Raw genomic sequence first — 57,671 nt, 5'->3', positions numbered from 1 at the left:
CCTCAGACGACGCCCGTGCCCTCGGAGCCGATCGCGAGGTGGCCGGTGGTCCACAGGCCGGCCGACGGCCTCTCGGAACTCCGCCGCAGATGTTGTGTGGTGGTCTCCAGCCTGAGCATCAGCCGGTCACCGGGACGGGACGGGAAGCGAGGCGCCCCGGCCACCGCTGACCCGCCGGTGAGCTGCGCATATGATCACGTGTATGCCGCCTGTGGATCGAAGGGCTGCGCCGAGAGGGACGACGGGACGATGTGGCCGAGAGTCAACGGGATGCGTGCGCTGGAACTGGGGTTCCCCGGTGACATGCGGGACACGCTCAACTCTTTGGTTCTGACAGGAGCCAAGACCGCCACGACCTGTCTGCTCGACGAGTACGCCGAAGAGGCAGAAGGTCTGGAGTACGTCGGTGAGCGGCAGGCTCTCCTGGACAACGAGGGCCGGTGTGTCGCCACCCTGGAGTTCACCAGCGCAGAGGTGAAGCCCTTCGGCGATGTCACCTGGGAACATGCCAGGGCCGAAGGCGAGGGTGATGTGTCTCTTGAGGCCTGGTGCGATGTGCACCGGCGCTTCTGGGACCGTGCCGGCACCCCGGTCGATGATCACACCCTCGTCGTCTGTCTGGCCTTCCGGGTGGCGGAGGACAGCTGATCTCTGGCTCGTCCGAGCGCGCTTCGGCGGTCTCGTTGGCTTCCTGCAGGCCGGCCTCAAGGGTCGAAGCGCCGCCCGATGCTTCGCTCACGGCCCTTCAGACGCTCCTCCTGCCCCTCGATCCTTCCCTCGATGCCGGACAGGTTCCACCGGAGGTCCAGGTTCTGCTGTCCGGTGCGAAGGCCGGTCCGAGCGAGGGGTTCCCGGACGTGCCGGGGCCATGGCGGACCTGGTTACGGCTTCAGTTCGAGGCGCAGTCCGACCATGCCGACCTCCGGCGGCGTCTGCTCTTCGTCGCTCACATGGATCCTCTCGTGTATCCCGGCGGATCTGCGACGCTGCCAGGTATGAGGCTCCCTGGCCCGGCATCGGGGCAAGGCGGAGACCTTGAGGGTGATACCTGGACGTGGACACTGTGTTACGTGCGGCGAGCGACAGGCGGGTCGGCAAGCGAGTTCGAGCCGAGTGCGTCATCGCTGCAGTCGCGTGCGGCATCAACCGTCTCAAAGGACACCGGTCCGTGGCCACGAGGTACGACAAGTTCGCGGTCCGCTACGAGGCGACCGTCCTCGTAGCGGCCATCAACGAGTGGCTGTGACCGGCGCATTCGACGAGCGAGGGGCTGGACGAAGTCATCCCTATCCGATCAGGCCGTTGAGGATGCCCTTCTCGGCGAGGTAGAAGACGAGGCCGCCCACGGGAGCGAGCATGGCGCACAGCCAGTAGCGGCGCGCCCCGGTGCGCGCCAGGTAGACGGTCAGGAGGGCGGCGAGCAGCACGCCAACGGTCAGGAAGACGACCGCCGTTCCCCAGTAACGAAGCCCCAGACCCAGCCAGAGCCCCTCACCCAGCACCACCATGGCGATAACGGCCCCGGCAACCGCTCGCAGGTCGCCCCGCGCGCGTCGCACGGTCCACCCTGCCCATCCCAGCAGGGGACCTCCGGTCAGTCCAGCCACCGACCACACAGCGGCGGTTCCGAGCCCTCCGCTCCCGAAGGTGCCTCCAAGAGAGGACGCCGTGTAGTAGCCGCAGCAGGTGGCGAGCATCATCAACGCCCCGCTCCAGACGGCGAGCCACCGGTCACGGATCAGCGCACCGGCTGCGGCGGTCCAGATGATCCAGGTGGACGACGAGTTGGTCGCCCGGTCCAACAGGGGTGATATTCCGTGCAGGCCGTACGTTGCCCAGCCGAGCAGCAGTCCGAAGACGGCGGTCGAGGTAAGCACGGTGCCGGGGGTGTCGCGGCGAAATGCGGTCAGAGGAGCCATGTCCCGGAACTATACATGCAATGTATACGCTCGATGCATAGTCGCTGAGGGGGCCGGGCACGCGTCGACCGGGCCGTCCCTGCGTGACGCTCACCCTCGTCACCGTCCGCTCGGGGGCCCTGGAAACACAATCGGCCAGGGGCGCGAACATGTACGGGGAGGGACGCGTCCTGGATGCTTGCCGCCTCGATGGGAAGGTTCCATCGCGGCAGCAGCACTTCCCCATGTCACGAGACCCGAACCCCGCCCAAGGTCCATTCTCGATACACGCCCTAGGGTCCGTTTGACCAGCGCGGCAGTCTGGCCGGGGACGTGACTGGTGAGTTGAGGGTGGCGGTGAACAGGTGGCGGATCTCCGGGACGGTCAGCGAGATCAGGGTGCTGCCCCGGGTGTGGTGATGCGGCTCGGCCGACTGCTCGGGGGCTGTGCCGGCGGCGACGGCGGCCAGGAAGGCCGGCGCGAGCATGGTGAGCGTGATGTGCCGGTGCCATGCCGTCCAGTGCCTCACCTGGCAGTGATCCGGGCCGACTTGTCCCTTGGCGGCCTGGAGGCATTCTTCGACGCTCCAGCGGATGCCGGCCACATGGGCGAGTTCGGCCAGGGGGCTGCGGTGGGTGACCGGCACAGGTAGAAGGCGAGTTCCCTCGTGGTGCGGTTGCGGCGGATCAGCAGCTGGTGGTGCTTGTCGGCATCGGCGGCGGTGTCGATGCGGATCCAGGCCCAGTCGTAGTGGCGCGGGCCTTTCGCGCCGTTGCCGGCGCTTTGCCGGTGCCGGGCAGCCCCGGGCAGGTGGCCGGCGACCGTGTCCGCACGAACCGGCGTGCGGCCGTGGCTGATCCTTATCCGGGTGGAGCAGGCGACGGCCGGAACATACCCGGTCCCGCGTGCTTCCGGCGCGGCACGAAGCCGCGGGTCCTGCCCGTAGGCCTCGTCGCCGGTCACCCACGGTGCCTCCGCCCCGGCGCCCAGGGCGGCGTTGATCACGCGATGGCCGCACCCGTTCTCAGCCGGGTCCGTCACGAGATCGCGAAATCAGAACGGATTACCAGGAGTCTCGTCGCCCTCGACATTGGCCACCATCTTGCGCAGCACCTTGAGCGCGGCCACGTACTCCTCGTCGCTGATGCCCTTGTGAACTACGGCGCGCACCTCGGTCGCCAGCTCACGGAGCCGCGCTCTGGCGGCCTCACCGGCATCCGTGAGGTGCAGGCGCTGCCCGTCGTCGATCCGGAGCCATTCGCGGTGGAGCAACTGGTCGACGACCCTGGCGATCTCGTGCGGCCCGTCGGCAAGGTGCGTCAGCTGCGCGACGACCTCCTCACGGCTCGGCGCCGTGGGGCCGCCGTTCAGGCGGTTGAGTACCCAGTACTGCGGCTGTGTGACGTCGATCTTGGCCATGGCGTCACGCAGATGCTGGGTGACGGTCGTATGGGTCAGGCCACACCAGTAGCCGACCGGCTGAGTGGACAGCATGTCATCGGTGGCGGCCGGGTTTGCCGGCGCCTGGTCGCTGGTGGTTCCGATCGGCGATCCCATGATCGCGACGCTACATTCCCCCGGCGCACTGAATCATCGGAATGCGGCATTCACTGCAACTCGTCCTGGGTACGCATCGGAACCGCCGACCACCGTCATCCTCGGGGCCGCCGCAGCCTCGCGCGCCGCCATGCCACGGCCCGACGCAACGCAGCGACTGCCGACGGCCGCTCGACCGCGCAGCCGACGGGTAGATCACGAAACCGCGCCGGAGTGCTAGGAGTTGCCGCGTAAAGGTTCCGCGATCGTATGGGACGCGTGAGCCGTAAGCCATGCGTCGAAATGGACTTGCCACTCGACCGCTCTGCGGGATGACATGCCTCATGAGCAGAATGGCGCAGGTGCTGGTCCTTGCACGGTACGAGGACGAGGTGATGGAGCCGTTGATGCGGGTCGATGAGACGCGTACTTGGCGGGGCTGTTTCGAGCAGATACCGGACTGGTTTGTCGGCGGGTGGTATCTCGAGTTCTTCCGCGAGAGCCAGCGCCGCGGCGTCCTCGCGGACCTGGAGGCGCTGCCGTGGAACAATCCGGAGTGCGTGCAGGTCATGCTCCACGACGAAGACGACGATTGCTTCGGGCTGTGGATGTTCCAGGACGGGGCGCTGGTCGAGGTATCGATCCCGAGTACACAGCGGGTCCACACCCCGCCACCGCCGTGGTGGGGCGACAGTCCCCGTCCTGGATACCTACGGCGAACGGACGGACCGGGCGCAGAGGCGCCATCGCCGCACTCTCCCGAGCACGAACAAGACCCACGCCTCTGCTGGTAACCGGTCCTGGTCGGGCCCGGACAGCGGCCCGCGACCAGCCCGACCACGGCACCCCACACACCCTTCCCGCCGCCCGCCCCTACGGTGACCGGCGTGACCGCCCGCCGCGCCCTCGGCACCGGCCCCAGGCCCCCGCGCACAGCATCCGCACCGCCCAAACCGCATTCTCCCCGGAGAGCGCCTGTCCGACCTCGACGACCGGCGGGCCCGAGGCGTCCTCGGTACACGCCCCGCAGCGCCCCCGTCCCCGCGACGGACCCTCGGGACCGGCGGCCGCACCGACGAGGAACTGCCCCCTGATTCCGCCTGACACCCTCCTCGGCGACGGCACGGCACCCGATTGGTGCCGCACCCGAGGAGCCCGCACCTCCAGCCCCCGCGACTACGAGCAGATCGCTCTCCAAGTGACCGGACGCGCCCGCTCCATCGCCGTCGACGTCCGCCGCCCTGCCCAAGAATGATGGCCGCGGTGCCCTCGCCGAAGTCGTTCTCCGCGAAGCCGCCGGACGCCTGTCCGCACCGCTCGAAGGCACCGCCCGCTGCGCCCGGAACCGCGCCCGCCCTGTGCGCTCTACACGCGGCCGGACCGGTTGGCGGCCGCGCTCGGACACCTTGCGACAGCGCCGGCGACTGAAATCCGGCCGGATGCGGCTGGCCGGGGAAGGTGGTGTAGCGGAGCATCCCGGCAGCACGCTTGTGTGGTGGCGGGCCAGGCGAAGGAGGCTCGGGTGTGGGTCTTTCGAAGGCTGTGCTGCGCCCCCCGCTCGGCGAATGGCCCCTCTCGACCGAGGGCCCGCCCCGGCACCGGTCGGGTCGGAACCCGGGGTGTGGCATTCAGGAAGGGGTGCACGCCTCGGCGAGCGATACGCTGTTCTCGTAGAGGTGATGCCGGGTGATCCGGCCCTTCTCGACGGTGAGGCGCAGCGCGAAGGGTCCCTCGAAGGGCTTCCCCGTTGCTCGTACGGTCCCCGAGTAGTGCCCCATCAGGACGGCGTCGGTGCCGTCGACGAGGAACGTGTCGGCGAAGGCCCGGGCGTCCTCGGCCACCGTGTGCTCGGCCAGCTCCGTGAACTGGGCGGCGCATTCGGCTCCGGTGGAGCGCGGCCGGATCCACGGGACGGCAGGGTTCTCGGCGAGCAGCCAGTCGACGTCGTCCGCGAAGAGTGCGACGAGCCGCTCGACGTCCCCGGCCATCCGGGCGGCGAGGAACTCCTGGACGACATGGCGAGTGGTGTCGGCGACAGAACTCGCTTCGGTGCCAGTGGACTTGATGGGCATGGTTGCTCCTCGGGCCTGGGTGTCGGAACCCTCGTCGGGGGTCTCGTTGACGTGCACCACGCTGCCGCAGCAGGGGAGCGTGGTCGATTACTTCAGCGGTAATGGCCGGGGGCAGAAACGAGCCCGGGGAGGTGCGCCTCCCTGACAGCCCCGGCTGCACCGGTCTTGACCGACACCGGACCGGCACGTCGCACCCCAGTGATGGCGGGAAAAGATCTTTCGGGCCTGTGCTGGTCGACGTAGCCTTCAGCACGCCGTATTGGATCTTGGCGAGGAGGGAAAAAGTGCGTTTGTCCATGAGGGCCGCAGCGGTTGGCGCTACGTCCATTGCCGCACTTCTGTTTGCAGTGGTCTCCCCTGTGAACGCTGCCGAAGCAGGGCCCGCTGTTCCTGGTGCCTCGGCTGCCGGCTGCTACATCAAGAATGTGTCAAGCGGTGTTCTGACCGTGCGCAGCGGCCCCGGAACCAAGTACACGAGCATCGGGACGATTGCAGCGGGTGGACGTCTGCCCTGTGGCGTTGACCAGGACAGCGTGACGACAGGCCAGAGCTATACCTCTTGTGGCGGGGGGAACGGCTGGATGACAGTGAAGATCAACGGCCGGGACGGGTGGGTCGCCGAAGAGTGTGTAGGTGTTGGCTGGGGGTGATCTGCCATGACGTCAGCGCCCACAGCTTCTCCCCGGGCGCCGGTCCAAGCTCCGTGACTCCGCCCGGCGGTGCGGAGTGGTGGGTCGCGCCGGTCAGGCCTGCTGGCCGACCCTGAGGAGGTCACTAGCGGATACGGTCCGCGGCGTCGTATGCGTCGGTCCGTCCGGCGTCGATGTCGCGGGCCGGGCCGATCAGTGCACCGTACGGTGCATCGAGGCGTTCGCCCACGACTCTGCGGCTGGCCGATTCCGCTCGTGCGTCGGTGGAGCCGCGCGCGGGCCGCCCAGCCGAAGGGCCGCCCCGACCAAGCTCAACATGCGGTGGAACGAGCACCCGGCGCATGACCGGTTACAGCAGCTGACCAGTTCGCTCCCTGTCACCCCGAACATCCCATCGGCCGGATGAGTCACGGGCCCAGATGCGAGCGCCACGCTCAGGCGGAGAAGTGAAGCCGCGTGAGCCGGGGCGCTGTGACCAGCAGCCAGTGCTGCTCCGCGGAAGTTTGTAGAGGGTGCCGGAAGGCAGGTCTGGACACCACGGATGTGTCAGGTGAAGGAGAAGCGCGCTGTGGCTTCGGCGGGGTGGTCGTTCCACGACGTCCGGGGACATCGTGGACGGTGGTGGCGCCCTCGGAGCGGAGCCGGCCGGGACTGGCTTCCCGGGTCATGATGTAGGCGTGGACGGCCGCGGCGATGAGGGCGGTGTGGCCCCGCTCGGTGTACTGCTGGAGGAGGTCCGTGACGTCCGCGTTGAATCGCAGCATGGTCACCGGTGCGTTGAAGCACCTGACGATCGCGATGAGTCGTGCGCGTGCGACAGCGCAGGTCATAAGCGGGATCGATTGTCGGCGCATTCCGGGAACGATGGCCGGTCGACGATCATGAGGATGTTGGTGAGAAGCAGGAACAGGGGACCCGCGGTCCGGGCGAGGCGTCGGGCTTCGAGTTCCTGGACCGCCGGGGACGTGTCCATGAGGGATGATCCCCTGATGGACAGAGTTGTTGATCTCGACGAGGTGGCTGTCGTTCTGGCTGACCGAGCCGCGGGCTGGATGGCGGCTGGACTTGAAGTGGGTGCGGTGACCTGGAGGGATGGGGAGGCGTCCTGGCCTCAGCCGCTGGAGACCGAGAGGGCTCGGGTCCGTGATCCCGATTCGGTTGGCGTGGTGATATCCCGTCCGGCGGAGGCCGTGCTGTCAGTCGTGCTGTTCCGCGGCGGCTGGGCCGATGTGGACTTTGTTGCTGACCTCGACGACGCTGGTTGCCTGCCGGCCTCGGGAATCACCTCGGCATCAGACTTCGGGACCCGTGTGGATCGATGGGTCACTCGTGTCTTCGGGAACCTCGGCAGCGGTCGATGAGGGCTGCGCCGCCTCGGCTCGTCCGGCCGCCTGCTGCTCGGCGCGGGCGCGGGTGGTGGCGGGGCGGTAGGAGTCGGTGCCGGTCTCGATGAAGTTGCCGCCGAAGGTGAGGCGGTCGATGACGGACGCACAAAGACGCGGGTCGGTGAGCGTCTTCGTCCAGCTGGAGAAGGACTCGTTCGAGACGATCGCCATGCTGTTCTCTTCCTCCCGCCCGCTCAGGACCTGGAAGAGGAGTTCGGCGCCGCGGCGGTCAGGTTCCATGTAGCCGAGTTCGTCGATGCAGAGGAGATCGACGCGGCCACAGCGTGCGATGGTTTTGGTCTGCTGCTTCTCGTCGGCGGCCTCGACGAATTCGTTGACCAGCTTCGTCGCCAACACGTACTTGTCTCGGGAACCGGCCGTCACAGCCTCGGTGCCCAGGGCGATCAGCAGATGGGACTTGCCGGTGCCCGATTCACCGATCAGGCGGAGGGGCAGTCCCTTCTCGATCCGTTCGCACTTGGCGAGGGTGTGGGTCACGGCCGCGTCGATGTTCGGGTTGGCATCGAAGTCGACCTTACGGAATGCCTTGCCACCGGGCGCGCTGCTGGATGCGATCCAGTTGGAGCCCGGCGTCGACTTGGCCGCGGTCACCGCCGACCAAGTCCACGTCGTCGTCCAACGTCTCCGGGACGCCGGCCAGCGGCGCGACGGGGACCGAAGGCCTTGGTCGTGCTGGAGACGCGGGTTACGTCGCGCCCCGCATCGCCCCCCGTGGCCGACCTGCCCGTGGAGGTTCTGGGCAGGCTTCGCTCGGACCGGGTGATGCGCAAGCCCGTTCCCGTTCCGGTGCCGTTGCCGTGCCGCTGCCTGCCGCAGGGCAGCCACCCGCCCAAGCGCGGCGGCGAGTTCGTCATCGGTCGGCCGAGACCTGGCGTGATCCAGATGCGGTCACCGTCACGGACACCGACGGTTGTGCGATGGCGACGGCGCAAGCATGGGACCGGCTGCATCCTCGGCTCACCCGCCGGGCGACATGGGGTGATCACGAAGGGTCATTGCCGATCATCGGGGGGGGGGCACCGTGACCGCCTGTCGGTCGAGAAGTTGCCCAGCGGTGGTGTGAACAAGCCCGTCTGGCTGTGACGGTTTGCCCACGTCGTAGCGGGTGGCGGGCTGCTGGTTCTTGGAGCCGAGGGGCCTGCCGGGGCCGGGCCGGTCGGGTTGGGTTTCGGTGCACGGGCCGGGCATGGCAAGTGAGCACGGAGGTTCCGAAACCCCCGCCGGACGCGGAGGTCCTCGGCGGGCGGACGGGGCCGGTCGGAGCCGGGTGTGCGCGGTGACGATCAGCCAACCGGGTCTCGGCGATCGCCAGATCGCGCCATACGCCGGTCAGCCGGTAATGGCCGTAGGCAAGGCGGCGGCACCCGGCGGCTCCGGCTGCCCGGGGTTCCGGCGCCGGGCCGGGAACCGCGCCGGGTCCGCACGCGTCGGTCCAGAGCGTGAACGATCAATTGCCTGCGCTCTCCGATGGCCATGCCGAACTCGCGTCCGACCTGGGAGGTATCGTCTGTGACTATCCCTCCGTGGACCCGGTGGAGGCGCTGACGAGCCTCGTCGCGGACGCCGCCGGCGCCCTTGACCGACGTGCCACGCCGGAGGGGCGTCGGGAGCTGTCCGGCTACACGGTGCTCCTCCTTGCCACGTCCTGGTACGCGGCGTCCGGCCGGATCCTGGACAGGCCACTCCTCGCCACCTACGCCGACGTCCTCGACCGCATCCGGGCAGCCCTCGACCCGGCCGCGTGCCGCTGCCCGGACGGGCACCCGGACGACATTCTCGGCGACGACCCCGAGAGAATGGTCGAGTACGGGGTCAGCCTGCTGACCGCGGTCGGGCGGGAGGTCATCGCCAGGGACTACGAGCTTGAGAACGACGAGATGGCCGTCCTGGACTGCCCGGCCTTCCTGGTCGACCTCGCCGACAAGGCCGCCGTGGCCGTCCGCGGGGGCATCGATTAGCTCTTCGGTGAGATCGACGTCTTCTGCCTCGACGCCGCATTCCTCCCGGACGGCGGCCGTATCGACTTCATCGCCGTCCAGGAGACCCTCGCCCGCACCTGGGAGGACAACGCAGGGCCGGTGGGGCTGTGGTGCGCCTGGCGGTGGCTGTCCGGGCGGGTGGGGGAGGACGAGCGGATCGGAGTGCTGTGCCTCCGCCTCCGGGACGGCTGTTGGCCGCGGATCCGGGAGCCCGAGTTGCGGGTTGCCGGAGCGAGCCCGGCGTAGGCGGCGAGGTGGGCGGCGGAGGGGAAGCCGCTGCCGTCGCCGACCTCGATGAGGATCCTCGCCCCGGTCCTGATCCCGACTCCCGGCATCGAGATCAGGACCTGGGAAAGAGGGTGGGCCTCCAGCAGTTCTCGATCCGCCCGGCCAGGAGTTTGCGCTGGTCGAGGACGGCGGCAAGCGGGCCGGCCAGGCTCGGGACGATCAGCGCGGCCGCTTCGGTGCCGGGAGCCACCACGGTCTGCTCGTCCAGCACGCTGAATATGTCCTCGACCAGCCGCTCGGCCATCCGCGGCGCCTTCGGCCGCAGCAGCGTGACCAGCCGCCGGCAGCCTGCCATGCGGATCTGGGCGGGTGACCCGAACCGCTCCAGCAGGGCCAGGACAGCCGGGTGTTGCAACCGCGGGCCCAGGACCGGCACCGGCGACGGCATGAACCTCCTCTTCGCGTCTGTGTCACGCGGGGGCCCGCCCAAGGTCCGGAGCCGGGTTGAGGTCCGCCGGCCGGGTGCGTGAGGGGCGGAGCAGGCGGGCGACGAGGAGTGCTGCTCCGGCGGTCAGGACCGCGCTGAGCACGGCGGCGATCCGGAGCTCGTGAGTGAAGGCGTCGAAGGCCGCGTTCCGTAGAGCCTCGGCCGTGCCGGCGGGCAATGTCCGGGCGGTGTCGACCGCCCCACCCAGGGTGCCCTCGGCGGAGGCCAGTTGTTCGGGGCTGAGGTTCGCCGGGGCCCGGGATTCCATCTGTGCCCGGTAGACGGCAGTGCCGATGCTGCCCAGAATCGCGATGCCCAGTGCGCCGCCGAACTCCGCGGAGGTCTCTGCGAGGGACGAGGCGGCCCCGGCCCGCTCCGGTGGCGCGGCGGAGAGGATGACGTCGGTGACGACGGCGGCCACACCGGCGATGCCGAAGGATGCCACGGTCAGGGCGCACACGAGGTGGAGGATGCCGGAATCGGGCCTGATGAGGGTCAGCCCGGCGTAGCCGGCGGCCGCCACCAGCAGGCCGGCGGTCATGACCCGGGGCTTGCCGATGCGTGGTGCCATGCCTGCGGCCAGGGCGATGCCCACGGGCATGACGAGGAAGGTGGGCAGCGACCACAGGGCCGACCTGAGCGGGCCCATGCCCAGGACGAGCTGCATGAACTGCCAGTTGAACAGCGAGAATCCGACCATGGCGAAGGTGGCCAGGGCGTCGATGAGCAGGGGCACGTTGAACCAGCGGGTGCGGAACAGCGTGATGTTGATCATCGGGTTCGGGCTGGTGTGCTGGCGGTGCAGGAACAGGGCTCCCGCCGCCATGCCCGCAAGCAGGGAGCCGGCCCCGGCCCACCTGATTCCGTGCTCGGCGGTTGCTTTGATGCCGTAGATCACGGCGAGTACCGCTACCAGGGACAACAGGGCACCGAGCAGGTCGAAGTGGCTGTCCGGCTTCGGGTCACGGAACTCGGGCAGCAGTAGTGGCCCGAGGCACAGGAGCAGGGCCATCACAGGAATGTTGATCAGGAAGACTGAACCCCACCAGAAGTGTTCGAGCAGAAGGCCGCCGGTGATCGGGCCGACGATGGCGCCGCCCGCGAAGCCGGCCGTCCAGATGCCGACGGCGGTGGCCCGCTGCCGGTCGTCGTGGAAGAGGTTCCGGATCAGAGCGAGGGTGGAGGGCGCGAGCGTGGCGCCCGCGATGCCCATGAGCGCGCGGGTGGCGATCAGCATTTCCGGGCTGGACGCCCAGGCTGCCAGGGCGGAGGCGAGCCCGAAGGCGGCGGCACCGGTCAGCAGCACCCGGCGCCGTCCGATCCGGTCTCCGAGGGTGCCCATCGTGATCAGCAGTCCGGCCAGCAGGAATCCGTACACGTCCATGATCCACAGCAGCTCGGAGCCGCTGGGTCCGAGGTCGGCCGTCAAGGAGGGCAGCGTGACGAACATGACGGACATGTCCATCGAGGCCAGCACGCAGGGCAGTACCAGGACGGCGAGTCCAGTCCATTGCCGGGTTCCGGCTCTCTCGTTCTCGTGACTCACGTCGTGCGCTCCAGCTCCTGTGTCGGGTGACGGCATGGCGGTGGGGACGAATTACGTCGCACCTTGCGTACTTAGTACGCACGGCCGCGTACAGGGTAAACCTTCTGGGGTGACAGGGCGCAAGCGAGTTACGAAGCCGAGGATTGCCCGCCGATATCGGTGCTTCCGTCCAGGGTGCGATAGGATTTCGACACGATTGAGCGAGTGTGACGAAAAGAGGTGCGGCGGCAGTGGCGGAACAGGCAACCTGCGCGTCCTGTGGAAAGGGTCTGGAGCCTGCGGACCGGGGCCGCCCGAGGCGTTACTGCTCCCGGTCCTGCCAGGCACGGGCGTATCGAGCACGCAGGACTGCGGAGACGACAGAGCCGGACCTCGCCCCGGCGCGCCAATCGACGGTCGGCTCGCCGGTGGGCGACGACAGCGTGCCCCACCTGTCGGCCGAGCGCATCGCGCGGGCAGGGATCGGCATCGCCGACGCCGAGGGACTCGAAGCCCTGTCGATGCGCCGCGTCGCGACCGACCTCGGAGCAAGCACTATGGCCCTCTACCGGTACGTGACGTCCAAAGACGATCTGGTGGCCATCATGGTGGAGGCCGCACTGTCCGACGTCCCCCTGCCCGACACACCGCCACAGAACTGGCGGCACGGCCTCGAACGAGCCGCCCGCCGCGACTGGGAGCTGTATCACCGCCACCCGTGGATCCTGGCGAAGGTCCTGGTGACGACCCGCGCGCATTTCAGCCCCGCACTCGCGGCGGACAGCGAGAGCGCCTTCGCTTCCTTCGACGGCCTCGCCCTGGAACCTGCCGACGCCTTCCGCTACATGTTCATGTTCGCCTCCTACGTCCAGGGCGTGGCACTGACCTACGTCAGCGACGTAGAAGCCGAACGGCGGTCGGCCAACACCGCCCGCCGGAAGGGCACTTCCCCGGAAGTCGTACGAGCTCCGCTTTTTGCCCCCGGCGCCTATCCACGACTCGGCCCGGCGATGCGCGCGGGCGCCGACCCCTGGGATCTCGACGGCCTGTTCCTCGCCGGCCTTGCCGGAGTCCTGGACGGCATCGAGGCCGATCTCACCCGGCGCGGCCTCACGGGTCGCTCGGGCTAGGACCTGCGGCACGCCCCACCGCACTGGCCGGCCCCGGTCAGGGTCATTGGGTCCGGGGCTGCCGGTGCGAGGAGGCGGGCGACCCCGCAGTGCTGACCGGTCCGAGAGCAACTGCTGCCCGTTGGCGCGGGCCACGCCGCGGCGTGGAGAGGACTGGCCGGGCGCCCCGGCAACGCGTGCCCGTGTCCGAGAAGGTCATCAGTGTCACCGAAGGGCCCGGGATCAGCACGCAGTTGCTCGCCGTCGACCCGGCCGGCCGGTATCTGTACTCGGCGATCCGGGAGTACGACGCCGCCCCGGGCCCGGGCTTCGTCCGGCTCGATCTCTCCGTGCCCGGCGCGCCCAAGGAGGATCTCCACTCGATCCCCGGCCTCGATCCGTACGCGATCAGTGCCTCGCCGGACAACAAGATCTTCTTCGGTGGACGAGAGCCTCGGCCCAAGCTGAGCCAGTTCGACCCGGCTACCGGTGAGCTCACCGAGATCGCCGTCCCTGATCCGGACGTACCGATGATCCGCTGCCTGCTGGCCACGCAGGACAGGATCTACATCGGCACCGGCGCGTCGCTCGGCGCCACTCCGACCAGCACCAAGGCCGGACTCTTCGTCATGGACCGCGCCACGAAGAAGATCACATCGATCCTGCCGAAGGAGTTCACGGGGCAAGTGGAGGTTCGTGACCTCGGCCTCTACGACGGCACGCTGTACGTGTGCTCGACCACCGACGACGGTGCGGCGGTCGCGATGATGGACGCCGACGACCCCACCCGGTACACACTCGTGCAGAGTGAGCAGCACTTCCTGCGGCTGCCCCGCAAGCTCGGCGACAAGATGTACTTCAATGGTGCCGCCCTGATCGAGTTGACGTTGAGTACCCGTACCTTCCGCGAGATCAAGCCCGAGGAAGGGGACTTCGGTGAGATCTGGGGCCTGTGAATCCGCGACGGCAAGGTGATTGTCGTATCGGCCTTCGGTCTGATTTTTGAGGTCGATCCGGCCACGGGCTCGGACACCTCATGGGACCTGATCGAAGCAGGCGCCCCGATCGGGCCTCAGCTGGCGATGTCCATAGCCGCCGACACGCACAACGTGTACGTCGGCGGGACGAACTCGGTGGCACGGCATGATCTGCGCACCGGGAAACAGAGCAGGGTGCTGGCGACGAGCGAGGCCAAGGACATCCTGCTGCACCGGGGCACTGCCTACCTCGCCCAGTACAACGCGATCGGCCTCCTGGCGTACAACCCGCACACTGACGGCGAGTGGGCCCGCAAGCTGGCCGATCTGCCTGCGGAGCAGAACCGTCCGCACCAGATCGTCTGGGACGACCGGCACCGGCTCATGGTGATCGGACTGCAGTCCGACTACGAGTTGGGCGGATCGCTGATGACGTTCGACCCGAAGAGCGGCGCCACCACGGTCGCCGTCAACCCGATCGAGGACGACCAGATGATCCGTGCGGTCGTCGCGCACGAGGGTGTGGTCTATCTCGGCGGCCAGAACGTCTCCTCCACCGCCGGCACCCTGGTCGCGTGGGACCCGATCCGGAGGCGGGAGCTGTGGCGGATGACCCCGCAGTCCAGGCCCACCGGGATCACGGGGCTCACTGTGCTCGGCCGGCACCTGTACGTCATGTGCTACCGGGGCGACTTCTTCGTGATCGACCTGCCCACCCGCAAGGTGATCCACACCGCCCAGCACGGCGCCGTGGTGCCGAACTACGGCACTCTGCTCGCCGACCGGGGGTATGTGTACGGGGCGTCCAGCTCGGACTTCGTCCGCTACGACCGGAAGACGTTTGCGCGCACCGACCTGGTTGCGCTCGACGCGGACTGGTACGGCATCCCGCGGGCCGCAGTGGACGAGCGGGGCAGGTTCTACGCCATCCGAGACCGGAATCTGATCCGGATCGACGTCAGTCGCCGCTGAGCCAGTCGCGGTGACGCATGGTGCGTCCGCTGCCTGCCTTCCCGGTGGGGGCGGGCCGAATGCACCGTACGGAGAAGCCGGCCGGGCGAGCCCTTCCGGTGCGCTGGGCGCGTCGGCTCGTCGTAGGGGGACACCCGGCTCTCGCCGGGCGTCCCTCACGACCGGAGGGGCTACGTCGGACGTGCCGGACCCGCCTGCCGACGCGCCGCCACCGCCGGCCGGCGCCGCGTCGGCGGTCTGCTGCTCGACCGTCGCGCCGTTGGACGCCGAGCCCCCGGTCACGCCCGTCACCTTGCCGCTGCGGAGGCAGGTGATGACGACACGGCCGTCACCGGTGTCGGTGATCTTCCACTGCGTGTTCGTGTCGTGCAGCGATTGCCACTGGATGAGCTTCGCGCCGTCGGCCGACCCTCCGCCGCTGATGCCCAGCGCCGGCGGGGCGCTGCCGTGCGTGGTGTGGATCCCGTACACGCCGCCGCCGACCGGAGTGAACCGGAACTGCTGGTTCACCGCAGAACTCGGCGTGTACGGGATGCCCCCCGCACCCGCGGCCGTCGCGGCGCCCGGCATGTCCGTGGCCCGTCCCGGCTGGCGGTTGATCAGCCGGAAGCCGGTGTACCGCGTGGGCGGCGTGACCGTCACCGGCCCGGGGGAGGGGATCGTGTCTGCCGGCTCCAGTCGCCGTGGACGGTCGTGGTGGACCGGTCGGCCGCACTGCGCACGGTGGCGCTGGTGACCTTCCCTGACTTCCAGCTCATGCCGAGGCCGAGGCCGCCGCGGAGGCCGACGCCCGTGACCGAGTCATCCGCTGCCCACCCCTTGGGCAGCGCGGGCAGCAACTCGACGTTTCCGGGCCGGGACTGCGCCAACATCGCGACTCGCGACCGGTGCTCCGTAGTTGCCGTCGTTCTGGAAGATGCAGCCGCTTCCATAGCGGTACACGTCGAACATGTTGATGGCGGTGCCGACGTCGGCGGTGCCCGACGGGTTCAGTACGCAGAGCATGAAGACGTACGCCTTGTCCGCCTGCTTCAGCCGGGCCCAGCCACATGACCCTCCACGCGCTCGGGAGCGGATGGTCCTCCTACAGGCCGTCCCGGTCGTGCCAGTGGTTCTGCCACCGGGTGTCGATGGGGTCCGAGGCCGCCTGGTAGCGGATGTCCGTGGAGAGGCGGATCTGGCCGGCGGGGTCCTGATTGTCGAGGGACGCGTGGATGACGTGGGCGCTGTGCACCATGAGATCACCCGCGGCGAAGTCGGTGACGAGCCAACGGGAGTCGTACTCCTTGGCCAGGGCGGGCAGGTCCGCGGTGATCGACGCGGCGGGACGGCGCAGGCGGCCGGCGGCCTCGTCCGCCATGACGCGGTAGTGGCTGCCTTCGAGGTAGACGAGCGGGCCCCGGGCGATCGGGCAGTCGCCCAGCGGAATCCAGGAGGAGACGACCTGGTCGGTTCCTTCGCGCAGGTAGACGAGGTCGTAGTGGGCCTGCGTCGCGGTGCCGATGCCCGACTCGCCCGGACCGACGTGGCGGATGATCTTCCTGCGGTGCAGGTGTACGTCGCCGGTACTGAGCAGCCTTCGGAAAAAGGCGATCAGGTCCGGGTGCCGACAGAGGGCCTCGTACTCCCGGCCGGGGACGATCTGCCGGAACAACAGGGAGCGCAGGCGCCCCCGATCCAGCTCTCCGGCGGACGCGGCGAGGCCCTGGAGCGGATCGGAGCCCGCACGGGTCAGCCCGGTCTCGGCCAGCGTGGCGAAGTAGTGACGGCGGAAGTCCTCGATCGTCGTGCGTGCGAAGAATCCCGGCAGGTAGAGGAAGCCGTCACGGGCGAGACGGGCCCGGAGGGCGGGCGGGTCGTGGCGTTCGGCGTCCGGGACCGGTGTCAGGCGCCCGAGCCTGCGGGCGCTCGCGTCCAGACGGTGGCCGTTGGAGGTGAGGGCGGTCGGCAGAGGCCGGTTCAGCTGTCTCGTCTTCATGGAGGAATGGTCGAGCCCGGTGCTGGCAAGGAACAATGCACGGATTCCGAGGAAACTTGGACGATTGTCGACCGAGGTGGTGAGCGTGGCGGGGGGCGAGGGCGGGGCGGGTTCCTTGGCGGGCTACCGCACCCCGCCGGAGGGCGTGCGGGCGCTGGGGATCTTGGTGACCGGGGCCGGAAGGATCCTCGGCCAGCGTCGGCTCCAGGCCGAACGCACGCTGAACTGCTACGCCGGGGTGCTTGTGCTCCGGGGATCGGGGGTCCTGGAACTCCAAGGCCGGGGGCGGCACGACGTGCGGCCGGGGTCGTTCTTCTGGCTGCCTCCCGGGATCAGCCATCGCTACGGCCCGTCGCCGGACGGCTGGGACGAGTACTGGGTGCTGTTCGAGGGTTCCGCCGCCGCGGGTTACCGGAATCTCGGCTACCTCGGCGCGGAGCACCCGGTCGCCCCGCCCGCCGATCCCGACGAGGCCCGTGCGCTGTGCGTCCGGGTCCTGGACCTGCTCACCGGGCCCGAATCACTCGACAGCCACATGTCCGCCACGAGCTCCCTGCACGCGCTGATCACCGCGGTGGGCAGCGGCCGGCGGAGGTCCGTGGATCCGGCGCGCGCCCGACGCGACATCGGCCGCCAGGCCATTCAACTGCTCGACGCCGCCGACGGACCGGTACGGATCGGCGCCATCGCCCAGGAACTGGCCGTGTCCCGGGACACCCTCATCACAGCTGTCCGCCGGATCACCGGTTCCCCGCCCACGGTGTACCTGATGCGTCGTCGGATCGACCGGGCCAAAACCTTGCTGACCAGCACCGACCGATCCGTCTCGCTCATCGGACGGGACGTCGGATACCCCGACCCGGCGTACTTCAGCAGGCTCTTCACCCGCCAGGTAGGTGTCGCGCCCTCGGTCTTCCGCAAGCAGCGAAGACGCTGACGGCCGCCACGTACACCTTGCGGGGAGAGGACCCCAGGACCGTCAGCGTCGGGAGGAGGCAGCGCGTCGGGTACTGGCTCATCCGCTTCAGCGGCCGTCCGCGCACTCGCCGGAGCGCTCAGGCAGCGTCCGGGTCATGACCAGGTCCCTTCTCCACAGGGTCGCCCTGTTTCGCCACACGCCTGCTCGGCGAGCTGTCGCACCTCGTCGCGAAGGACACGCAGTTCTTCGCCGCACCATCAGGTGGTGATACACGGCGATCTGCTCAGGCGCGTCCCGTACAACTGTGGCGGGATGTCACCAGGAGCCAGGAGCTGTACTTGCCGCGCCGGGGCGCGTACCGATCGAGGCGCCGCTGACCGGACTCACCCGATGCGTGCCCGATGCGTGGTCCACTCCAGCGGCGAGCGTGCGGAACTGCGGATCACCGACGCCGAGGTGAAGGTTCTTGCTGAACTGCTACGGCTCGGAGCCGCCTTCATCGACACGCCGGGGACGGGCGCCAGTGCCCGTGACGGCTCTGGCAGCGTTGTTCGTCGTCCTGGGGTACGGGTTCGTCCGTACGGGACTCGACGGGCATAACGACGTCTCCGTGGGCGCCTCGCGTGAACGGTCCGTCGACGGACTCGTCCTGGCGGAGGACAAGGCGGGCGAGCCCCAGGGAAGCCACGGCAAGAGGGGCGAGGGCCGTTTCACCACGGCCGCCGGGATGCCGTGCCCGCCGGCCCGCAGCGCCGCCATGGCGGCGTGGCCCACGATGCGACGGCTGGGAGAGGACCCCGGGCCGGGCCGTCGGCATCCTCGCGTATCGACTCCGCACCGGCCAATCGATCTCCGACACCCGCCGAGGCTTGCCACCCGCAGCGTGTTCACGTAAACATAGCGGGATCAGGCTCTTCCTTCCACCGCGACAGCGCACCTAACCCCCAGCACAGGAGCATCCCGTACATGCCTCTCCTCCAGATCGACGACGGCGGCTTCACCCTCGACGGCGAACCGTTTCGGCTCCTGTCCGGCGGGCTGCACTACTTCCGCGTCCACCCCGGACAGTGGGCCGACCGGCTACGCAAGGCCCGGCTCATGGGCCTCAACACCGTCGAGACCTACGTACCCTGGAACCTCCACCAGCCGAGACCCGACCGTTTCCAGTTGGACGGCGGTTTGGACCTGCCTCGATTCCTCGAACTCGCCGCAGCCGAAGGTCTGTACGTGCTGCTCCGCCCGGGCCCGTACATCTGCGCCGAATGGGAGGGGGGCGGTCTGCCGTCCTGGCTGCTCACCGAGGCCGACACAAGGCTGCGCTCTCGCGACCCCCGCTTCCTGGACGCGGTGGATGACTACTTCGTCCGCCTTCTGACTCCGCTCCAGCCCCACTTCGCCTCAAGGGGCGGCCCCGTCCTCGCCGTCCAGGTGGAGAACGAGTACGGGGCCTACGGCGACGACACCGGCTATCTGGAGCACCTCGCCGACTCGTTGCGCAGCTGCGGGGTCGACGTCCCCCTCTTCACCTGCGACCAGCCCACCGACCTGGAACGCGGCGCACTGCCGGGTGTCCTGTCCACGGTCAACTTCGGCAGCCGCTCCACCCAGGGGCTGGCCGCCCTGCGGGCCCAGCAGCCGAAGGGTCCGCTGATGTGCACCGAATTCTGGATCGGCTGGTTCGACCGCTGGGGCGCCCCCCACGTCGTGCGCGATCCCGGCCATGCGGCACGCGAGCTGGACGAGCTCCTTGCCACCGGAGCCTCGGTCAACTTCTACATGTTCCACGGGGGCACGAACTTCGGGTTCACCAACGGCGCCAACGACAAGCACACCTACCGTCCCACAGTGACGTCGTACGACTACGACGCCCCGCTGGACGAAGCCGGCGACCCCACGGCCAAGTACGCGGCCTTCCGCGATGTGATCGCCAAGTACGCCCCCGTGCCCGACGGCCCCGTCCCGCCGTCCGGTGCCAAGCTCGCCCCGCGAACCGTGGCCCTGACCGAGAGCGCCGGGCTGCTGGCGAGTGCCGACGTGCTCGGGGCGGCCGTCGACGCACGCCGGCCTCTCACCATGGAGGAGCTGGAGCAGGACTTCGGCTTCGTCCTGTACGAGACGAGGCTGCCGTTGAAGGGCCCCGTGCTCCTGGAGGTCGAGCAGGTACGCGACCGTGCCCAGGTCTTCGTCGACGGACAGCCTGTGGGCGTCCTGGAGCGCGAGAGCCACGAGCACGCCCTGTCCTTCGTGGTGCCCCGGGCCGGCAGTACACTCGCCGTGCTCGTCGAGAACCAGGGCCGGGTGAACTACGGGCAGGGCATTCACGACCGCAAGGGCCTGCTCGGGAAGGTCCTCCTCGACGGCGCCGAGCTCGCCGGCTGGGCCAGCCGCCCGCTGCCGCTGACCGAGCCCTTCGAGCTCGGTTTCGGGCCGGTCCCCGCGGCGCCGGTGGGGCCGACCTTCCATCGGGGCACCTTCGAGGTGGCCGACCCGGCCGACACCTTCCTGCACCTCGACGGCTGGACCAAGGGCAATGCCTGGGTCAACGGGTTCGCGCTGGGACGCTACTGGTCGCGTGGCCCTCAGCGGTCTCTCTATGTGCCGGCTCCGGTGCTGAGCTCCGGAACCAACGAGATCGTCGTGCTGGAACTGCACGCCGCGCACCGCGCCCGTACGGTCCGGTTCCGCGGCACGGCCGATCTGGGTCCCACCGAGGAGTAGCCGACGGCCGGGCGCGAAAGTGCCGGGATCCGGTCCTCGGGCCGGATCCCGGCACTTCGGTGTCAGCCGTGACGAAGCTGCTGCGCGGCGGTGCCGTCGCAGGTCCGCTGGACGACGGCCGCACCGTCCGCGGTGGAGGCGCCGCCCACTTCCAGGCACTTGGCACTGTGCCGGGCCGTCAGCGTGAAGTCTCCGTCACCGACACCCCGCACCGCCCACTCCTGGTTGCGGCCCCCGTTGCAGGCGTACTGGAGGACGCCGGCACCGTCGGCCGTCGACAGATTGCTCACATCGAGGCACTTGCCGCTGTGGCGGGCGACCACGTTCACGTATCCGTCGCCGGCGGAACGGAGCGACCATTGCTGGTTGGTGCCGCTGTTGCAGCCGTACTGGACGACGGCCGCGCCGTCCTCCGAGCCGGCTCCGCCGACGTCGAGGCACTTGGCCGAGTGGCGGAAGGCCAGGGACCTCCATCCGTCCGGTGCCGTGCTCGGGAAGGTCCAGGACTGGTTGCCGCCGGTGGTCGGCTGATGGACCCCGACCGGCGCGCCGTCACCGGTCGAGGCGCCGGTGACGTCCAGGAGCTTGCCGCCGGCCACGTTGATCAGGGTGTTGTGGCCGTCGCCGGTGGTCGAGCGGATCCACTGCTGCGCGGTGGACGATCCTGGCGATGCGACGGTGAGGGCATCGTTGGAGACGGAGAGCGCCTTGCCGGTCTTGGCATTGGTGACGCGGTAAGCGGCGGTGTTGTCCCAGTCGGTGGCCGACAGCTTGGTGAAGGTCCACTGCTGTGTGGTGTCCGCCGGGGCGGAGGTGCGTTGCACGACGGTGTTCTTGCCGTTGGCGGTGACGACGGTGAGCGCCTTTCCGCTGTTGTCATTGAGCAGTTGGCGCGGTCTGCCGGTGGGCGCGGTGGTCGCCGCCGTGTCCACACCGGTGACCGTGGGCAGGACGAACGTGGTGACGGAGCCGGGGCCCACGTTGGCTTTGAGCGTCCGGCCGGTCACCGCAGCGTCGCCGTCACGGTGCAGATTCTTGGTCGCGTCGGTGGTCCACCGCTCGACGGGTCCCTCCGGGACTGTGCGGAAGCCGTCGAGGTTCAGGGTGACTTCGCGCTCGTCACCGGTCGGGTTGGTGTGGACGACGACCACACCCCCACCGTCCGGCCGCACCGCTGCCAGGGTCTGCGGGTCGTCGGTGTTGACGATGCGCGAACCGGGGCGGACGAAGCGGCTGTAGTTCGCCATCGCCCAGTACTTCTTGTTCTTGCGCAAGGGCTCGGTGGCCGCGTCCTCGGGGGTGAAATCGGTCTGGATCAGGCCCCAGTTCGAATTCTCCCGGCCCGGCGCCATGTTCTCGTAGTCCTCGACCGCCTGCCACAGGACCCAGGCACGCGGCTCCAGCTCCCGTATGTCGTCGTTGATGCGCTGGGCGAGGTCGAGCGCGGGGCTCATGTCGGTGAAACTCTGCGGGACGCTGCCGCCGATGTCGACCTCGGACATCCACAGCGGTGTGGTCTCGCCCTTGGCGATGTCCCGGGCTCCGGTGCGGCCGTTCGTCCCGTAGGTGTGAGTGTTGAGCCGGCCCACCGCCTTACGGACATCGGAGGCGTACGACTCCCAGTCGGAGCGGAACTTCCCCGGGTTCGTCTCGTCCATCGCGGCGATCGGGGTCTTCAGGCCCTTGGCGTCGAGCGCGGCGCGCAGCGTCGTGATCATCCGGGCCTGGGAGGCAGGGTCCCAGTGCGAGCCCTCCTGGCGGCCGCCGGCATGCCAGTAGTCCGTGTCCGGCTCGTTGACGGGCGAGAGGGAGTCGAAGGTGACTCCGGTGGCGGACTGGGCGCGCTGGAGGGAGCCGGTGAGGTAGGCGGCGAACCGGTCGTACTGGTCGGAGCGGAGGTTGTCCTCCCAGCCATTGGCGGCACCCGAGACCAGGCCGCTGTTGGTCATGAAGTAGGGAGCCGAGTTGGAGAACGCCTCGAAGGTGGAGGCTCCGCGTGCCTTGGCGGCCGTGAGCCACCAGCGCTGGTTGGCGTCGGCGTCGGGGTTCCAGTGATCGGCACGGTTCGGGTCCCACCAGTCGGGGGTCTCCGGGCCGGGCTGGTTCCAGTAGCCGGGGACGGCCGCACCGGCCCGCATGTAGGGGGTGGTTCCGGGGCTGTCGCCGCCGCCGATGTTGTAGCGGGCGATGGTGAAGCCGAGGCCGTCGGCGCCGTAGAGGGCGTCGGCGAGGGCGTTGCGCTGTGCGTCCGGCCAGTCTCCGGTGATGTTGGCGAACCAGGTGAGGGCGGTGCCCCAGCCCTGGAAGGACGGGTGCTGGTAACTGGGGTCGAGGCGTACGGTCAGGGCCGCGGCGGGGGCCTCCGCGGCGCTCGCGGACGACGGGCCCGGGCCCGCGGCGGCGAGGGCTGTCGCGGTGAGTGCCGTGGCGGCGCCGAGCGTGGCCAGGCGCCGGGGGAGCCGGCCCCGGGACGAGACCGATCGGTTGCGGGTGGGGAACACGACCTGCTCCTTCGAAGGGAATGGATGGGGTGAGCCGGATTCTCGCCACTGCGCCTCCTGGCCGGGGCCAGGAGGCGCAGGTGAGGCGGACGCGGGGCGGTCCGGGACGGTGACCACCCCGCGCCGGTCTCGCGGCGGGTGGCGCGGTCAGGCCGCCGAGCGCCACCACTTCTGGTTGTCGCCCGTGTTGCAGGTCCACTGCTCCAGGGCGGTTCCGTCGGCCGTCGACTGGTTGACGACGTCAAGGCACTTGCCGCTGTGCCGGGCGACGAGCTGGACGTAGCCGGAGACGTCGGTCGTCCGGATCTTCCACTGCTGGGAGGCCGTGCCGTCACAGGGGTTCTGCACAGCGAACGCGCCGTCCGCAGCCGAGGCACCGGCGATCCCGAGGCACTTCCCGCTGTGCCGGGCCATGATCTGGACGTAGCCGGTGTTCAGCTTCTTGAACCAGAAGTCCTGGTTCACGCCGCTGCCGCAGCCCCACTGGACCACCTGCGCGCCGTCTGCCGTGTCGAAGTTCGCCACGTCGGCGCACTTGCCGCTGTTGCGGGCGGCCAGCTTCTCCCAGGGGCCGCTCATCCCGCTCACGGTTCCCGCAGCGGTGTCGATGCTGATCTGAGGGGAGTAGTCCATGGTCATGGTGGTGCTGGTGGGGAAGGCCAGCGGCAGCCACACGTACTGGGAGTCGTTGGCCGTGCCTCCCATGGAATTGCCCCAGCGGTCTCCCATGTAGAGGTAGCCGGTGCCCTTGGTCCCTTGCACAGGCAGCACGTAGGCGGTCTGGCTGCGGTAGGTCGTCGGGTCCCCGACGTCCTTCAGGTCGCTCCAGGTGCCCGTGACGCTGTCGGCGGTGGCGTACTTCTGCTGGTTCGGGGACCATCCGGTGGCGCCGGAGGTCAGGAGGAAGTAGACGTCACCCCGCTTGAACATGGCGGGGGCCTCGCGCGACTGTCCCGGCCACAGCTTCTGGACCTGTGACTCCACCGCGGTGTAGTCCGAGGTCAGCCGGTAGACGTGCAGGTCGGCGTTCTCGTTGGCGGCGGAGACCATGTAGCCGGTGCCGTCGGTGTCGACGAACGTCGTGATGTCCCGGGACATGTGGCCCAGGGGCCGGAAGCTGCCGCGCCAGGTGTAGTCGCCGTCCACCGTGGACGAGACCGCGACGGCGGCGCGCGCCTCCCCGTAGTCGGAGCCGTTCTCCTTGTGCATCCACATCACGAACTGCCGGGTCGCGTTGTTGTAGATGACCTTGGGCCGCTCGATGTTGGCCCGGTCGAGCTCCGGGTCGGAGGCCTCGGTGAGAACGTGGTTGCGGAACTCCCAGGTCTTCAGGTCGGTGGAGCGGTACGCGGAGACGTACCGGAAGGTGTTGTCGGAGTTCCGGTTCTCGCCGAACCAGTAGTAGTACTGGTCGACCTTGATCACACCGCCGCCGTGGGCATGCACGGGATCGCCGGCCGGATCGGTGAACTGCGTGCCGTTGGCGACGGTCACCGGGGCTGCGTGGGCGGTGCCTCCGGCGGTGAGCAGGGAGAGGAGGAGGGCGCAGAGGAACGCCATCGTCCCGGAGATCTTCAGTCGCATGTCGCGATACCTCGTGGTGTCTCATCGGACGGGTGTGGGGGTTCCGTGCGAACAGCACGACCGCTCTCGGGAGGGGGAGCGGTAGGCGTGGGAGGGACGGCCGTTCGGACCGTGTCGGGCACTGCCGTTCACGTAATGTTTTCGTAAACACGATGTAGCCGGAAGTTTGGGAGGGGCGTGGGAGCCTGTCAAGGATTCGGACGAAAGCGATCGAGGTTTTGACCCGGGATCCCTGTTTGCGTCAACATGGCTGGACGGGGCACGCCACGCGTGCGTCCTCAGAAACCTCGGGGAAGGAACGGTCGAAGGTGGCGAACAAGGCAACGAGAACGCCCCGTTCGCGCCCGCCTCGGAAGTGGCCCTCCATGGCGGAGGTCGCGGCGAAGGCGGGCGTGTCCTCGCAGACCGTCTCGCGCGTGGCCAACAACCACGACAACGTCGACGAGACGACGCGCGCGAGGGTGCTGGCGGCGATGCAGGAGCTCGGCTACCGCCCCAACGCGGCAGCACGCGCACTGGTGACGGGCAAGTTCGGGGCGATCGGCGTGGTCAGCTTCGACGTGGGCGCGCACGGCAACGCCCGTACGCTGGGCGCCATCGCGGACGCGGCGCGCGAGGCGGGCTTCTCCGTCAACTTCATGGGAATCCGGGCGCAGACGGAAGCCGCCGTGCGGCAGGCATTCCGCCACCTCATGCTGCAGTCCGTGGACGGCATCGTGCTGATCGAATCGCAGATGCTCGACACACCGTCGCTGCACCTGCCGCCCACGATGCCGGTGGTCGTCGCCGACGGCGACACCGGGCACCAGTATCCGAACGTCGACTTCGACCAGGTCCGCGGCACCCAGAGCGTGGTCAGCCACCTGCTGGAACTCGGCCACCGCACGGTTCACCACGTCAGCGGCCCGAGCGACTCGTTCGCCGCCCGACGGCGCGCCGAGGCGTGGAAGCGTACGCTCGTCGCGGCCGGCGCCCCGGTGCATCCCACTCTGCACGGGGACTGGACCGCCGAATCGGGCTACCTGGCCGGACGGACACTGGCGCAGATGCCCGAGGCCACGGCGGTCTTCGCGGCGAACGACCAGATGGCGCTCGGGGTCCTGCGCGCCCTGCACGAGGCGGGCCGGGACGTGCCGGGCGAGTTCAGCGTGGCGGGCTTCGACGACGTACCCGAAGCGCGCTTCTTCGAGCCGCCGCTGACCACGGTGCACCAGGACTTCGATGTGGTGGGCCGACACTGCGTGACCCTGCTGCTGGAACAGATCGAACGCCGCGGCAACGGCCTGCGGCGACTCGCTGTGGAACCCACCCTCGTGGTGCGGGCCAGCACGGCGCCTCCTGCCGTCTGACGGATCCAGGGCCCTGGCGGCGGCCCGTGTGTGTCCGCAGAAGCGTGGCGTACGTTCCGTTCTGCCACCGCGCACGGGTGTCCTTCCTGGCCTTCGCGGGGAAGGGCACCCCGGCTGCGTGAGGCTTCCTTGCGTCTCGTCCCCACCTGCTGTCCGCCCTTCATGGCGCACGCCCGGCCGGTCCGGGTGTGCGGCCTCTGTTCGGCATGCCTTCATACCGAATCGGTCTACGAGAGCACTGCCGCGGTGCGTTGGCCCGTACCTTTCAGGGCTGCCGCATCCGTTGTGAGCATCGATGCAGGTGGCACACCTCGATTGGCCGCCATCTCCCGGTTCATCAGTAAAAATCTCGCTTGATCGCTACGTCCTTGTGCTTGACGCCCATCTGGCGTGGTGCAACGATCAGGCCATCGATGATTACGTAAACATCAATCGTCGACGCGGCCGTCTTCCGGCCTTCCAGCCTGAGGCATCTGCTTTCTCCGCCCCGTTCCCGACCAGTCGGTCACCGACGCAAGGAACCACCATGACGCTCCTGACGACTTCTGCGCAGGCGGTCCCACCGCCCCGCCGACGAGCCCGTTTCCGTCGCCGGAAGGAGGCTTTGGTGGGCTGGGGTTTCGTCGGTCCGTTCGTTGCGGTCTTCGGCCTCGTGTTCCTCGCCCCGATCGGCTATGCGCTGTACCTGAGCGTCTTCCGGGACCGGCTCATCGGCGGCACTTCCTTCGTCGGCCTCGACAACTACGGTGAGGCGCTCACGGATCCCCGGTTCTGGGAAGGTCTGGCCCGGGTCGGCCTCTTCCTCCTGATCCAGGTGCCGATCATGCTGGGCATCGCTCTTCTCGTGGCGCTGGCCGTCGACAGCGGCCGGCTCTACGGGAAGAGTTTCTTCCGGGTCGCGGTCTTCCTGCCGTACGCCGTCCCCGCCGTCGTGGCCAGCCTGATCTGGGGCTTCATCTACGGAACCCGATTCGGCCTCGTCGGCAACATCAACGACACCTTCGGGGTCACGCTCCCCGATCCGCTCTCACCCTCCCTGGTCCTCGCCGCCATCGGCAACATCGTGACCTGGGAGTTCGTCGGCTACAACATGCTGATCTTCTACTCCGCGCTCAAGGTCGTCCCACGCTCGCTCTACGAGGCCGCGGCGATCGACGGCGCCGGTGAGTGGCGCATCGTCGCGTCGGTCAAGCTGCCGGCGATCCGCAGCGCGCTCGTCATCGCCACGATCTTCTCGATCATTGGCAGCTTCCAGCTGTTCAACGAGCCGAGCATCCTTCAGAAGCTCGCCCCCAACGCCATCACCAGCGACTTCACCCCCAACCTCTACACATACTCGCTGTCCTTCTCGGGCCAGCAGCACAACTATGCGGCGACCGTGGCCATCGTGATGGGCGTGATCACAGCGATCATCGCCTACACGGTCCAACTGCGCGGCATGCGGAAGGGCTGAGCCGATGACCACCTCCCTCACTACGGCGGCGGCCGAAACGGCCGGCCCCAGCGGCGCTGCCGAGGCAACCACCCCCCAGGCCACGACATCGAGACGCCGGAAGCGGCACCTGCACACCCCGCTTCGTCCCCGCCCCAGCATCCCGTTGACTCTCGTCACGGGCCTGGTCCTCGTCTACACCCTGCTCCCGCTCGCCTGGCTGGTCGTCAACGCCACCAAGGACCAGAACGGGCTGCTCAACTCCTCCGGTCTCTGGTTCGCCGACGACGTCAACATCTGGGACAACATCACCCGCACCCTCACCTACGACGACGGAGTCTTCGTACGCTGGCTGCTCAACACCCTCCTCTATGTCGCCGCCGGTGCGGGCGGCGCCACCGTCCTGGCCGTCCTCGGCGGATACGCACTCGCCAAGTACAACTTTCCCGGCCGCAGAGCCGTCTTCGCCGTCGTCCTCGGAGCTGTCGCCATTCCGGGCACCGCCCTGGCCGTCCCCACCTTCCTGATGTTCAGCAACATGGGTCTCACCAACACTCCGTGGGCCGTCATCATCCCGTCCCTGATCTCTCCGTTCGGGCTCTATCTGATGTGGGTGTTCGCCGCCGAGGCGGTCCCCACCGAACTTCTGGAAGCCGCGCGCATCGACGGCTCCGGCGAGCTGCGCACCTTCTTCAGGATCGCCCTGCCGCTGCTGATGCCGGGCACCGTCACCGTCCTGCTGTTCTCCATGGTGGCGACCTGGAACAACTACTTCCTCCCGCTGATCATGATCAAGGACCCCGACTGGTACCCCTTGACCCTCGGCCTCAACGCCTGGAACGCCCAGGCCCAGACCGCAGGCGGCGAGGCCGTCTTCGACCTCATCATCACAGGCTCCCTGCTCACGATCGTGCCGATCGTGGTGGTCTTCCTGCTCCTCCAGCGGTTCTGGCAGTCCGGCCTGGCCGCAGGCAGCGTCAAGGAATAGTCCAGCCCCCTTCTCCGCGCGCCTCCCACTTCACCTACCCACCCGCACCACCGACCAGGAGCACAGTCCATGAGAACGCACACCACCCGCAGACTGCTCGGCGCTCTCGCCGTGGTCTCCACTCTCGCGCTGACCGCCACGGCCTGCGGCTCCGACGCCACGGACGGCGGCGCCGGCGGCGACCCGAAGGACGTCAAGGCCGCGTTGGAGAAGGGCGGCAAGGTCACGGTGTGGGCCTGGGAGCCCACGCTCAAGAAGGTGGCGGCGGACTTCGAGAAGAAGTACCCCAAGGTCGACGTCGAGCTGGTCAACGCCGGAACCGGCGACAAGCAGTACACCGCCCTGCAGAACGCGATCGCGGCCGGCTCCGGCGCTCCCGACGTGGCACAGGTCGAGTACTACGCCCTCAGCCAGTTCGCGATCGGCAAGTCCGTCGAGGACCTGTCCTCCTACGGCGCCCGTAAGTACGCGACGAGCTTCACGCCCGGCCCGTGGAACGCGGTCAACGACGACAACGCCGTCCACGCGCTGCCCATGGACTCCGGTCCGATGGCGTTCTTCTACAACAAGAAGGTCTTCGACAAGCACGACATCAAGGTGCCGACCACCTGGGACGAGTACGTGGAGGCCGCCCGTACCCTCCACAAGGCCGACCCGAAGATCTTCATCACCAACGACACCGGGGACGCAGGCGCCACCACCAGCCTCATCTGGCAGGCCGGAGGCCGCCCCTACCAGACGGACGGTACCGACGTCACCGTGAACTTCGGTGACGAAGGCACCAAGAAGTACACCGCCACCTGGCAGAAGCTCCTCGACCAGAAGCTGGTCGCACCGATCAGCTCCTGGAGCGACGCCTGGTACAAGGGTCTGGCCGACGGCTCGATCGCAACCCTCTCCATCGGCGCCTGGATGCCGGCCAACCTCGCCTCCGGGGTCGCGTCCGCCTCCGGTGACTGGCGGGTCGCCCCGCTGCCGCAGTGGACGAAGGGCGACAAGGAGAGCGCGGAGAACGGCGGCAGTTCGCTCGCCGTTCCGAAGGCCGCGAAGAACAAGGAACTTGCCTACGCCTTCACGGAGTTCGCGACCACCGGAGCCGGTGCAAGCGCTCGTGTCGCCGAAGGCGCCTTCCCGGCCACCCGGGCCGACCTGGAGTCGAAGGAATTCCTCGACACCCCGTTCCCGTACTTCGGTGGCCAGAAGGCCAACCAGATCTTCGCCGAATCCGCCAACAACGTCGGCGCCGACTGGTCCTACCTGCCCTACCAGGTGTACGCGAACTCGGTCTTCAACGACACCGTCGGCAAGGCATATGTCTCTCGCACCACGCTCACTGACGGCCTGAATGCCTGGCAGGACGCCAGCGTCAAGTACGGCAACGACCAGGGCTTCGCGGTCAACAAGTAGAGGCGTCGTGGCTCCAGCCGCCTGCATAAAGGAGGCTGGAGCCACGCAGCGCTCACTCGATGTTTTGTTCTGTGTGAATGGACATGAAATGAATTGGCATGGGCATGGCATTTGCCAATTACGCTTTACCGGCGCGGCGTTGAAGTCGAATCAGGAGATCACGGATGTATCTCACCCTGTCTCGGCCCTTGACGCCCTGAGTGTGGTGTTGTGTTATGGGGCTTAGAGTTTGAATTTGTTTATTTTCGAGGGATCGCGATTCCCGGGTGAGGCACTCAACGCCCCGCGGACCGTCCCTCCCCTCCTCGAACGACGCCGCACACCCAGGACGCGGCGGCCTCTGGCTGTACTAAGGAGTTCCCGATGTTCCGTTCCACCCCACGTCGCACGGCCGCCGCCACCGGCCTTCTCCTCACTCTCGGCCTGGGCACGGCCTGCTCGTCCGGCAAGACGGCCGCCACCGACGACCGGGCCGCCAAGATCGACGGCAAGATCTCGATCGCCTACCTCCAGAAGCAGGGCGACCAGGAGTACTTCATCGGCGAGGCCGCCGGCGCGAAGCAGAAGGCCGAGGAACTCGGCATCGACCTCAAGGTCGTCAACCTGGGCAACGACGCCAACAAGACCGTCAGCGAAGTGCAGTCGGCGATCGCCCAGAAGACGAACGGCGTCATCATCGTCGTACCGGACCCGGCCGTCGGCCCGCAGGTCGTCCAGACCGCGAAGGGCGGGAAGGTCGCGCTCCTGACCTCCGACGACCAGATCTGCACCACCGGCCCGGACCCCACCGCCTGCGGCAAGAGCGACCTGGTGCCGCGGATCGGATTCAGTGGCGCACAGATGGGCGAGGAAGTGGGCAAGCGCGCCGCCGCCGAGTTCGAGAAGGCCGGCTGGAAGGCCGGCGACACCCGGGTCATCTCGGCCTGGAAGCAGGACGTGACCGTCTGCGGCGACCGGGTCGCGGCTGCGAAGAAGACCTTCGACGCGGCCGTCCCCGGTGTGAAGACCATCGCCGTCCCCACCGACAACACGCCCACCGGCGCCCAGGACAGGATCGCCGCGACGGTCACCGCGAACACGGGCGTGAAGAACTGGGTGATCTGGGGCTGCAACGACGAGAACGTGATGGGCGGTGTCACCGCGCTCGCTAATGCCGGGGTCGGCGCCGACCATGTCGTCGGCGTGGGCCTGGGTGCCTACCTGGCCTGCAAGGAGTGGAAGTCGGACAAGCCGACCGGTATGAAGGCCGCGCTGTTCATCAACGGCAAGGACGTCGGTGCCCTGGCAGTCCAGACCATGTACGACAAGCTCAAGAAGGGCAAGGACTTCCCCGCCGAGGCATTCGCCCCGACCACCATGGTCGACCGGGCCTCGTGGAAGAGTGCCGGACTCACCTGCGGCTGAGTGCTCCCGGCCGGGGCTGTCGCAAGGACGGCCCCGGCCGGTGACCCCGCCCCGCTGCCCGACGCTTCAGGGCCTTCGACCACGCCTGCACTCCGTCTTCGAGGTGAACCAAGAAATGACCCCAGCGCACGATCCGGACTCCTCCGATCCGGACTCCTCCCAGGGGGCCCCCGGCGTCCCACCCGCCGATGGCTCCCGCCCGTCGTCCATCGGGGTATCGGGCGTGATCAAACGCTTCGGCGAGGTGACGGCGATCGGAGGCGTCACGCTCGACTTCCCCGCCGGACAGGTGACCGCCCTGATGGGCGAGAACGGTGCGGGAAAGTCCACACTGCTGAAGATCCTCACCGGCGACCACCAGCCCACCGAGGGGCACGTGGTCGTGAACGGTGAGACCGTCGAGCTCGACTCGCCGGCCCGCGCACGGGCCGCCGGCATCCGGATCATCCCCCAGGAACCGGAGATCGTCCCGCACATCTCCGTCGCGGAGAACGTGTACGCCGGTGCCCTGCCCCGCAAGCGCGGGCGCATGCTCGACCGGGCCGAGCTCAATCGGCGCATCAGGGCCGACCTCGATCGGCTGGGCTTCGCCCACGTACTCGACCCTGACCTGCTTGGATCCCAACTCACCCCTGCCCAGCGGCAGTTGGTGGAGATCATGCGCGCGCTGACCGGCACCACCGCGGCCCGCCTCATCGCCTTCGACGAGCCCACGTCCTCCCTGTCGGAACACGAGGTCGACGCGCTGTTCGCGCTGATCCGACGGCTGCGCGACGAGGACATCGCGATCGTGTACGTCTCGCACCGCATGCAGGAGATCTTCCAGCTCGCCGACCGCATCGCGGTCCTGCGCGACGGCAGCCTCGTCGGCGTCCAGGACGCCCGCACCACCGACGAGGAAGAGCTCGTCCGCCTCATGGTGGGCCGCGACCTCTCCGCCATGTTCGTACGGCAGCGGGTCGCCACGGACCGGCTGGTCCTCGACGTCCAGAACCTCACGACCGACGCCGTGACCGGCATCTCGCTGCGCGTCCACGCCGGTGAGGTCCTCGGCCTGGCCGGCCTGATCGGAGCCGGGCGCTCCGAACTCGCCCTCGCTCTCGCGGGGGACCTGCCTGTCCACAGCGGCACCGCCACACTGGACGGAGTACGGCTGCGCAGCGGCCGGCCGGGGGACGTCATCCGTGCCGGACTCGGGCTTGCCCCCGAGGAACGCAAGGCTCAGGCGCTGTTCCTCCAGCAGTCCATCAAGGACAACACCTCCCTCGTCGTACTGGACCGGCTGCGGCGCCTTCGCTTCGTGCGGCGGGCCACGGAACGCCTGCTCGCCCAGGAGTTCTCCGACCGGCTGAGGGTGCGTACCCCGTCGATCGACCACGAGGTGCACAAGTTGTCCGGCGGCAACCAGCAGAAGGTCGTGCTGGCCAGGTGGCTGGCCCGCAAGCCGAAGGTACTGATCCTCGACGAGCCCACCCGCGGCATCGACGTCGGCGCGAAGGCGGAGATCTACCAGATCATCGCCGATCTGGCCGCCGAGGGCGTCGCCGTGCTGGTCATCTCCTCCGAACTCCCCGAACTTCTCGGCCTCGCCGACCGGGTCGTCGTCATGCAGGGCGGCCGGATCACCGGCGAACTCGATCGCAGCGAAGCCACCGAAGAATCCATCCTCGCCCTCGCCATGGCCGACGACATCGTCGGCGCCGCCTCTGGAGCCGCGTCATGACCCTCACCAGCACTCCCGCACCGGCCGTGAAGGGGCCCCGGGGCGGTGACGACCACGCGTCGCGCCGCCCCGCGTTCCTGGCCGGCATCGGCGGGCAGAACATCAGCCTCATCGGTGCGCTCGTCGTCGTCCTCGCCCTGTTCGGCGTCCTCAACGACAACTACCTGAGCCTGTCCAACATGCAGGTGATCGCCGAGGCGGCGACCATCACGGGTCTGCTCGCCATCGTGCAGACCGTTGTCATCATCTGCGGCGGCCTCGACATCTCCGTCGGTTCTCAGGTCGGTGTGGCGTCCGTGGTCAGCGCCATGGTGTTCACCACGACCGGCTCGGGCGCGTTCCTCGGCATGGCCGCCGCCGTCGGTACCGGCGTCCTCGTCGGTGCGCTGAACGGCCTGGTCATCGTCTACGGCCGGGTCAACCCCACCATCGCCACGCTCGCCGGCCTCGCCGCCTACAAGGGCCTAGCCCAGCTCCTGTCCGACGGGCGGGCCCAGGGCTACGTGCTGAACGACGACGTGTTCATCTTCCTGGGGCGCGGCAAGATCGCCGGGCTGCCGGTCATGGTGTGGATCCTGATCGTCGTGGCTGCCGGCGTGCACCTGCTGCTCAAGTACACCGACATCGGGCGCAACCTGTACGCGATCGGCGGCAACGACACCGCCGCCCGGCTGGCCGGCATCAGTATCAACAAGTACCTGATCTGCGTCTACACGCTCATCGGCGTGGTGGCGGCGGTCGCTGGCATCCTGCTGACCGCCCGCACCGGGTCCGGCCAGCCGGTCTCCGGCAGCGAGGGCCTCGAACTCAAGGCCATCACCGCGGCCGCGCTCGGCGGCGCCGCCCTCAAGGGCGGCAAGGGCGGCATCGGCGGCACCCTCCTCGCCGTCGCCCTGCTCGGCTGCCTGGAGAACGGCCTGACCGTCCAGGGCATCAACACCTTCTGGCAGAACGTCGCCCAGGGCGCGCTGCTCGTCATCGCCGTGGTCATCCAGCAGCGCCGCAGCGGCGGACGGGCGGTCGGACTACCTCATTGACCTCGCAGGCCGAGGGCGGGCATCGCCGAAGCGATGCCCGCCCTCGGCGTCCGCCGGCCGACGGCCGGGCATATGGCGCCGTCGACACCAGCGGGAATCGCTTCGCACGCATGTGTGCGTCCCCCAGTCCGGCCGACCGGGCCGAACAGCTCGGTGAACAAGGAGACTTCATACGCGTCACTTGACGGCCAGTCCATGCAGCCCTGATCCCGGCAGGCTCTGCGAAGGGCCGGTGTGGGACCCCGGTCTGCAAGAACTCCTCCGGGTCGACATCACCGCCGGAACCATCCACCGCGGCAGTCTGGTCCGGCGCGCCGACGAAAGCGGTCTGCCCGACGTTCTGCCCCGCGTGGTACTCGCCCCCGGCGGCCCGGTCGGCGCCGTCCGGCCGTGCCGCAGCGGGGCCCTGGTCGCCGCGGTCTCCATGTCCCTCGTCACGATCACCGAGAGCGGCCGACAGGCGGAACTCGCCGCGCTGCCCCTTCCTCTGGACGATGTGCGCCGACGGCTGAACGACGGCGTGTGCGACCCGCGCGGACGGCTGCTCGTCGGCACCATGGCGCACGACACGACCCCGGGCGCCGGCTCCCTCCACCAACTCGGCCCACAGGGCCTGCGCGTACTGCTCAAGTCGGTGACCATCTCCAACGGACTCGGGTGGAGCCCCGACGGCAGCCTGATGTACTACGCCGACAGCCCGACAGCCCGACAGCCCGACAGCCCGACGGGCCGCGTGGACGTGTTCGACTACGACCTCGCCACCGGCACCCCAGCCGCCGAAGGCCGTTCGCCGCGGTCGACGGCGGTGTACCCGACGGTCTGACCGTGGACCGTGACGGAAATATCTGGGTCGCCGTCCGGGGCGCGGGCCAGGTGCGCGCTTTCGCGCCCGACGGCGCCTGCCACACCGTCGTGGCCGTGGCCGCCTCGCATGTGTTCAGCGTCGCATTCGCCGGGCCGGCTCTCGACACGCTCGTGATCACCACGGCGACAGAAGGACTGACCGGGCGACAGTTGCGCGAAGAGCCGCACGCAGGGCGGCTCTTCGTCTGCCGCCCTGGCATCGCCGGACTGCCGGCCGTGCCTTTCGACGACCTCATCGCCCAGGAGGCGGCATGAGCACCCTCCCGTCCGCCCTCGACGCCGTCCCGGTCGTGGCGATTCTGCGCTCCGCAACCGCGGGCCGGTTCCCGCAGGTCGCAGACACCCTGCGCCGGGCCGGCGTGCGCGCCGTCGAGTTCACCCTCACCACCCCTGGAGTCCTCGACGTCCTGCGCGAGTACGCCCAGAGCCTGCCCGACACGGCCTCGCACTGGGCGCGGGCACCGTCACCACGCCGCGCGAGGCCGAAGCAGCGGTGGCAGCCGGCCGAGTACCTCATCACACCGGCAACCCAGCCCGCCGTGATCGCAGAGGCCCGGCGGCTCGGGGTTCCGGTACTGCCGGGCGCCCTGACACCGACGGAAGTCCTCACCGCGTGGCAGGCGGGCGCCTCGATGGTGAAACTCTTCCCCGCGTCCCTCGGAGGGCCGAAGTGCCTCCGCGCCGTCCGCGCCCCGCTGCCCGATGTACCGCTCGTGCCCACCGGCGGCATCGAACTGGAGGACGCCCCCGCGTACCTGCGGGCGAGCGCCACCGCGCTCGGCATGGGCGGCCCCCTCGTCGGAGACGCCTGCGAGGGCGGCGACCTCGGCGCGCTGACCGAGCGCGCGGCCCGGCTCGTCGGCCTCGTGGCCGGAGTGCCCCGGTGAGCGGGCTGGTGACGCTGGGCGAGGCGATGGTCGTCGTCGCGGGCGAGCCCGGTCCCTTCGCACCGGGGACGCGTGCCAGGATTTCGTTCGCCGGAGCCGAGGCGACCGTCGCGATCGGCGTCAGCCGGCTCGGCCACGACGCCGCGTGGATCGGCCGCGTCGGCGCGGACGCGGGCGGCCTCCGGCATCGGCGCGGCCACCGCGCTGCGGCTGGCCGCCGAGGGCGCGACCGTCGTCCTCGCCGACATATCCGACGCGGTCGGCGAGGCCGTCGTCAGGAACATCGTCGCCGACGGCGGATGCGCCGCCTTCGTCCACTGCGACGTCTCGTCGCGGGAAGGCTGGCAGCGGCTCCACCAGCGCACGCACGAGCTCGCCGGCCCGGCCCACGTCGTGCACAACAACGCGTTCGTCCACATCGCCGCCGCGGCGCACGAACTGACCGACGACGGCTGGGACAGAGAGATCGCGGTCGACCTCAAGGCTCTCTATCTGGGCGTCAGCACGTTCCTGGACGACCTGCGCTCGACCAGGGGCTGCTTCGTCGCGACCTCCAGTGCACGCGAATTTCGGTCTGCCCGGCCATCCCGCGTACGCGGCCTCGAAGGGCGGGATCTGCGCGCTGATGCGTCAACTGGCCGTCGAGTACGGGCCCGAGGTCCGGTTCAACTCCGTGCTGCCCGGCCCCATCCTCACGGACGTGTGGGACGAGGTGAGCGAGGAGGACCAGTCGATGTCCGCCCGCGCCACTGCCCTCGACAGGCTCGGGACGGCGGGTGAGGTCGCCTCCGCGGTCGCCTTCCTGGCATCCGCCGACGCCCCGTACATCACCGGCACCGACCTCGTCGTCGACGGTGGCTGGTCCGTCAAGAAGGAGTCCAAGTGAAGATCACGTCCCTGCGCACCTATCTCGTCGCACCTCGCTGGTGCTTTCCTTCGCGTCGACACCGACGAAGGCATCACCGGCTGGGGAGAGCCGGTGATCGAGGGGCGTGCACACCGTCGCCGCCGCTGTCGACGAGCTGGGCGACTACCTGATCGGCCAGGACCCACTGCGCATCGAGGACCACTGGCAGGTCCTGACCAAGGGCGGCTTCTACCGCGGCGGCCCGATCCTCTCCAGTGCCGTGGCCGGCATCGACCAGGCGCTGTGGGACATCAAGGGCAAGGCGCTAGGTGTCCCGGTCTGGCAGTTGCTGGGCGGCAACGTCCGCGACCGCGCCCGGGTGTACAGCTGGATCGGCGGCGACCGGCCGGCCGACGTTGCCGAACAGGCCCTGGCCCGCAGGTCCGAGGGGTTCACGGCCATCAAGATGAACGCCTCGCCCCAGCTGGACTTCATCGACACGCCGGAGGCCGTGCACGGCATCGTCGACCGCGTCGCTCGCGTACGCGAGGCCGTCGGCGACCGCTTCGACATCGCCGTCGACTTCCATGGGCGGCTGACCCTCCCCATGGCCCGCCGTGTCCTGCCCCTGCTGGAGCCCTACCTCCCATTCTTCGTCGAGGAGCCCGTCGTCCCGGAACTGAGCGACCACATCGGCGACATCGTCCGCGCGACAAGCATCCCCATCGCGACGGGCGAACGTCTGTACTCCCGCTGGGACTTCAAGCAGGTCCTCGCCCAGGGCATCGCCATCGCCCAGCCGGACCTGTCGCACGCCGGCGGCATCTCCGAGGTACGCCGGATCGCGGCGATGGCCGAGGCGTACGACACCGCGCTCGCCCCGCACTGCCCGCTCGGCCCGATCGCGCTCGCCGCCTGCCTCCAGGTGGGCTTCTGCACCCCCAACCTGCTCATCCAGGAACAGAGCCTCGGCATCCACTACAACACCGGCTCAGACCTCCTGGACTACCTCGTCGACCCGTCGGTATTCCGCTACGAGGACGGCCACGTCGGACTCCTCACCGAACCCGGTCTCGGTATCCACGTCGACGAGAAAGTCGTCGAGCATGCCGCCGAAGCGGGCCATCGCTGGCGCAATCCGATCTGGCGCCGCCAGGACGGTTCCCTCACCGAATGGTGACGTGACTCAAGGAGTCAGCGGTGTCGGCGCCTGCGCACGTGGTGAGCAGCAGAGATGCGGACAGGGACCCGCGACGGCGCCGGAGCATTACGGGCAGGCCCGCCGACGCGATCGGAAGCGGACGCGAAACGTGAACTCGGCCGACATCCACGAGGCTTGAGGAAGCCACACGCATGTTGACGTGCTGTCGTGGCCCATGCCGCACTGATACGGCACACAGCAGTGGTGCATCACGGGGACAGTTGTTTACGTTCCCGTGGGGCGTGAGCCGACGCGGACGGGACGCCGCTCGACTCCGTATCGCTCACCGGCCGCCTCGGCGCGTCCCCCTTTCCCGCTCTCCTTTCTTTGAAGGAGGCATGCCATGGCTTTCCCCGGCGCCGGCCTGTGCCTGCGAACCCTCACATATCAAGGAGAAGAAGGATGAATCTCGATCCAGGCTCCCGACCCGGTGCGGTGAGCCGACGCGGTGCGATGAAGTTCCTCGGCGCCGATGCCGCCACGCTTGCCGCTGGACCCGTGTTCGGGCTCCTGTCGCCCTCCGTCGCGCGGGCCGTCGCCCTGGCGGGAGAGCCCGTCACATTGGTCAACGTGCGCAGCGGGCACTCGCTCGACGTCTACGGCCGCTCGATCGACGACGGTGCGGCCGCGATCCAGTGGCCCGCCAGTGGGGCGACCAACCAGCAGTGGGTGATGGCCGATCAGGGCGACGGGTGGGTGACGATCGGATCGGCGGCCTCGCAGAAGGTCCTGGACGTCGAGGGCCGGTCGACCGGTGACGGATCCCGGGTGATCCAATGGTCCTCGACCGGCGAGGCCAACCAGCAGTGGCGCGTGGACGACGCGGGCCGGGGCCGGGTGAAGATCGTCAGCCGACACAGCGGAAAGCTGCTGTCGGTGGCCGGTTCCTCCACCGACAGCGGCGCGGCCACGGAGATCCGCGCCGATGGCGGCGACGATCCCGGGCAACTGTGGCTGGTCATGCCGGTGCAGGGCGGTTACCGACTCGATGCGGCGTCGATCGAGCAGCGCTCGGACGCACCGCTCGCACAGGCCGGAGGCGTCGGCGGCGGCGGGGTCACCTACGGTGTGACGCGCAACAACTGGTCGAGGAACCGAACGGCGAGACGACCGAGGTCACCAGACACATCGCCTGGCCCAAGGGGCTGACGCTGGCCAAGGACGGAGATAAGTACGTCGCCGGGTGGGGCGAAGAACGGGTCTGCGAGGTCGCCGGGGCCAGGTCACCCCGGTGGCCGGTACCGGCAAGTCCGGCTACGACGGCGACGACAAGGACGCCCTGACGGCCAAGCTCAGTCACCCGGAAGCCGTGGCCGTGGACGCCGCAGGAAACTTCTACATCGCGGAATCCATGAACCACCGCGTGCGCAAGGTGACGGTCGCGGCCCATGGACCGCAAACCGGCGTGCGAGGCGTGTGAGGAGTCTGTCGAGCCACTTCATCCGCCCGAGGTGACCTGCCGTCGCGTATGACGCGTATGGCTCGTACGAACGAGTGGGAGCCGGGCAGGACCCGGCGGCAATTCCGGCCGATGTGGTCGGGGGCGCCGCGCAGTCAGCCGCGTCCGGCCGGGGGAACGCAGGGGAGTGCCGGACAGCGACCGGGCAGCAGGGGAACCCGTGTCCCGCCTGGCGACGCTTTCGCCTTCGTGCGCGCCGCCGTCCCGGTCCACGGCTCGGCCGAGTCGCGATCATGACGGGCCCGACCGACTCTGTGGCCGAGGCGGCGCGGGATCACGGCGCGGCGCCCACACCGGTCCCGAGCGGGACGCTCGACATCGATCCTGAAGGAGAAGCATGGGCACGCCCGAGTACGTCGGCTACTTTCCAGCGTGGGGGATCTACGGCAGGAAGTTCCACATCAAGGATCTGCACGACAACGGCACCGCGGAGTGCCTGACGATTCTGAACTACGCGTTCGAGAACATCTCGTCGGACACCAAGTACAACCCCGGCTTCAAGTGCTTCGAATCGATCAAGCTGAACACCGCGGAGAGCGACAACAACGCCGACGGCAGCAAGGACGCCGGGGACGCGTGGGCGGACTACCTGTGCGCCTTCGGCCCCGGCGAGAACCTGGACGGCGTCCAGCAGCAGGCGGAGGCCAAGACCCTCATGGGAAACTTCTACCAGCTGAAGAAGCTGAAGGAGAAGCACCCCAACCTCAAGGTCCTCGTCAGCCTCGGAGGCTGGACGTACTCCAGGAACTGGTCCGAAGCGGCAAAGACCGACGACACCAGGAAGGCGCTCGTCTCGTCGTGCATCGACCTGTTCATCAAGGGAAACCTGCCCACGAAGATCTTCGACAAGACGGAGATGAAGGACCACTTCGGGGGCGCCGGCGTGGCGGCGGGGATCTTCGACGGCGTCGACCTCGACTGGGAGTGGCCCGCCTGTGATCTCGGGCTCCACGGGAACCACTTCGACTCGAAGAACGACAAGGCGAACCTTGTCGCGCTGCTCAAGGAGTTCCGTACCCAACTCGACGCGCTCGACCAGAAGCAGGCCCGCGGCGGAAAGTACCTGCTGACCATGTTCCTTCCCGCCGGGCCGGACGTGCTGACGGCCGGCTGGGACGTGGACGGCGTGATGCAGTACCTCGACTACGGCAACCTGCAGGGCTACGACTACCACGGGCCGTTCGGGGGATCCGAGAACAAGACCAACCATCAGTCCCAGTACGCGGACTCGGCGGCGAACGCCCTCTCGGTGGAGCGGGCCCTCGCGCCATGGATCGCGAAGGCGGAGCACAAGAAGAAGATCCTCTTCGGGATCCCGTTCTACAGCCGCGGCTGGGAGAAGGTGAAGGACGACCCGCAGCACCCGGACGGGCTCGGCTGCGAGGCGACGGCCGCGGTGCGTACGACGAAGAAGGACAAGGACGGCATCCCCGTCTCGGAAGACGTGAGCGGGAACCCGTGGAAGGCGAAGTGGCAGGCGGGTGTCAACGACTACCGTGACGTCGCCGGGCTGACCTCGCACGGCTTCACCCGCCACTGGGACGCGAACGCGCTCGTCGCCTATCTGTACGGCGAGGTGACCGACACCTTGACGCAGGACAAGATGAAAGTCTTCTGGACCCTGGACGACTGTCAAGCGGCGTATGAGAAGGCGAAGAAGGCCATGGAATTGGGGATCGCCGGGGTGATGGCCTACTCCCTCGACGGGGACGTGACGAAGACCGGCGATCTGTCCCGGAGTATCCGCGCCGGCCTGGACGGCAAGGACAACCCGGTCGGCGAGTAGGGAGCCCGCGCGACGTCGCGGCCTGAAGTTGCGTGCCCGGCTCCGCCGTGTCCTTCCCGAGTCCACCCGTCCGGTTCCGCCCCGCCTTCGAATGCGCGCCCGAACGGGTGGAGCGTCAGCGGATGGCGTGGATGGGAAAGTGCCGCCGGGTACCTCTGCTCACGTCATGCCAACCCCCTTACTGAAGGGATGAGTTCGTGAAGAGAGCCATGTTCGCCGCCATGCTGACTGGAGGTCTGATCCTCAGCGGCGTAGCCGGTCCGGCCGCCCTGGTCGGCAGCGCCTCGGCGCAAGTACAGGCCGCGTGCGGAACCCAGGCGTCCGACTACCTCGGTGCCACTTATCGGACCAGTGACCAGGACATGCTCTACCGCATGGGAGACGACGGCATCGTCTACTCCAACTACGGTGGGCAGACCGAGCACCCCTGGGGCAAGTGGCGGGTCACCGACAAGGGCCTGGAGGTCCAGGGCGGTGGCAGCCCCGTGTGGACCAGCACCTTCCGGGGGTGCGACAACGACTCCAAGACTCCGTCCTTCCTGGTGTTCACCGGTGCGGGTGGTCACTACACCCTGGAATGGATCAAGGTCTGAGCCGAGTCCCGACAGGGATCCCCGCCGGGACTCCTGCCCGGACCCTCGGGAGCCTGCCGGGGGGCAGCGGATCGGGCCCCGCTCCACGATGCTGGAGCGGGGCCCTGGCTGTTCCCGTGGGAGCCGCAGGGGCTGTCCGCAGGAGGGAGCGGGTCGGCAGCGCCGGGTTCCGTAGGTCTATGTTGCTGTCTTGGCCTGCGGACGACCAGACGCAGGTGGAGGACCTGGCGGGCCGGGTCGGTGGCCGGGTGGTGGACGACGACGTCGGGCGCGTAGTGGCCGGTGCGGAAGGCACCCGTGCCAAGCTGAAACACCGGGTCAAGCTCGGCTTCCTCACCGAGGCCGACATCGGCAGCTTCATCGGGAAGCAGTAGCCGACCGAGCACCGCGACCAGATTTCCTGCCCCAGCCTCACCCGAAATGGACATCAGCTCACGAGCCGCCCCCCGAAGAGAATTCCCGGCTCAGAACACTAGGAGTAGTGCTTGATCAGGAGGGCGCCGCCGACGACGATGAAGGCGACGTTGATGAGTTCCTTGGCCGCGAAGACCAGTTCGCCGGCGTCGGGGGCCTGCAGCAGTCTCTGGTGGGTCATGGCCGTGGCTGCGGGCGGGACCGCGAGGAAAATGCGCCCGGTGGTGTAGTCGGCGTCCTTACCCTTGCCGATCTCCAGCAGGGCCAAGCGCAGGTCCCAGATGACTCCCTTGAAGGTCAGCGCGATCGGGATCGGGTCTCCAGCCTTCACCAGCCGATCGAGCAGCCGTGCGATCCGGGCTTTGTTGGCAACCGCGACCATGACCGCGGTTCCGGCACCCAGCACCAGGATGAGGAGGCCGGCCCAGAACCAGGCGTCGCGCCCGCTCGCCTCGAAGCCGAGTTCCATGACCACCATGCTGAGCAGCATGTTCGCGACCAGGGCCAGGGTGCCCAGGTACGGCAGTTCCTCGCCCTTCGCCTTTACCCAGGCACCGAAGTCGCTGATGGCGCACGGAACGACCTGCACGGTCTGCAGGATCGCCGCCACCAGCAGGGTGTCGGAGGTGAAGTACGTGGCGGGCCGCCGCGCTGCAGCCTGTGCCGGTGCGGGCGTTTTCGGGGGGAAGGGCTGGGCTCCGTTTCCCTTGATCAGGCGGTAGATCAAGGTGACCGGCAGCGCGCCGAGCAGACACACCACCCCGCTGACGGTCAGCGGGGCGTCCTTGTCGCCGGCCATTTCGGCGATCCACCTCCACAGTCTGCTCAGCAGCCCGGGATCCCGTGCGGCGTTCAGGGAGGTCTTCAGCTTGGCCAGGGCCTTGGACACCACGACGGCCAGCGCCTGCGCCACGCCGTCCCCGAAGTCGAGGGCCGCCAGCGCCAGGTTCTTGAACGCGTCCAGGAGCGTGGCCAGGGTCTGGGCCTGGAGGTCGCCCGGTTTGGAGATGAGCCGCGCGAAGCCGTCCAGGAGTTCCTTCACCCCGGTGACGAACTTGTCCCCGGCCGTTCCGAGCTTGTCGGCGCAACTCTTCCAGGCGTCGTCGTCGATGATCTCCTCGTCGTTGCCCGCGAAGTCCGCACCGGTGCCGATCGCCCTGTCCTGGAACCAGTTGAGGTGGGCGTTTCCTCCGCCGAGGTCGGCCAGTCTCGCCGCCCCGGTCACGGGGGTGCCCTGCTTCCCCTTGCCCGGCCAGGTGCCGACGCTCCCGGCAGTCTTCGCGCCCAGTTTGTCCTGGGCGTCCTGGAAGCTCTTCTCGACGTCTTTCTCCTGCTGCATGAACCAGCCGGCCGTCAGCTTGCCGACCTCGGCGACCGCCTTCTCGGCCTCGCCGAGCATCGTGTCGACGGACTGCTCGAAGGCCTTCTTGGTGTTCCAGATGGCAGGGAAGTCGAACCATGCCTTCAACCAGTCGACAACCTTGGCGAGCGCTGCTCCGATCAGGTCGAAGATCTTCCCGATGACCTTCCAGATCGCCTCGATCGTCTTCTTCAACGAGGCCTTGAACTCCTTGTAGATCCCGTAGATCTCGGCACCCAGCGTGATCCATCCGGACGTCGCGTCGAAGGTGAGCTGCCGGAGTTCTACGGTCCCGTTGTGTAGTCCCTCGACCAGGTCTCCGGTCGCGATCCGGTTCTGCTCCCAGGAGTCGTCCGGGCTGACCTTCGCCTCTTCGGCGGTGAGTTCCCTGACGTCGAGCCTCGGGATGCCGTCGTCCGCCCTGGTGACCGACAGATGGAAGCCGGGCGAGGCGTCCGAGGCGGGTTCGAACCAGTACGCGGCCAGCTTCCGCATCACCAAGGCCGCGGGCTTGGCTACCAGCGTGGGGTGTTCCTGAGCCAGGGGTGCCAACGGCTTGGCGGTCGGGCGGCCGCCCTGACCGGGGACCTTCGCCTCCGCGAGCGCTTTTCCTTCGAAGTCGGGCAGGGCGCCGGCCGGGTTGGTCAAGTTGAGCCGCTTCTTCTTCGTGCCCTGCAAGTAGTCCTGGGTGTCCTGGGCGGGCCGCAGGGGGATGCCGTCCTTCAGCCCGTCGACCTTGAGCACCAGGTTGGGCGCGGTCAACCGGTTCGGCGTCACAGCGATGGTGACCTTGCCGAAGGCGTCGGTGACCAGAGGCGTCGGCTTGTCCGTGATCTCCGTGACCTGGCCGCCGACCGTGATCTCGCCTTCGCTGCTGTCCGACGCGCGGGCCAGGGTGACGGTGTGCCGGGGCATGGGCGCACCGCACCGGTCGTAGACGGTAGCCTCCAGCCGGTAGCGGGTGACGTCCTTGACCCCTTCGGCGGGGTCGTGCACATGGACGCGGCGCCACAGGCCGGTGGCGCTGTCCTGGACGTCGAGCCGCAGCTCGTTCTTCGTCTCGTCCCCGGTCTCGGTGCCCGCCTCCGCCAGGAAGACGGTCGAGGTCTCCAGCGGTGAAGGGGGTGTGGCGACGGCGGCCAGGTCCTTCTGCAATGGGACCCCTGCGCTGCTGCCCTCGGAGGTCAGCCGGTACACCCAGCAGGTGCGGTCGGTGTCGACGACGTAGATGTCGCGGCCGCCCTGGGCGGTGGGATGGGAGTCCACCCGCACGGTGCCTTTGGCGTGGAGTCGTCGGCCGGCCTTGATCCACTGGCCGTCGCAGACCGCGGTCCACAGGCCACCGTCGGAGTCGGTCACCAGGAACACGGCTTCCTGGCCCATGACGAAGCCGCCGATCACCTGCTTCGGCTGGAAGGGGAGCTCGGCGGTCTGGACGTTTCCCCCTGAGTCGTTCCCTTCCTGGAACAGGGCGCTCAGCCCGCCCGACACCACTGCCGCGATTACGACGTACGTGTCCCGCAGGGCGACCGCCACGGTGGGTCCGTCAGGTACTTGCCCGAAGAACCCACTCACCACGTCGAACGCGTCGGACTTGAGCCACACGCCCCCCGGGGCGTTGCGCACGGCGTACACCACGGGTTTCCCCGCGGCCGTATAGGTCGTGTCGATGGTGTCGAAGGCACCCTGAGGAGTCTCGGGAGGAGGGGGGACGGACACGACAGGATCGGCCCACTGCGTACCGTCGTGGGACAGTTCGGAACTGAAGACCTGAGCGGCCGGTTTCCCGTACTGACTGGGGCTGACGACGCAGAAGTGCGCGACCACCGTTCGGGCACCGTTCTCGGACCGCACGCTCACCGTGAGGTCCTTGAACGACCAGCCCGGCTGCTTTGCCTGCTCCTGGAGCCAGGACTCGAACGGCCGGCTGACCCGCCAGCCCGTCGCAGTGCCCAACGCGCGGGCCACATGCCTGATGTCGGGCACCGGACCCTGCCGGGGGCAGAAGACCAGGGCCTGGTGCCCGTCGGAGTCAGAACCGGCCGTCTCACCGGGATTGTGGAACGCCAGCACAGGGGTGTGCCGGGCGATGTCCACGACCACGGGAGTCCCCAGCACTACGTCCTGGCTCAGGACCTGGGTGACCTCGACCCGGTCCGGTTCGCGTCCCGCGATCCGCTTGTCCCGCCGTGTCGGCTGGTCGGTTTCCGGGCGTGCCATCATGAGCGGCTCCTGTCTCGACTTACCCAGACATTAACCACTTCGCGGAGCTTCGCCGGATTCCAATGGCTGTGTGTCGTTTCGGGGCTACGGCACTCGTGGGACGCGGACAGCATCCTTGGCGCGGAGAACGGTGCCGCACCGGCAGTTGCCCGAGACCGACCGGACTCGACATCTCCCAGGGCTGGCTCAGGTGTGCGGCTTGTAATCGTAGAACTGAGGCTCGTCGTCCTCCCAGTCCCGCGTATTTGGTGCGAACCGGTGTCAGGCGGTGTGTGATCGGCCAAGGACGAGCCGTGCGGTCAAGGGGTGGTCAAGGGTCAAAACGGACACCGGGGTCGGGAGCCGCGGATCTCGCCAGTGCCAGCCCTTGGCGGTGCGGCCCGCCGTTCGTAAGCTGATCCACGGGCGATCACGGCGGTCCCGGACCTCGGACGACGCCGCGCGCCACGGAACTGGGGGCAGACATGCGGAAGAGGCGTCCCCTCTGGGCGATCGGCTACTTCTTGATGGGCGGCGCGTGCCTGCTGCTCGCCGTCGTAATGGCGGCGGGCGTGAGCCGTGTGGTCCACCTGATCCCGGTCGTCATCCTGGGCGTGCCGGGTGTGGTGCTGACGTTCCGCTCACCGGTGTTCGGCGTCCGCTACGGGCCGGACGGGCTGCGATACTCCGGGCTGCTCAACGCGCGCTCCCACGCGTGGGCGGGCATCCGGGAGGTTCGGGTGGCCGTCCTGTCGAGCACGGTCTACTCGTCCGACGTCCCGGAGCTGGTGCTGGTCTCCGGCGGGACGGACCAGCTGTACATGCTGTCGGGCCACAGTTTTGGCCGAGCCCGGAACAAGCGGGTTGTGCGGCTGGTGGCCGAACTGGAGGCGGCGCGCGCGGCCGCGTCCTGACGGCGACGGAGTCTCCGTCGCACCGGGAGCTTCCGGTGCGATGTGCCGCCAGCCCGTTCAAGTCGACTGGGAGCAGCTGCGCACGGGCGGCAGCCTACGACTCGCCGCTTGACAACCATCGTTGGGAATCAGTCACATGAGGTCGTCCCGTGCGAGGTCGGGGCGCAGGCGGTGCCATGAAGGGTGCCGCAGCATTCCTGCCCGGGTTCGGGTCGTGTAGCGGACTTCGCCGACGAGGCGGGGCAGGACCCAGCGTGCGCCGGCCACGTGCGGTGCTTCGTCGAAGGGGCAGTCGTCGATCGCGGCGACGTGGAGGAGGGGGGCGAGGGTGGTGCGTTCGTTGTCGCTCGATCCGGTGCCGATGCTGCCCATGTACCGCAGCTCGCCTTCGTGCGCCTCGCCCACGAGCAGGGCGCCGGGCAGGCCGGTGAGCCGGCCGCGGCACGCGGTGGCGAGCATCGGAGCGATCCGCGGCAACCCCATGACCATCTCGCCCAGGCGCCCGTTCAGGACGCGCTGCGCATCTTCCCGGCCGCAGCCTTCTTCCGCCGTGCGCTTCCCGGCGGCCGTGGTCTTCATGGTGGTCTTCCTGGCCGGGGCTGCGGATCTCGTCGGGCCACCGCATCGCGTGCAGCACGATCGCGTTCTCCCGAACCCGGAGCAGCCCCAGCCGTTCGCGGTTGTGCCACGCGAATCTGGCGACGGTGACTTTGTCGGAGCGTTCCAGTGCCTTGAGGAGCAGGGCGTAGGGCTTGGCTGCGACTTGTCCGTCGATCGCGAGGTAGTAGCTGTCGCTGATCCGGATCGGGTCGATGCTGTAGGCGTCGGCGAACGCCACGATCTCGATCGCCTTCGCGGTGGGCAGCGGGATCTCGTCGAGCTCTTCATCGGTGACCGGGACGAGCTCGTCCTTCGTGAGCTCGTAGCTCCTGCCGATCTCCTCACCTCCAGGCCCCCTGGCGGGTAGTGGCACTCCAGGGTCCAGGATTTCGCGGCACAGTCTCAGCCGCAATGGCACCGCTTTGGCACTTGTGCCCTCCATCCTGAGATTCGCAGCTCGGGCGCCTCGCCTGTTCGGGCGACTCTGCACGAGGCTGGCACCGTCGCCGATGCTGCACTGACACCGTGGTCATCAGGGCGGCTGCTGGGGGCGCGGTGGACGGCACGAGTGCTTTCGTGAGTTTCCGATGCCGGGACGTGGGTGCGTCGAGGCACCGACCTGCTGGGAGCGGTTCTCGGAGCCGTTCTGGACGGAGTGTTCCCGAGGGAGGCGTCCCCCCTCTTTCCAGCGTATGAGCGACCACAAGTCAGGCTGCCGTGCATCACCTGCTGTGGACTGGGCACCTCGATACTGATCTCGACGGCGCGCTTCACCCTTCGCGCATGCTGCGGTTCGCACCATGACCTGGTCGGAACGCGCATGGGTGTGGGGACACGGTTCCGGTACGACGGGGAGACCGTCGAGGTGGTCGAGCCGGTTGCCACAACAGACGGCAACGAGGTCGTCCTTCAGGACGGCCAGGCGCGGGTACGTCGCGTCTCGCTGCAGGAGTGGCTGTTCTCCGGTCGCGCGGTCGTTGACTCCGGCAGCCCTGGTCCGGCAGGGAGTGACCCTGGGGAGATCGCCACGATGGTACTCGGGCAGCTGAGCGAGCCGGAGACGCAGAGAATCCGAGACGCCTACAGCGGACCGTGAGGGACGGAGACCGCGCCGGGGCCGAGGGCCGCAGCGGGCCGCTCCGGACACCCGCCGGTTGAAGATGTGACGAAGCGTCAATTCTGGCCACTCGCAGTTCAGTTCTAGCCAAACATCCCCCCGACCCCGGACCCCAGCGCTGACAGGCACCCCTGGGGCGGGCACGATGCTCCGACATTCAACGGGGGGCGTAATGAGCGCTGACGAGGGCGGAACCGGGCTCAAGGAAGAGGGCGGTCCGGGGGACCGGGAGGAGGACGCGGCCGACGCGGAGCTGGCGCTGCGCGTCTTCACCGGGGATGAACGCTGGGGCTGGGAGTTCGTCCAGCCTCCCGCGCCTCCGGCACACCGCGATGCCGGCAACCCGCCCGTATACACGGACCCTTCCGACTCCGAGGTGCGTTCAGCCCAGGAGCGGGCCATGGGCGGCAAGAACACCTCCAGCTCCGGCTGCGCGATCCTGATTGCGGGCATCGCGGCGTTCGCGGCCGGCGGAATGGGGGCCGCGGTCATCGTCGTCATACTTGTCATCGTCGTGTTCGCCATGACCTCACCCCAGGCCAAGCTGCGGGCCGCCGAACACCGGCTGGCCTCCGCGAGGCAGCGGGCCCGGAACGACTACGAGGCACGCACGAAGGCCTGGCAGCAACGGCTCGCCGCCCACAACGCCGAGCACCTTCGCCACAACGAGACGCTGGAGACCTGGTTCCCGATCTCGCTCACGTCCAAGCCCAGCCGCATCGACGTCTTCGGCGGTACGGGCAACGGCTGGGCGAGCCTGCTCGCCACGCTCGGCGGGCCGCTCCTCGGCGGGGGCCAGTCGGTGGTGGTCCTCGACCTGAGCCAGCAGGCGGTGGCCCTGGAGCTGGCCGGCCTCGCCGCCCGGCGCGGGGTTGCCGTCAGCCACGTACCCATGCCCGGGGCCCTGCTCGGGCAGGACCTGCGCGAGGAGTTCACCTCCGAGGAACTGGCCGAGGCCTTGGCCGAGGCGCTGGCGTCCATGCGCCCGCCCGGCGCGGACATCGACCTCCACACCATCGACGTGGACGTGGTCCAGACCGTGGCGGACCTGCTGGAAGGCCCGGTGACCTTCGCCCGCCTCGCCGCCGGACTGCGCGTCCTGCTCCGCGTGTACGACGTGGACGCCCAGGGGCCGGGCGCGCTCAGCCTGTCCGAAGTGGACTCGATCACCCAGGCCGTCGACCTGCTGGGCCAGGGCGAACGCGTCCAGAACGAGCTCCGCTACGTGCGGGCCCAGACGGAGCTGCTCACGAAGGCGGAGGCGGCGGCCACCCCCGACGCCCTCGCATCGGGCTGGTGGCGGCCCGGCGGCCTCACCGTCGTCACCACAGAGGACCTGGTCCAGCGCCGCAAAGACCTGACGGACCGCTTCGTCTTCTTCCAGCTGCTCCACACACTGCGCAAGCGCGCCTTCGCCCCCGGCTCGGGCACGCTCGTCGTCGCCGGAGCGGACCACCTGGGTCGGGAAGCCCTCGAAACCATGGGGCGCCAGGCACGTACAGCGGGAGTGCGGCTGGTCTTCCTCCTGGAACACCTCAGGGAGGCCACCGTCCAGGTTGCCGGCGGATCCGACAGCGCGACGGTGTTCATGCGTATGGGCAACGGCGAGGAGGCCAAGGCGGCCGCGCAATTCATCGGTCAGGAGCACAAGTTCCTCGTGAACCAGCTGACCCGGCAGGTCGGGGAGACCGTCACCGAAGGGCGCGGCACCAGCTACAGCTACCAGCGCGGCCTGTCGGACACGGAGGGCTTCAACCGGGGCGGAGGCTGGAAGTCCGGCAGCAACTGGGGCAGTTCCCGCTCCTCCTCCACCTCACTGTCCCGGAGCTGGCAGGACTCGACGAACACCTCGACCGCCCGATCGACGACGACCGGCGAAAACCTCACCCGTGTCTACGAGTTCACCATCGAGCCCACACAGCTCCAGGCCCTCCCCGTAACCGGACTGGTGCTCGTCGAGGCTGGCCCGGGCGGCCGCCGCGTTGTGTTCGGGGACTGCAATCCGGGGATCAACTTCTTGCCCCGGCTGTCCCCCCGACCGCGTCCGAGCCTGACGTGACCGGGGAGTTCGGCGCCCCGCCCCGACCCGCGGGGCTTGCCTCGTACCGCTTCCACCGGCTGCTCACCGTGCCCCGCCGCCCGGAGGACCCGCGCACCGAGGACCGTACCGCCGCGCAGCTCACCGCCGCCGTCACGGCGGCCCACGCCGTACTCGGCCACCTCGGGACAGAGAACCCGCACGAAGGGCTCCCCGTGGGGCTCGCCGCGGCGTGGGCCCGCCCGGGACCCCACCAGCCGATGCACTTCCTCGTGGGCGGAGCCCCGTACTTCCCGCCCGCCGGACAGGAGCCGCGCGCGGAAGGAGAGCATCCCCTGAACTATCCGCCGGGGGCGACCGCCCGCGGCGTCCCGGCGGGCGAGGCTTCCACGCTGCTGGAGCGGATGCCGTACTGGCTGCCCTGCCTCGGGTCCCACGACGCCTTGAGGATGGGCGACGACGAGCGCGCCCTGCCGACGGAGCGCCGTGGCTCCTTCGACGACTCCGTGGCCCACCTCCCGGAAGCCTTCGCCTGGCTGGTGCTGGCCGAGCCCGTCCCGCACGAGCGGCTGGAGCGGGAGCGCGCCGCGCTGTCCGTACTGCTGCCCCGGCTGCGCCAGCGGGAGAACTCCGAGGCCGACCGAGTGGCGGCCGAACGTGCCGAGGCCCGCTACCGCGAGCTGACGCGAGCACTTGCCACCGGGGTCTGGAACGTACGCGTACTGGTCGGTGCCCAGCGGCCCGAGTCCGCGCTCGCCTCGGCGGCACTGCTGTGCGGAGCGGGTGACCTGGACGACCTGCCGTACGTTCTCGTGCCGGCCCGGCGTCCGGTACCCCTGACGGACGCGCTGGCCGAGTCCACTCCCGCCGCCACCGGGTCCGGACCGCCGGGATCCACTCCCTTCATCGCCACCGCGGAACTGGTCGCGGCGCTCGCCAGGCCGCCGCAGCGCGAACTGCCCGGAATCCGTACGGTGGCTCCGAACCGCTTCGACGTCACCGCCGACGACCCGGGGCAGGACGCGGCCGCCGACGGCTTCCTGATCGGCGACATCCTGGACGAGTCCCTGTCCGCCGCAGGCCGGCTCCACGTCTCGCGCTCGACCCTGAACCGGCATGCCTTCGTCTGCGGGGCCACCGGTTCGGGCAAGTCACAGACGGTACGGAGCCTGCTCACCGCCCTGTCCACTCACGAGCGGCCGATCCCCTGGCTGGCGGTCGAGCCGGCCAAGGCCGAGTACGCGCGTATGGCCGGACGCCTCGCCCCGGCGGGCGGAGGGGAGGCGGCGCACCGCGTCACCGTGATCCGGCCCGGGGACGTGGACGTCCCGCCGGCTTCGCTCAACCCGCTGGAGCCGGAGCCCGGATTTCCGCTCCAGAGCCACGTGGACCTCGTACGGGCCCTCTTCCTGGCGGCGTTCGAGGGACACGAGCCGTTCCCTCAGGTGCTGGCCCGGGCCTTGTCCCAGTGCTACACGGCGGCCGGCTGGGACCTCGTCACCGGCGAGCCGCGCCCGCCCCACAAGCCGAAGTACCTACTGGCCGAGCCGGACGAGCCCCGGACGGCGGTCTACCCCACGCTCGGCGATCTCCAGTCGACCGCTCAGCAGGTCGTGGAGATGATCGGGTACGGCAAGGAAGTCACCGCGGACGTCAGGGGGTTCGTCGACGTCCGCATGGGTTCGCTGCGGGAGGGCACGCCGGGCCGGTTCTTCGAGGGCGGTCATCCGCTCGACATCGCCGGCCTGTTGTCCGGAAACGTGGTCCTCGAACTGGAATCGATCACGAACGACCAGGACAAGGCTTTCCTCATCGGTGCCGTGTTGATCAGGCTGGTCGAGCACCTGAGGGTCCACCACGGCGCGGGAGGCGTGCCCTTGCGCCACGTCCTGGTGGTGGAGGAGGCGCACCGGCTGCTCAAGAACGTCGAGGACGGCCCCGCGGCCGCGGCCGTCGAACTCTTCGCCTCGCTCCTGGCCGAGATCCGCGCGTACGGCGAGGGCGTCGTCATCGTGGAACAGATACCCAGCAAGATCCTGCCCGACGTGATCAAGAACAGCGCGCTGAAGATCATGCACAGGCTTCCCGCGGAGGACGACCGCCGGTCCGTGGGCGCCACCATGAACCTCCAGCAGGAGCAGAGCGAGAACGTCGTCTCCCTGCCGCCGGGACGCGCCGCGGTGGCCGCCGACGGCATGGACCGGCCGGTGCTGACGGCGATGCCGCACGGTGAACACGACGAGAGCACGAAGGACGCGTCGACGGCGCCGCCCCTGCTCGCCGGACGCAGTCCGCTCTGCGGGGCCTCCTGCCGCCGCGAGCCGTGCACCCTGCGCACGATGAACGACTGTCACCACCTCTCCGTGGTTCCGCTCCACCTGATCTGGGCGGAAGTGGCCGCGATGGCCCAGGCGATGGGCATGGCGGCGCCCGAGCCGAGCGGAGCGGTTCGCTCCGCGCTGACGGCCCTCCCCGAGCGCGACCTGGAGTGCACCCTCGTGTACCTGGTGGAACGGACCGTCGGCGCGCGCGAGTCCCTGATGCGGGACGAGGTCGACCCGACGGACTTCGCCGAGCGACTGCACGCGGTACTGTCCTGCGCTCTGCGCGGTGCAGAGCCTCCGGGCGGGGACCGGCGCCGCTACACGTACGCCAACTACCGCTTCCGGGACGTGATCGCGGCGATCGCGCGAGCCCGCAAGGCGAATCCGGACGGCCCGCACAGCTACCCCGAGCACGCGGCGCAATGGGCGGCCAGAGGTCTGGTCCTGACCGGGACCTCGGGCGCGGAACACCGCCTCCAGGTCCACGCCCTGCCCGGCTACGGGCCGGAGAAGCTCCACGCCCGGGTCGGCGACGTGGACCGCAGCGGCTTGCGCGACGCGGTGTCGGCGGTGACGGGCGGCACGACGCGGGAGCACGTCACACGGGCCTTCGCGCTGGCCTGCGCGGAGGGTCCTCTATTGAACGCGGTAGTGGCCGAGACGGCGGTGCGCGTGGCCATGGTGTGCGTCGAGGGAAGAGAGCCCCGTTCATGAGCGAGCTCGGCGGTGCGTCCGACGCGCCACCCCCTCCACCGCCCCCGCCGCCGCCGGTCGACGCGCAGGCGCACCGGGACGGGGACGAACCGGACGAGGCGGGGGCCGAGGGCACAGGGGCCCAGGACGCCCCCCAAGGGGATCCTGATTCCGAAGTGCCCGAACCGGAACTGCAACCGCAATCGGAAACACACGACATACCCACCCCCACCTCCGAGCAGCCGACGGACGGCAACGTCGGTACGCAGGAGACGCAGGCACGGGCCGATCAGCCGGAGCCCGAGCCCGAGCCGTCGTCGGCCGATCAGAACCCCCCGGACGGCACCGACCGCCCCGCAGCGACCGCATCCGACGACTCGTCCGAGAACCCGGACCCGGTTACCCCGGGGGAGTCCACACCCGACGAGCCGACCATGGACTCCCCCGAACCGAACCCGGAGCCTGAGCCGAACCCGGAGCCCGAACCAGAGCCGGAACCGGAGCCGGAACCGGAGCCGGAACCCGAGCCGGAGCCCGAGCCGGAGCCCGAACCAGAACCGGAGTCCGAACCGGAACCAGAACCAGAACCAGAACCGGAGTCCGAACCGGAACCAGAACCAGAACCAGAACCGGAGTCCGAACCGGAGCCGGACCGGGAAGCCGAACTCGAAAGCGAGCCAGAGCCAGAAGCCGACACGGAACCCGAAGCCGAGTCCGTACCCGCGCCGCAGGACGTATCCGAACGCGAACCCCAGGTCGAAGAGGAGCCCGAACAGGAACCGGAACCGGACACACAGGCACCACAGGACGGCTGGCCCGTCGACCTTCCCGGGGAAGCCCCGTCCGAAGCTTCGCCGGACGAGGCCGACCGTCCCGAGCAGGGCGACGTTGCGGAGGAGGCACTGGACGGAGCCACCCCGTCCGATCGGTCAGGTATGCCCGAGCAGACCGACACGCGAGATCAGGACCCCGACGGAGTACCCGCCGTCGAGGGAGCGGACGACCAGGCATCCCCTGCCGCCGAAACCGCCGAGACGGTGGCGAAGGTCGCCGAAGGCATGGGAAAGCTCGCCGTCGCCGTGACCGAAGCTGCCGTGGACATCGCGGGACAAGCCGTGAACGCTGCGGAGGGGGCCGCCGCCGGCGCGTCCTTCGACTTCCGGGCCGACGCCGCGACTCGGGGGTTCTCAGACGGCGCGAGCCGGGGGGACGCCTCTGCGGAACCGACGGAACCGACCGAACCCAGTGGGGACTCCGAAACGTCCACGTCCACGCCCGAGACAGAGACAGTCGAGGGCGGCGTCCTGGACAGGCTGAGGCAGCTCGCGGGCAGGGGACCGGAGGCGAGCGAGGCCGAACGTCTGACAGGCACGGTCGATCGCCCCGCCTTCCAGGATCCGACCCTGGATCGGCAGTATGTTCCCGACCGTTACGGCACACCTCTCGACCGTGCCGACGGCACGCAGACACCCCTCTTCGACGAAAATCTCGGACGCGAGCAGGCAAAGCAGGGAAGTATCCAGGATTGCGGCATCATCGCCACGTTCTGCGGAGTCGCCGCCCATCGCCCCGAAGCGATACGCGCATTGATGTCACAGACCGAGGACGGCAATTACTCGGTCAAACTGCATGAAGCGACCAGGGCCCCTGGCGACAGATTCCTGCCCACAGGACGTGAGATCCAGCTCACGGTGACGCCCGAGCTTCCCGTATTCGACGCCGACCCCAGCACACCCGCCTTCGCGACCTCCGGAGACGGCGGGACGGCGTGGGCGCCCATCCTGGAGAAGACGATCGCGGCCAGCGATCAGGGGTGGGACACACGACGCCGTGACTTGTGGGCCGAGAAGCAGCAACTCGCCGGCGCACCCGAAACTCCAGAGGGTTACGTCCGGCTCGAAAAGGGGAGCACCGCATTCGACCGTGCCGAACTACTCACTCAGCTCACCGGCGAGCCTGCCGTCGTGTTGGACTTCCCCGACCAGTACGACCGCCATGGACGCAGCCCGAACGCGCAGCTCATCGGTGACATCCGGCAACGACTCACCGACGGGAAGCCAGTGCTGGTCGGCACTCATCACCCCAGTGAGGTCAACGGCCCGCTGACGAACGACCTTCAGAAGGAACACGCATACGAGGTGACCGAGGTCGACGACAGAGGAAGGCTTCATCTGCACAATCCCTTAGGTATCAACCATCCCGAGCCTTTGACGATCGCACAGTTCAGGGCCAACATTCGGCCGCAGTATTCCACTTTGGAGTAACCACATGGCATCTGAGATCTCCATCAGGCGGGGAGCCCCGACACGGGCTGCCATCGCTTTGTTCGGCGTGATAGACGTGGACGCCCGCCCTGGGTATCCACTGACGGTCCGCCTCGGTTTCGACGACGGCGAAGAGCACCGGTACACCCTCGAACCGGGTGACACCTTTCGCGTTCGGGACGAGACCTGGGTACTCCATCGCGTGGAGGACCCCGCCAACGACTGGCGGGTATTCATCCGCAAGGTCGAGTAGCAGCGCCGTCTCGGCGTCGCCGAGGACGCCTCCTGCGTCTATGGCTGTGGTGGTCGGGCACCGGCGCCACCACAGCGGACTTCGACCGCTGCTGGCATTCCTTCCTGCGACGCTTCGACCACACGTTTCGGCTGTTCAAGCAGACACTCGGCTGGACCAAGCCGCGGCTTCGTAGCTCGGAAGCGACGGACCGGTGGACCTGGCTGGTGATCGCCGCCCATACCCAGCTCCGACTCGCCCGCCCGCGGGCCACCGATCATCGTCGACCCTGGGAGAAGGTGGCCGAGCCGAATAAAACTGACACCCGGCCGCGTCCGCAGAAGGGTCAGAAACCTGCGCAGAGCATGGGTTCTCCAGCCGGTGCGCCCAAACCGTCCCGTCCCGGACCAGGCAGGCCGCCTGGCTCGAAGAACCGCCGCCCCGCCGTTCGCCACGACGTGGGCAGAGTTCTCGCCACTGGTGAGGCATACAACCGACCCGCCCACCACAAGGCCGATACCAAACCGCGCCGAACCGGTTAAAAGACAAGCTTACGGGCAGAGGTAATCGTGTGAAAATCCTTTTGACTGCATAACGATCTCCCCCTAGCGTGACGCGCAAGTACTGAATGATCACGCTTGAAGGGGTGCGAAATGAGACGTATCGCTAAGCTGACAGCACAAGCAGCGGTGGTGTCCATGGGGCTCACCACGTGTCTGGTGGTCAGCGCGGGTTCTGCCCAAGCAGCTGTCTACAGCTGCCGGGCATCGTTCAATAACAGTGACAACTTGGCAGAGGCTACCTGCGACGGGGGATTCGGACGGTACCGGGTGAAGGCGAACTGTGCCTCGCCCAACTATCCCTACTCGATCACCATCTATGGCCCCTGGAAGTCCCGGGCGTCCGGTGAGGTGCATCAGAGCTACTCCCTGGTGGACGGTGACGCGTACAACTGCCACATCACCAGCGCCTCGACGGACGTCTAGGAGATCGCTCCCTGCCGCTCCGGCGGGCTCGGGCGGTGTGCCTGACGCTGATGTCTCTCCAGCCTCGTAGTTTCGTGACGGTCCGCCGCCGAAGTCGGTGGACCGCCTTCGCGTGCTGGGGTGAGGCTGGGCAGGGTTCAGGTCCGAGTGTCGCCTCGGGATGGCACAGGGTTCCACTGCTCCGGGTGTTGAGGTGCTGTTGAGCGCCTGCTCTCGATCCCCGGTGCGCGGGCGGGTTCCGCGTCGAGTCGCGGAACCCGCGTGTCTCGTCTGAACCTCAGGCGAACATCCACCCCTGTGCGCGAACCACCGATTCGGCGGCTATTGCCACCGGTTCGGTGAGCACGGCCTCAAGCGCCGGTGCCACACCGCCGTCGGTTGTGCTCGGCGGCGGCCGTCACGAGCCCTGGCCACCTTCTCCGCCCAACTGACCTGTGCCCTTACGACTTGGGGAACCGCAGGCTACTGTTCAGCACTCCGATACATGGCCGCTTCGGGAGTATGGGGGTTGCGGAGCAATGAGGCGGGTCAGAGTCGTGCGTACAGTGGTGGGGCTGGGCATCGCCGCTTCGGTGATCGCGGGAACCGCCTCCTGCTCCGACGGCAAGGGCGACCAGAAGGCCGCGTCTCCGAAGCGCTCCGACGGGACCACGAACTCCTCTCCCACCCCGGCACACTCCTCGCCCCCTCCGGCCGGCCCCCTGCTCGACGACGGCGTCCCCACGAGCGACGGGCTCATCGCGGCGCTGCCGAAGAAGGGGGAACTGCCCGCCGGATGGGTCAAGTCCGGGGAACATTCCGTCGGTTGGCGGGACGCCGCCGACGCCATCAAGGAGGGCGAAGACGCGACCGCGTGCGGGGCCACGGCGCTGGAGGCCGATCTCAACGGATCCGAGCGCCTGGTGGCCTCCAGCGTCGGGAACGAGGGCAAGGGCGACGGCGCCGACTTCTCCCTCAAGGTCCTGATGGACTCGGGCAACCTGGACGCCGAGCTCACCGAACCGGACCGC

General features: G+C 68.8%; 42 protein-coding genes and 9 pseudogenes (1 of these 51 cut by a window edge). 33 read left to right on the top strand and 18 right to left on the bottom strand.

Annotated elements, in window-relative coordinates:
- Positions 1-270: 270 nt before the first annotated feature.
- Positions 271-648 (top strand): ASCH domain-containing protein, encoded by a 378-nt coding sequence (locus ACGF8B_RS38110; protein ID WP_392747083.1) that lies wholly within the window; start codon positions 271-273, stop codon positions 646-648.
- A 406-nt stretch (positions 649-1,054) separates the two neighbouring features.
- The gene (locus ACGF8B_RS38105) at positions 1,055-1,246 is read left to right on the top strand and encodes a hypothetical protein (RefSeq protein WP_392747082.1); all 192 of its coding nucleotides are present in this window, start codon (positions 1,055-1,057) and stop codon (positions 1,244-1,246) included.
- A gap of 40 nt (positions 1,247-1,286) precedes the next feature.
- Here ACGF8B_RS38105 and ACGF8B_RS38100 read toward each other — a convergent pair whose 3' ends face one another.
- From ACGF8B_RS38100 to ACGF8B_RS38085, 4 genes are all read right to left on the bottom strand, one after another.
- Positions 1,287-1,919, bottom strand: a complete 633-nt coding sequence (locus ACGF8B_RS38100; RefSeq protein WP_392747081.1) for a DUF6518 family protein — start codon at positions 1,917-1,919, stop codon at positions 1,287-1,289.
- 272 nt (positions 1,920-2,191) lie between these two features.
- The gene (locus ACGF8B_RS38095) at positions 2,192-2,428 is read right to left on the bottom strand and encodes a hypothetical protein (protein ID WP_392747079.1); all 237 of its coding nucleotides are present in this window, start codon (positions 2,426-2,428) and stop codon (positions 2,192-2,194) included.
- Entirely contained in the window at positions 2,425-2,862 is a 438-nt protein-coding gene (locus ACGF8B_RS38090; protein WP_392747078.1) for a hypothetical protein, read from the bottom strand. Before ACGF8B_RS38090 ends, ACGF8B_RS38095 begins: the two co-directional genes overlap by 4 nt.
- 90 nt (positions 2,863-2,952) lie before the next feature.
- Positions 2,953-3,456 carry a MarR family winged helix-turn-helix transcriptional regulator gene (locus ACGF8B_RS38085; protein ID WP_392747076.1) on the bottom strand — a complete coding sequence of 168 codons (504 nt, stop codon included), beginning with the start codon at positions 3,454-3,456 and terminating at the stop codon, positions 2,953-2,955.
- A 332-nt stretch (positions 3,457-3,788) separates the two neighbouring features.
- Here ACGF8B_RS38085 and ACGF8B_RS38080 point away from each other — a divergent pair, with 332 nt between their 5' ends.
- Positions 3,789-4,229 (top strand): hypothetical protein, encoded by a 441-nt coding sequence (locus tag ACGF8B_RS38080; protein WP_392747075.1) that lies wholly within the window; start codon positions 3,789-3,791, stop codon positions 4,227-4,229.
- An 834-nt stretch (positions 4,230-5,063) separates the two neighbouring features.
- Here ACGF8B_RS38080 and ACGF8B_RS38075 read toward each other — a convergent pair.
- The 4 genes and pseudogenes from ACGF8B_RS38075 to ACGF8B_RS38060 form a co-directional block, all read right to left on the bottom strand.
- Positions 5,064-5,507 (bottom strand): nuclear transport factor 2 family protein, encoded by a 444-nt coding sequence (locus ACGF8B_RS38075; protein ID WP_392747074.1) that lies wholly within the window; start codon positions 5,505-5,507, stop codon positions 5,064-5,066.
- 1,084 nt (positions 5,508-6,591) lie between these two features.
- Entirely contained in the window at positions 6,592-6,927 is a 336-nt protein-coding gene (locus ACGF8B_RS38070) for a hypothetical protein (RefSeq protein ID WP_392747073.1), read from the bottom strand.
- A gap of 522 nt (positions 6,928-7,449) precedes the next feature.
- Entirely contained in the window at positions 7,450-8,118 is a 669-nt protein-coding gene (locus ACGF8B_RS38065) for an ATP-binding protein (protein ID WP_392747149.1), read from the bottom strand.
- A gap of 447 nt (positions 8,119-8,565) precedes the next feature.
- Positions 8,566-8,853, bottom strand: a pseudogene (locus ACGF8B_RS38060) (hypothetical protein); the annotation flags it as partial.
- A gap of 149 nt (positions 8,854-9,002) precedes the next feature.
- Between ACGF8B_RS38060 and ACGF8B_RS38055 the strand changes: the two are divergent.
- A complete protein-coding gene (locus ACGF8B_RS38055; RefSeq protein WP_392747071.1) occupies positions 9,003-9,521 on the top strand; it encodes a hypothetical protein in 519 nt (172 codons plus the stop codon).
- Positions 9,522-9,721: 200 nt separating this feature from the next.
- On the opposite strand, the pseudogene ACGF8B_RS38050 reads toward ACGF8B_RS38055, so the two are convergent.
- Both ACGF8B_RS38050 and ACGF8B_RS38045 read right to left on the bottom strand, forming a co-directional pair.
- A pseudogene (locus ACGF8B_RS38050) lies at positions 9,722-10,284 on the bottom strand (transposase); the annotation flags it as partial.
- Positions 10,241-11,839, bottom strand: coding sequence for an MFS transporter (locus ACGF8B_RS38045; protein ID WP_392747070.1), 1,599 nt, complete (start codon positions 11,837-11,839; stop codon positions 10,241-10,243). The gene ACGF8B_RS38045 and the pseudogene ACGF8B_RS38050, both read right to left, overlap by 44 nt.
- Before the next feature lie 371 nt (positions 11,840-12,210).
- Between ACGF8B_RS38045 and ACGF8B_RS38040 the strand changes: the two genes are divergently transcribed.
- The 3 genes from ACGF8B_RS38040 to ACGF8B_RS38030 all read left to right on the top strand — a co-directional run bounded on the left by ACGF8B_RS38040 (position 12,211) and on the right by ACGF8B_RS38030 (position 14,840).
- On the top strand, positions 12,211-12,912 hold the full coding sequence (locus ACGF8B_RS38040) for a TetR/AcrR family transcriptional regulator C-terminal domain-containing protein (RefSeq protein ID WP_392747069.1): 702 nt from the start codon (positions 12,211-12,213) through the stop codon (positions 12,910-12,912).
- Between the two features lie 182 nt (positions 12,913-13,094).
- Positions 13,095-13,847: a hypothetical protein gene (locus ACGF8B_RS38035; protein WP_392747068.1), complete on the top strand. Its 753-nt coding sequence runs from the start codon at positions 13,095-13,097 to the stop codon at positions 13,845-13,847.
- A 15-nt stretch (positions 13,848-13,862) separates the two neighbouring features.
- Positions 13,863-14,840: a hypothetical protein gene (locus ACGF8B_RS38030; protein ID WP_392747155.1), complete on the top strand. Its 978-nt coding sequence runs from the start codon at positions 13,863-13,865 to the stop codon at positions 14,838-14,840.
- Between the two features lie 252 nt (positions 14,841-15,092).
- Here ACGF8B_RS38030 and ACGF8B_RS38025 read toward each other — a convergent pair.
- The 3 genes and pseudogenes from ACGF8B_RS38025 to ACGF8B_RS38015 form a co-directional block, all read right to left on the bottom strand.
- Positions 15,093-15,482 (bottom strand): annotated as a pseudogene (locus tag ACGF8B_RS38025) (RICIN domain-containing protein); the annotation flags it as partial.
- Positions 15,479-15,712, bottom strand: coding sequence for a glycoside hydrolase family 95-like protein (locus tag ACGF8B_RS38020; RefSeq protein ID WP_392747066.1), 234 nt, complete (start codon positions 15,710-15,712; stop codon positions 15,479-15,481). The gene ACGF8B_RS38020 and the pseudogene ACGF8B_RS38025, both read right to left, overlap by 4 nt.
- Positions 15,713-15,924: 212 nt before the next feature.
- Positions 15,925-16,818 carry a phytanoyl-CoA dioxygenase family protein gene (locus tag ACGF8B_RS38015; protein WP_392747064.1) on the bottom strand — a complete coding sequence of 298 codons (894 nt, stop codon included), beginning with the start codon at positions 16,816-16,818 and terminating at the stop codon, positions 15,925-15,927.
- A gap of 64 nt (positions 16,819-16,882) precedes the next feature.
- Here ACGF8B_RS38015 and ACGF8B_RS38010 point away from each other — a divergent pair, with 64 nt between their 5' ends.
- Together ACGF8B_RS38010 and ACGF8B_RS38005 are read left to right on the top strand one after the other, a co-directional pair.
- Positions 16,883-17,755, top strand: a complete 873-nt coding sequence (locus tag ACGF8B_RS38010) for a helix-turn-helix domain-containing protein (protein ID WP_392747063.1) — start codon at positions 16,883-16,885, stop codon at positions 17,753-17,755.
- A 948-nt stretch (positions 17,756-18,703) separates the two neighbouring features.
- Positions 18,704-20,455 (top strand): beta-galactosidase family protein, encoded by a 1,752-nt coding sequence (locus tag ACGF8B_RS38005; protein WP_392747061.1) that lies wholly within the window; start codon positions 18,704-18,706, stop codon positions 20,453-20,455.
- Between the two features lie 62 nt (positions 20,456-20,517).
- Here ACGF8B_RS38005 and ACGF8B_RS38000 read toward each other — a convergent pair whose 3' ends face one another.
- On the bottom strand, positions 20,518-22,956 hold the full coding sequence (locus ACGF8B_RS38000; protein ID WP_392747059.1) for an RICIN domain-containing protein: 2,439 nt from the start codon (positions 22,954-22,956) through the stop codon (positions 20,518-20,520).
- Between the two features lie 147 nt (positions 22,957-23,103).
- Positions 23,104-24,540, bottom strand: a complete 1,437-nt coding sequence (locus ACGF8B_RS37995) for an RICIN domain-containing protein (RefSeq protein ID WP_392747057.1) — start codon at positions 24,538-24,540, stop codon at positions 23,104-23,106.
- Positions 24,541-24,905: 365 nt separating this feature from the next.
- Here ACGF8B_RS37995 and ACGF8B_RS37990 point away from each other — a divergent pair, with 365 nt between their 5' ends.
- From ACGF8B_RS37990 to ACGF8B_RS37915, 16 genes and pseudogenes are all read left to right on the top strand, one after another.
- Positions 24,906-25,889: a LacI family DNA-binding transcriptional regulator gene (locus ACGF8B_RS37990; protein ID WP_392747055.1), complete on the top strand. Its 984-nt coding sequence runs from the start codon at positions 24,906-24,908 to the stop codon at positions 25,887-25,889.
- A gap of 526 nt (positions 25,890-26,415) precedes the next feature.
- Positions 26,416-27,342, top strand: a complete 927-nt coding sequence (locus tag ACGF8B_RS37985) for a carbohydrate ABC transporter permease (protein WP_392747053.1) — start codon at positions 26,416-26,418, stop codon at positions 27,340-27,342.
- Between the two features lie 4 nt (positions 27,343-27,346).
- Positions 27,347-28,309 carry a carbohydrate ABC transporter permease gene (locus ACGF8B_RS37980; protein WP_392747052.1) on the top strand — a complete coding sequence of 321 codons (963 nt, stop codon included), beginning with the start codon at positions 27,347-27,349 and terminating at the stop codon, positions 28,307-28,309.
- Between the two features lie 69 nt (positions 28,310-28,378).
- On the top strand, positions 28,379-29,716 hold the full coding sequence (locus ACGF8B_RS37975; RefSeq protein ID WP_392747050.1) for an ABC transporter substrate-binding protein: 1,338 nt from the start codon (positions 28,379-28,381) through the stop codon (positions 29,714-29,716).
- A 363-nt stretch (positions 29,717-30,079) separates the two neighbouring features.
- Positions 30,080-31,120: a substrate-binding domain-containing protein gene (locus ACGF8B_RS37970; protein ID WP_392747049.1), complete on the top strand. Its 1,041-nt coding sequence runs from the start codon at positions 30,080-30,082 to the stop codon at positions 31,118-31,120.
- 115 nt (positions 31,121-31,235) lie between these two features.
- On the top strand, positions 31,236-32,843 hold the full coding sequence (locus tag ACGF8B_RS37965; RefSeq protein WP_392747047.1) for a sugar ABC transporter ATP-binding protein: 1,608 nt from the start codon (positions 31,236-31,238) through the stop codon (positions 32,841-32,843).
- Positions 32,840-33,880: an ABC transporter permease gene (locus tag ACGF8B_RS37960; RefSeq protein WP_392747046.1), complete on the top strand. Its 1,041-nt coding sequence runs from the start codon at positions 32,840-32,842 to the stop codon at positions 33,878-33,880. Before ACGF8B_RS37965 ends, ACGF8B_RS37960 begins: the two co-directional genes overlap by 4 nt.
- Positions 33,881-34,112: 232 nt before the next feature.
- Positions 34,113-34,999, top strand: a pseudogene (locus tag ACGF8B_RS37955) (SMP-30/gluconolactonase/LRE family protein).
- Positions 34,996-35,631, top strand: coding sequence for a bifunctional 4-hydroxy-2-oxoglutarate aldolase/2-dehydro-3-deoxy-phosphogluconate aldolase (locus tag ACGF8B_RS37950; protein ID WP_392747045.1), 636 nt, complete (start codon positions 34,996-34,998; stop codon positions 35,629-35,631). Before ACGF8B_RS37955 ends, ACGF8B_RS37950 begins: the two are co-directional and overlap by 4 nt.
- 72 nt (positions 35,632-35,703) lie before the next feature.
- Positions 35,704-36,517 (top strand): annotated as a pseudogene (locus ACGF8B_RS37945) (SDR family NAD(P)-dependent oxidoreductase).
- Positions 36,514-37,658 (top strand): annotated as a pseudogene (dgoD, locus tag ACGF8B_RS37940) (galactonate dehydratase). Before ACGF8B_RS37945 ends, dgoD begins: the two co-directional pseudogenes overlap by 4 nt.
- A 474-nt stretch (positions 37,659-38,132) precedes the next feature.
- Entirely contained in the window at positions 38,133-38,828 is a 696-nt protein-coding gene (locus ACGF8B_RS37935; protein WP_392747044.1) for an RICIN domain-containing protein, read from the top strand.
- 82 nt (positions 38,829-38,910) lie between these two features.
- Entirely contained in the window at positions 38,911-39,099 is a 189-nt protein-coding gene (locus ACGF8B_RS37930; protein WP_392747043.1) for a hypothetical protein, read from the top strand.
- Positions 39,100-39,475: 376 nt separating this feature from the next.
- Positions 39,476-40,924 carry a glycoside hydrolase family 18 protein gene (locus ACGF8B_RS37925; RefSeq protein WP_392747042.1) on the top strand — a complete coding sequence of 483 codons (1,449 nt, stop codon included), beginning with the start codon at positions 39,476-39,478 and terminating at the stop codon, positions 40,922-40,924.
- 197 nt (positions 40,925-41,121) lie between these two features.
- The gene (locus ACGF8B_RS37920; RefSeq protein ID WP_392747040.1) at positions 41,122-41,517 is read left to right on the top strand and encodes a hypothetical protein; all 396 of its coding nucleotides are present in this window, start codon (positions 41,122-41,124) and stop codon (positions 41,515-41,517) included.
- A 179-nt stretch (positions 41,518-41,696) separates the two neighbouring features.
- Entirely contained in the window at positions 41,697-41,891 is a 195-nt protein-coding gene (locus ACGF8B_RS37915; RefSeq protein WP_392747039.1) for a hypothetical protein, read from the top strand.
- 98 nt (positions 41,892-41,989) lie between these two features.
- Here the strand turns inward: ACGF8B_RS37915 and ACGF8B_RS37910 are convergent, their stop codons facing one another.
- Positions 41,990-45,514 carry a hypothetical protein gene (locus ACGF8B_RS37910; RefSeq protein WP_392747037.1) on the bottom strand — a complete coding sequence of 1,175 codons (3,525 nt, stop codon included), beginning with the start codon at positions 45,512-45,514 and terminating at the stop codon, positions 41,990-41,992.
- A gap of 464 nt (positions 45,515-45,978) precedes the next feature.
- Here ACGF8B_RS37910 and ACGF8B_RS37905 point away from each other — a divergent pair, with 464 nt between their 5' ends.
- Positions 45,979-46,407 carry a hypothetical protein gene (locus ACGF8B_RS37905; protein ID WP_392747035.1) on the top strand — a complete coding sequence of 143 codons (429 nt, stop codon included), beginning with the start codon at positions 45,979-45,981 and terminating at the stop codon, positions 46,405-46,407.
- Between the two features lie 132 nt (positions 46,408-46,539).
- On the opposite strand, the pseudogene ACGF8B_RS37900 reads toward ACGF8B_RS37905, so the two are convergent.
- A pseudogene (locus ACGF8B_RS37900) lies at positions 46,540-46,848 on the bottom strand (ATP-dependent DNA ligase); the annotation flags it as partial.
- A 154-nt stretch (positions 46,849-47,002) separates the two neighbouring features.
- Positions 47,003-47,350 (bottom strand): annotated as a pseudogene (locus tag ACGF8B_RS37895) (Ku protein); the annotation flags it as partial.
- Between the two features lie 946 nt (positions 47,351-48,296).
- Here ACGF8B_RS37895 and ACGF8B_RS37890 point away from each other — a divergent pair.
- The 7 genes and pseudogenes from ACGF8B_RS37890 to ACGF8B_RS37860 all read left to right on the top strand — a co-directional run.
- Positions 48,297-50,183, top strand: coding sequence for a hypothetical protein (locus ACGF8B_RS37890; RefSeq protein WP_392747034.1), 1,887 nt, complete (start codon positions 48,297-48,299; stop codon positions 50,181-50,183).
- Positions 50,180-53,200 carry a helicase HerA domain-containing protein gene (locus tag ACGF8B_RS37885; RefSeq protein WP_392747033.1) on the top strand — a complete coding sequence of 1,007 codons (3,021 nt, stop codon included), beginning with the start codon at positions 50,180-50,182 and terminating at the stop codon, positions 53,198-53,200. The genes ACGF8B_RS37890 and ACGF8B_RS37885 overlap by 4 nt, the downstream gene beginning before the upstream one ends.
- The gene (locus ACGF8B_RS37880) at positions 53,197-55,443 is read left to right on the top strand and encodes a hypothetical protein (RefSeq protein WP_392747032.1); all 2,247 of its coding nucleotides are present in this window, start codon (positions 53,197-53,199) and stop codon (positions 55,441-55,443) included. The genes ACGF8B_RS37885 and ACGF8B_RS37880 overlap by 4 nt, the downstream gene beginning before the upstream one ends.
- Before the next feature lie 4 nt (positions 55,444-55,447).
- The gene (locus ACGF8B_RS37875) at positions 55,448-55,696 is read left to right on the top strand and encodes a DUF6406 domain-containing protein (protein WP_392747031.1); all 249 of its coding nucleotides are present in this window, start codon (positions 55,448-55,450) and stop codon (positions 55,694-55,696) included.
- A gap of 38 nt (positions 55,697-55,734) precedes the next feature.
- Positions 55,735-56,217, top strand: a pseudogene (locus tag ACGF8B_RS37870) (transposase); the annotation flags it as partial.
- A 246-nt stretch (positions 56,218-56,463) separates the two neighbouring features.
- Entirely contained in the window at positions 56,464-56,661 is a 198-nt protein-coding gene (locus ACGF8B_RS37865) for a hypothetical protein (protein WP_392747029.1), read from the top strand.
- Between the two features lie 536 nt (positions 56,662-57,197).
- A protein-coding gene (locus ACGF8B_RS37860) for a hypothetical protein (RefSeq protein WP_392747028.1) crosses the window boundary here: on the top strand, positions 57,198-57,671 show its 5' portion. 270 nt of this gene lie beyond the right edge of the window; only the first 474 of its 744 coding nucleotides appear in the window; its start codon is at positions 57,198-57,200; its stop codon lies off the right edge, out of view.

Origin of the sequence: Streptomyces sp. NPDC047917, assembly GCF_043204345.1 — a bacterium.
Taxonomy (GTDB): domain Bacteria; phylum Actinomycetota; class Actinomycetes; order Streptomycetales; family Streptomycetaceae; genus Streptomyces; species Streptomyces sanglieri.
This window is presented reverse-complemented; position numbering and strand designations above follow the sequence as displayed.

Coding starts and splice junctions, on each gene's coding strand:
- ACGF8B_RS38110 (WP_392747083.1), top strand. CDS start 271: ATGCGTGCGCTGGAACTGGGGTTCCCCGGTGACATGCGGGACACGCTC.
- ACGF8B_RS38100 (WP_392747081.1), bottom strand. CDS start 1,919: ATGGCTCCTCTGACCGCATTTCGCCGCGACACCCCCGGCACCGTGCTT.
- ACGF8B_RS38085 (WP_392747076.1), bottom strand. CDS start 3,456: ATGGGATCGCCGATCGGAACCACCAGCGACCAGGCGCCGGCAAACCCG.
- ACGF8B_RS38080 (WP_392747075.1), top strand. CDS start 3,789: ATGGCGCAGGTGCTGGTCCTTGCACGGTACGAGGACGAGGTGATGGAG.
- ACGF8B_RS38075 (WP_392747074.1), bottom strand. CDS start 5,507: ATGCCCATCAAGTCCACTGGCACCGAAGCGAGTTCTGTCGCCGACACC.
- ACGF8B_RS38045 (WP_392747070.1), bottom strand. CDS start 11,839: ATGCCGTCACCCGACACAGGAGCTGGAGCGCACGACGTGAGTCACGAG.
- ACGF8B_RS38020 (WP_392747066.1), bottom strand. CDS start 15,712: ATGTTGGCGCAGTCCCGGCCCGGAAACGTCGAGTTGCTGCCCGCGCTG.
- ACGF8B_RS38015 (WP_392747064.1), bottom strand. CDS start 16,818: ATGAAGACGAGACAGCTGAACCGGCCTCTGCCGACCGCCCTCACCTCC.
- ACGF8B_RS38005 (WP_392747061.1), top strand. CDS start 18,704: ATGCCTCTCCTCCAGATCGACGACGGCGGCTTCACCCTCGACGGCGAA.
- ACGF8B_RS37995 (WP_392747057.1), bottom strand. CDS start 24,540: ATGCGACTGAAGATCTCCGGGACGATGGCGTTCCTCTGCGCCCTCCTC.
- ACGF8B_RS37990 (WP_392747055.1), top strand. CDS start 24,906: ATGGCGGAGGTCGCGGCGAAGGCGGGCGTGTCCTCGCAGACCGTCTCG.
- ACGF8B_RS37985 (WP_392747053.1), top strand. CDS start 26,416: ATGACGCTCCTGACGACTTCTGCGCAGGCGGTCCCACCGCCCCGCCGA.
- ACGF8B_RS37980 (WP_392747052.1), top strand. CDS start 27,347: ATGACCACCTCCCTCACTACGGCGGCGGCCGAAACGGCCGGCCCCAGC.
- ACGF8B_RS37975 (WP_392747050.1), top strand. CDS start 28,379: ATGAGAACGCACACCACCCGCAGACTGCTCGGCGCTCTCGCCGTGGTC.
- ACGF8B_RS37970 (WP_392747049.1), top strand. CDS start 30,080: ATGTTCCGTTCCACCCCACGTCGCACGGCCGCCGCCACCGGCCTTCTC.
- ACGF8B_RS37965 (WP_392747047.1), top strand. CDS start 31,236: ATGACCCCAGCGCACGATCCGGACTCCTCCGATCCGGACTCCTCCCAG.
- ACGF8B_RS37960 (WP_392747046.1), top strand. CDS start 32,840: ATGACCCTCACCAGCACTCCCGCACCGGCCGTGAAGGGGCCCCGGGGC.
- ACGF8B_RS37950 (WP_392747045.1), top strand. CDS start 34,996: ATGAGCACCCTCCCGTCCGCCCTCGACGCCGTCCCGGTCGTGGCGATT.
- ACGF8B_RS37935 (WP_392747044.1), top strand. CDS start 38,133: ATGAAGTTCCTCGGCGCCGATGCCGCCACGCTTGCCGCTGGACCCGTG.
- ACGF8B_RS37925 (WP_392747042.1), top strand. CDS start 39,476: ATGGGCACGCCCGAGTACGTCGGCTACTTTCCAGCGTGGGGGATCTAC.
- ACGF8B_RS37915 (WP_392747039.1), top strand. CDS start 41,697: ATGTTGCTGTCTTGGCCTGCGGACGACCAGACGCAGGTGGAGGACCTG.
- ACGF8B_RS37910 (WP_392747037.1), bottom strand. CDS start 45,514: ATGATGGCACGCCCGGAAACCGACCAGCCGACACGGCGGGACAAGCGG.
- ACGF8B_RS37905 (WP_392747035.1), top strand. CDS start 45,979: ATGCGGAAGAGGCGTCCCCTCTGGGCGATCGGCTACTTCTTGATGGGC.
- ACGF8B_RS37890 (WP_392747034.1), top strand. CDS start 48,297: ATGAGCGCTGACGAGGGCGGAACCGGGCTCAAGGAAGAGGGCGGTCCG.
- ACGF8B_RS37880 (WP_392747032.1), top strand. CDS start 53,197: ATGAGCGAGCTCGGCGGTGCGTCCGACGCGCCACCCCCTCCACCGCCC.
- ACGF8B_RS37875 (WP_392747031.1), top strand. CDS start 55,448: ATGGCATCTGAGATCTCCATCAGGCGGGGAGCCCCGACACGGGCTGCC.